The sequence below is a fragment of the Nocardia alni genome, from assembly GCF_019038435.1.
GTDB lineage: Bacteria > Actinomycetota > Actinomycetes > Mycobacteriales > Mycobacteriaceae > Nocardia > Nocardia alni.
The window spans coordinates 1-54,804 of sequence record NZ_JAGPOX010000059.1; the positions used below are offsets into that span (position 1 = coordinate 1).

Sequence of the window (54,804 nt, forward strand, 5' to 3'; positions counted from 1 at the left end):
CCCCACCCCCGACCAACGCGGAGTCTCCCCCGACCACTGATGGGCTCCCGCGCTCGACCTACCGATCTATCCGGCTCAGCAAGCAACGTCTCGACCGTCCATATCGGCCACCCGCACCCGAAAAAGTCGTAATTCCCCGGTAAGGATCCCGCCATCCAACGCCATCACCGGCCAATCCTGTGGATCTCGCGGTTTCCGTCGACGAGCGCTGGTCTCCAGTGGTGCATACACCCTCAGCGGCTCAACCTCGACAACGCCGGTCATCATGACCTCGTTCGCGACTGTACGTAGCTGCGATGTTTCCGCGGACGATAATCGCCCACGCTCAGCGATTGCCCTGATCCGCCGTTCCAGTTCGTGGCGTGTTTCGCTCCACTGTTCTTCGGCGAGGAAAAACTCCAGCGCCGGACGTCGCAAGAGTTCTCGCCCTCGTTTGCGCAGCAACTCAGCCACCAGCACACTCGCATCGACGACAACGATCATTCAAGTGGCTTTCGCAGATCGAACAGATCAGCCAGCTCGTCCTCCGACATCCCAGAACTCGCCACAACCCGCCCTACGACAGCCTTCCAGCTTGTCCCAACGTCTCGTTCACTTCATCACGATCACGCGCAACAGGAAGATAGAACCCGATGATGCGACCATGCTTGCGGACCGCAATGGGATCGGATGCGAAACGAGCGGGTGGCTACAGCTTGACCAGATCGTCTGCATGGATAACCGGGCGACGCATGCCGTCGGGCAGATCGCTGGTGGAGCGGCCGATCATCGTATGGAGTTCGATGCTGTCGTATTCGGCGACCCCGCGGGCGACGAGCGTGCCGTCGGGGGCGATCAGATCGATGACGTCGCCGCCATGGAAATTGCCTCGTACGCCGGTGATTCCGGCGGCGAGCAGGGAGCGGCGGCAGTCGGATACGGCGCGGACGGCGCCCTCGTCCAGCAGGACGGCGCCTCGGCTGTCGGCGGCGTGGCGGACCCAGAACTTCCTGGCGGACAAGCGAACCGGACGGGCGGCGAAGGCGGTGCCGACCGTCGCGCCGGCCAAGGCGGGCGCCGCGTCGGTGGCCGCGGCCAGCAGTACCGGCACGCCGGCGTCGGCGGCCAAACGGGCGGCGGACAGTTTCGAGGCCATGCCGCCGGTGCCCAGCGCGCCGCCGCTGCCGGCGATCACCCCGTCCAGGTCGGCGGAGCCGCGCACCTCCGGGATGAAGGTCGCGCCGCCCTTGCGCGGGTCGCCGTCGTAGAGGCCGTCCACATCCGACAGCAGTACCAGCGCGTCCGCGCCGACCAGGTGCGCGACCAGGGCGGCCAGGCGGTCGTTGTCGCCGAAGCGGATCTCCTCGGTGGCGATGGTGTCGTTCTCGTTGACCACCGCGATCGCGTGCAGCGACCGCAGGCGATCCAGGGTGCGCTGGGCGTTGCGATGGTGTTCGCGCCGGGAGAAGTCGCCGGCGGTCAGCAGCACCTGCCCGACCGTGCGCCCGTACCGGGCGAACGAGGTGCCCCACGCGTGCGCCAGTGCCAGCTGCCCGACGCTGGCCGCCGCCTGCTTGGTCGCCAAATCCTTGGGCCGCGAGGACAATCCGAGTGGCGCGATACCCGCGCCGATGGCGCCGGAAGAGACAACGACCACATCGGATCCCGCGCGCATCCGCGCCTCCACCGCGTCGGCCAGCCGATCCAGTCGCCCGGTGTCCAGCCCGCCCTCGAGACTCGTCAGCGCCGACGACCCGATCTTCACTACGACGCTGCGCGCCGAAGCGACCGCCCGGCGCGCCTGGCTCAGGTCACTGCCCGAGGATTCCACCTGTGCCGCACTGGAACTCATAAGCCCTCACCTACTCGACCACCTCGTCCTCTTCGACCAGACCGCGCCGCGCCCGTGAGGCGTGCTTGCGCTCGGCCGCGGAGATGCGCTCGGTCTGGTCCAGGCGCGGATCGGTGCCGCGACCGGTCATCACCATGTCCACACCCGCGGAAACCTGCGGCTCCCAGTCGAAGGTGACATCGCCGATGGTGACCGGCGCGCCGGACTCCGCACCCAGCTTGGCGAGCTGCTCCTCGACCCCCAGGCGGGCCAGCCGGTCCGCGAGGTAGCCGACGGCCTCGTCGTTGTCGAACTGGGTCTGGTGCACCCAGCGCTCGGGCCGCTCGCCGTGCACGATGAACCCGCCCTCCAACTCGGGATCACGCTCCACACGAAAGCCGCTGTCTCCCCTGACAACCGGCCGAATCACCGGACGGGTGGGCGCGGCCTTCGGATGCGCCTCGCGGTACTGACGCACCATCTCCGCCAGCGCGAAGGTCAACGGCCGCAACCCTTCCCGGCTCACCGCCGAGATCGTGAACACGGGCCAGCCGCGCCCGGCGAAGTCCGCGCTCACCATCTCGGCCAGTTCCGCGGCGTCCGGGACGTCGGCCTTGTTCAGGATCACCACACGCGGTCGGTCGGCCAGGTCGCCCAGCACGGCATCGGCGGCCAGCGCGGGCTTGTACGCGGCCAGTTCCGCCTCGAGCGCGTCCACGTCGGAGACCGGATCGCGACCGGGTTCGAGGGTCGCGCAGTCCACCACGTGCGCGAGCACCGCGCAGCGTTCGAGATGGCGCAGGAAATCCAGCCCCAGCCCACGTCCCTGGCTCGCGCCGGGAATCAGGCCGGGCACATCGGCGATGGTGAAGGTGGTGTCGCCGCTGGACACCACGCCCAGATTCGGCACGAGCGTGGTGAACGGGTAGTCGCCCACCTTTGGCTTGGCGGCCGACAGCACCGACACCAGCGAGGATTTCCCGGCCGAGGGAAATCCGACGAGGCCCACATCGGCGACCGACTTCAGCTCGAGGACGACCTCGCTCTCCTCGCCCTCCTCGCCGAGCAGCGCGAACCCGGGAGCCTTACGCGCCCGGGACGCCAGCGCCGCGTTGCCCAGCCCGCCCCGGCCGCCGCGCGCGGCGATATAGGTGGTCCCGGCGCCGATCAGGTCGGCCAGCACATCGCCGTCGGGCCCGATGACGACGGTACCGTCCGGAACCTTCAGCAGCAGATCCTCACCCTGTTTGCCGTCGCGGTCGCCGCCCTCGCCCGGTTTGCCGTTCCCGGCCTTGGCGTGCGGATGGAAGTGGAAGTCCAGCAGGGTGTGCACGTTCGCGTCGACCTCGAGGATCACATCCCCGCCGTTGCCGCCGTTACCGCCGTTGGGCCCGCCCAGCGGCTTGTACTTCTCCCGGAGCACCGAGACACACCCGTGCCCGCCCTTACCGGCGCGCACTTGAAGCACGACGCGGTCGATGAACTTGGACATGATGTCAATTCCTGTGTCTCGTAGCCGCCCTGCCGCTGTGATCTGCGGCCGGGAAACTGGTTGTCGGTGGCCTTGCTCGGCTCGGCGGATTCGCGGCCGGAGCAGCCTCACCGTTCGGCCGGATCACGCCGCCCGCATACTCGCGGACCAGTGGTGCCAACTTTGTCGCCCGTGCCTCGCCTTCTCGGCGCTCGGTCCGAACGAGTCTCTCGGCGGTGCGTCTCACTCACTCACGCGGGCCGAACCTCACGCATGTGATCGTGATCGGCCCGGTGGCGGGCAGATCAGCCGGTTGTCACGCTTACCCGCCGGAGCCGACCGACGTGACATCCGGCTGATCCACCCGCCCTAGTGGGCGTGGCGCGCAATGCCTGCTCGTCTCGATTGTATGCAGAGCCGGGCCGATGCCTTGCGCCGATCCGTTCACATCACGCTCGGAGACCCTGGTCCGCCGGTCGAATGTCACGTTCGGGCGAGCCGACCGAACCTCAATGGTGACGCTGGGCAATCAGGCCGATCGACCCGAATCGGTTCGGCAACCGCCGTGAACAGCGAAACGGGCCAGGGTTGTCGAGAACCCTGACCCGCTTCGAAGTCTCTATCCGGTGCGGCTCAGGCCTCCACCGGCTCCGGAACCACGATGTTCACGGTCTTGCGGCCACGCTTGGTGCCGAACCGGACCGAGCCCGTCGCGAGGGCGAACAGCGTGTCGTCGCCGCCACGGCCGACGTTCACGCCGGGGTGGAAGTGGGTGCCACGCTGGCGCACCAGGATCTCGCCCGCGTTGACGAGCTGACCGCCGAAGCGCTTGACACCGAGCCGCTGTGCGTTCGAATCGCGACCGTTGCGGGAGCTGGATGCACCCTTCTTATGAGCCATAGCTGGTTACTCCTCGTGGGTACGGGGCGTTGATCCCCGCAAGTCCGTTACTTGATGCCGGTGACCTTCAGGACCGTCAGCTTCTGACGGTGGCCCTGGCGCTTGTGGTAGCCGGTCTTGTTCTTGAACTTGTGGATGCGGATCTTCGGGCCCTTGGTCTGGTCGACGATCTCCGCGGAGACCGAGACGTTGGCCAGCTTGGCCGCATCGGTGGTCAGCTCAGCGCCGTCGACGACGAGCACCGTCGGCAGCGACACCGCGCTGCCGAGCTCACCCTCGATCTTCTCGACCTTCACCAGGTCACCGACCGCGACCTTGTACTGCTTTCCGCCGGTCTTGACGATCGCGTACGTTGCCATCGGTCGGCTGCTCCTCTACTCGTGCTGGGCACACTCTGCTCACGCGGGCTGTCGGCCGGACTCACCGGCAACCGCCACACGACTGGTCTGGTATTCACCGCCACCTGGACGCCCATAGCTCTCGTTCGAACCGGGCCACGGGCCATGCACAAGACAGTGCTGACGCCGAGCAGCGACTATCCGAGATTACAGGACTCCTACCCCAGCACCAAAACCAGGTTGCGCGACACACACCGACGACCCCGTCATCACCGACAATAGGGCCTTCGACCTGTGCGTTCTCCTCCAGCCACCCGACTCCGGCACCCCGGTCGACCTGAACAACCGCCCCGCTCGCGACGAGATTGACGGACCGCGACATGCACGCCTGCCGCCACCGCACACGCCACCGGCCGGACCATCACAGGCCCGCCGATCGAGCCGCACTACCACCGTGTGTCCGTCCGAGGGGTGTCGAAACCGGCAGTTCCGCCCACACTCATCCAAAACATGACGTCGACCTGACCTACCGCACCCTTACGAGCGCGAGTGCGCCGCCAGCTCAGCTGACGGCGCACTCGATGGATGAGGCAGAACCGAGGAACTCAGTCGTCCTGTCCGGGCGCGCCCGCAGCGCGTCCCGACGACCGCCGGCGGGGCCGGGTGCGCGGAACGGTCACGGGGACGACGTCGGCTGTGAAGTCGACCGCCGGAGTCTGGTCCCGATCCTCGCTGGACAGGACGAAGACCGCGTCCTGGCTGTCCGCGGCGGGCGCGGTGACGGTGCGGGCCACGCGGCGACGTGCCCGGCGAACCGGTTCGTCCGCACCTGCCTCCACGGCCGGTGCGGACGAGGAATCCTGCACCGCATCAGCAGGGGCCGCAGCAGTCTGCCCGGCCGAGTCGCGACCCGACACCGAGTCGTGGTCCGCCGCCGATCGATCCGTGCGCGCAGATCCGCTCACCACCGACTCATCCGTCCCGGCGGGTTCAACGGCCGCAATCACGTCGGCAGCAGAATCCTGAACCGGAGCAGCCTCGACCGCCGCAACCGACGAACCGTGCGACCCGGACTCGTCCGCGACCGACTCATCGTGACCGGTCACATCCGACTCCCGCGACGCCGCCGCGGCCTGCTCACGCGCGAGCTCCCGACCGGACCGGAACCTGCGCCGCCGCGTCGGAGCGCTCGCCATCGTCGGCTGCGCCGTGTCATCGGATTGCGCGGCCGCCTCGGTGCCCGCGTGCTCAGCCTCGTCGAACTCCAGGTCGTCCTGGTGGTGCGCGGCCATGGCCAGCGCCACCGGATGCGCCCGCTTGACGGCCGCGGACTCCTCATCGGCATGCACATCGGCGACCGGGGCGCTCACGACGGGAGCGGGAGTGGGAGCAGGCGGCTTGGTGTCCTTGTCCTTGCGCCGGCGACGGCTCTCCCGGCGGCTCGAACCGCCCTCCTCGGCGGGCGCGGACTCGACCGGATAGTCGTGCACCAGGATGCCCCGCCCGTGGCAGTGCTCACAGGTGGTGGAGAACGCCTCGACCAGTCCGGTGCCCAGCTTCTTGCGGGTCATCTGCACCAGGCCCAGCGAGGTCACCTCGGAGACCTGATGCCGGGTACGGTCGCGGCCCAGCGCCTCGGTCAGGCGGCGCAACACCAGATCACGGTTCGACTCGAGCACCATATCGATGAAGTCGACGACGATCATGCCGCCGATATCGCGCAGGCGCATCTGCCGCACGATCTCCTCGGCCGCCTCCAGGTTGTTGCGGGTGACCGTCTCCTCCAGGTTGGATCCGCCCGCACCGGTGAACTTGCCGGTGTTGACGTCGATGACCGTCATCGCCTCGGTGCGGTCGATCACCAGGGTGCCGCCCGAGGGCAGCCACACCTTGCGATCCAGGGCCTTGGACAGTTGCTCGTCGATGCGGAAGCTGCCGAACACGTCCACGCTGGGGTTGTCGTACCGCTCCACCCGCGCCAGCAGATCCGGCGCGACGGTGCGGATGTAATTCTCCACGGTCGTGAAGGACCGCTCACCCTCGATGACGAGCTTGGAGAAGTCCTCGTTGAACAGGTCCCGGATGACCTTGACCAGCAGGTCCGGCTCCTCGTACAGCGTCTTGGGCGCGCCGGAGCCGTGCTTGGAATGGTCCTCGATGGTCTTCCAGGTGGTCTGCAGACGCTCCACGTCGCGGGCCAGTTCGGCCTCGGCCACGCCCTCGGACGCGGTGCGGATGATCACCCCGGCGTCCTGCGGGACGATATCTCGCAGGATCTCCTTGAGGCGCTTGCGCTCGGTATCGGGCAGCTTGCGGCTGATCCCGGTCGACGTGCCGCCCGGCACGTACACCAGGAAACGTCCGGCCAGGCTGATCTGGGTGGTCAGCCGGGCGCCCTTGTGCCCGACCGGATCCTTGCTGACCTGCACCAGCACGGTGTCGCCGGGTTTGAGCGCCTGCTCGATCTTGCGCTCCTTGCCGCCGAGCCCGGCGGCCTCCCAGTTCACCTCGCCCGCGTAGAGGACGCCGTTGCGGCCGCGGCCGATGTCGACGAACGCCGCCTCCATGCTGGGCAGCACGTTCTGCACCTTGCCCAGGTACACGTTGCCGACCATCGAGGCCGACCCGGTGCTGGTGACGAAGTGCTCGACCAGGACGTTGTCCTCGAGCACCCCGACCTGGGTGACCGCGCTCGGGTGGTCGGCGAACGCCTTCTCGCGCACGACCATCACCCGGTCCACCGACTCGCGGCGGGCCAGGAACTCCGACTCGGTCAGGATCGGCGGACGACGACGCCCGGCCTCGCGCCCGTCGCGCCGGCGCTGCCGCTTTGCCTCGAGCCTGGTCGACCCGCTGATGCCCTGGACCTCGTCGACCGCTGCCGCGGCGGCGGCGACCCGGCGCTTGTTGCGCGGCTCGCGCTCGTGCACGACGGTGTTCGGCGGATCGTCTTCCGACGACTCGGCCTCGGCGTCCTCGCCGGCCTTGCGGCGGCGACGACGACGGCGACGACGACTGGAACCCTCGGGCGACGACTCGTTGTCGTCGGCGTCGCCGTCGGCGGAATCACCCTCGGCATCCTCGTTCGACTCGTCGGAGTCCTCGGACTCGTCCGACTCGTCGGAATCACCATCGGACGACTGCTCGCCCCGGCCCCTGCCCCGGCCGCGACGACCGCGACGGCGACGGCGCGAACGGCCCCCGTCATCGGACTGGTCGTCGTCCCAGTCGTTCGACTCGGTGTCGGACTCGTCGGCGGCCTCGGCCTTGACCGCCTCCTTCTCCTTCTCCTTCTCGACGGGGGCGGCGTCCTGCTTCGGCGGTTCGCTGCGTGGTTGCTGCTCCTGTGCGGGCGGCTCCTGCACCTTGGTCTGGCGGGCGGCCCGCAACTGACGGCGCGCCTCCTCGGCGGCCGCGGCGTCCGGCGCCTGGAACAGCGGTGCCGCGATGAACGCGGGCGTGTCGAAGGCCACTGGCTCGGCGGCCTGCGGCTGCTGCGGCTGGAACGGGCTGGTGAACAGCGACTGCCGGCGCGGCGGCTCGGCGGGCTGCGACGGCTCGGCGGCCGGGGTGACGGGCGCGATGGATCCCGTCGGCGGCTCGGCGCCGGACACCACGTCCGTGCTCGCCGGGGCGCCGGTCGACACCGGTTGGGCGCCGACGGACACCCGCGGCGACTCGGCCGGTGCGGGGATCGAAATCGGCTCCACCGCGGACGGCTGCGCCACCGCGGCGGGCGCTACCCCTGATTCAGCCTCGACAGGCCCCGTTTCGGCGGGCACAGGGGCCTGCTCGGCGCCCGACTTCCCGGTAGCGGTGTCCTCGCTGGGTTCCTGCTCTGCCGGAACGAACGCCTCGCGCACCGATTCGGCGACCGTACGGTCCAGGCTCGACTGCGCACTGCGGGCCTCGGCCCCCATATCGGTCAGATGAGCCAAAATGCGCTTGCTGGTCGTTCCCAGCAGCTTCGCCAGCGCGTGCACCCGGATACGTTCCGGCAACTGCGCCGCCTCCCCTGCCCCTGGCGCCTGCTGCGGCGCGTGTCCATTGGTTTCTTGCGACGTTTCCTGCGGCTCTTGATCGGCCACGAAATCTCCTCGGACCCCCGGGCGCGTCCCACTCGCATGCGAGAGTGACGCGGCCGACGCGGGGGCACTGTCCGTTCGCCTCACGCCCCGTGGGCGCGAAGTCTGATGGTCTCGCCCCGCGTGACCCGCTATCACGGTGTCGGTCGTCGTTCTCGGGTAACCGGTCACGCGGCGCCTGGCTGTTGGCTCCAACACCAGGGCCCGAGCGCTCATCCAGCGTGCGGCCGGACAGCCGAGTCTTGGAACCGTCCGGGGCAGCGATGATCGGCGTCGAGCCGCAGTGCCATGTGGTCGCACTCGTCACCAGCACAAATGGCCGATATCGAAGTACTTCCACTGCCAGTATCCCACACCCTTCGTCGTTGCTTTGCCTGCGATAGGTCCATTCGCCTCGGTCCGGCGTGTTCACCGGCCCCCGCAATGGGGTCGCCGGACCGGGTGACGAGGGTTCGATCTTTACGGCCAGCCGGTCTCACAGACCGCGTCGAGGGATGTTTGCCCCAGTATCGCTGGCGGATGGTTGTCGTGGCTCGGCACGCCGCGGTATCCGGCGCGCCCTGTCCGATGTGGGCCCAGCGATCTACTGGGCGAAGTCCGGGAACCAGAGGGCGATCTCGCGCTTGGCCGATTCCGGCGCGTCCGATCCGTGGACGAGGTTGTACTGGGTCTCGAGGGCGTAGTCGCCACGAATGCTGCCGGGTACGGCCTTCTCGACCGGGTCGGTGCCGCCGGCGATCTGCCGGAACGCGGTGATGGCGCGGGGGCCCTCGAGGATGGCCGCGACGACCTGTCCCGACGTGATGAATTCTATGAGCGAACCGTAGAACGGCCGCTCGGCGTGCTCGGCGTAGTGGGCGGCGGCCAGTTCCTGGGACACCTGCTCGAGCTTCAGCGCCGCGATCTTCAGACCCTTGCGCTCGATACGGGTGATGATCTCACCGACCAGGCCCCGGGCGACCCCGTCCGGTTTGATGAGTATCAACGTCTGCTCAGTCACGGCGCAACTCTAACCGGCACACCCGCGGCACTCCGAACCGATGGGCCTTATGCGGATCCCTGCACCCGTTGACTGGGCAGCAATCCCTGGTCCATGCGCTTTTTCACGTCTGCCCGCAGGATCAGGATGAACGCCCACACCGCGAGGAACACGATGCCGATGATCAGTATCGACAGGTGGATGAACGCGCCGAGCAACACGAGCACCTGCAAACCCAGGTTGAAGCTCAACGCCCAGGAACGACCTTGCAGCCCGGCGCCCAGGAACATCAGCACCCCCAGGCCCACCAGATAGGTGACCGACCACCACTTCAGCCCACCGCCGACCGCACCGACCACCGGCAGCGCCAGCAGCACGGTGATGGCCTCGAGGACCAGCGCACCGGCCATCACACCGCGGAAGCCCTTCCATGGGTCGGTCGCCGGCGGCGGCACCGAACTCTCGCCCGACTGGGGCGCCTGCTCACTCATGCGGGATCCTTTCCGAACAACGATCGGGCCGCCCCTGCCGTGACGACCGATCCGGTCACCACGATCCCGGCCCCGGACACCGGCTCCCCCGCGTCGCTCGCATCCTCCGCGATGGCGATCGCCGTCTCCACGGCGTCGGCGAGGGTGGCCGCGGTGACCACGCGCTCGTCACCGAACCGCTGCACCGCGAGATCGGCCAGCTCGTCCACCGACAGCGCACGTGGTGACCCGTTGGTGGTCACCACGATCTCGTCGAAGACCGGCTCCAGCTCGGCGAGAATGCCCTGGGCGTCCTTGTCGCCCAGCACCGCGACGACACCGATCAGTTTACGGAAGTCGAATTCGCTGGTCAGCGTCGCCGCCAGGGCCTTGGCGCCGTGCGGGTTGTGCGCGGCGTCCAGGAAGATGGTGGGCGCGCTGCGCATCCGTTCCATCCGCCCCGGGCTGATCGCGGTCGCGAATGCCGCACGAACGGCCTCGATATCGAGCTGCCGCTCGGCTCCCGCGCCGAAGAACGCCTCGACCGCGGCCAGCGCCAGCGCCGCGTTGTGCGCCTGATGCTCGCCGTGCAGGGGCAGGAAGATCTCGTCGTACACCCCGCCGAGGCCCTGGATCTCCAGTACCTGCCCGCCGACCGCGACGTGGCGCGAGAGCAACCGGAACTCCGACCCCTCGCGGGCGACCGCCGCGTCGGCCTCGACCGCGCGGCGCAACAGCACGTCCATCGCCTCGGGTTCCTGCTCGGCGATGACGGCGACGGTGTCGCGCGGGACGAGAGGATCTTCGGGGGCCTTCTTGATGATCCCGGCCTTCTCCCCGGCGATCGAAGTGAGATCGGGGCCCAGATAGTCCATATGGTCCAGGCCGATCGGGGTGATGACCGCGACCTGGCCGTCCACGACGTTGGTGGCGTCCCAGGTGCCGCCCATTCCGGTCTCGACCACCGCGACGTCCACGGGCGCCTCGGCGAACGCCGCGTACGACATCGCCACCAGCACCTCGAACTTGCTCACCCGCGGTCCGCCCGCGGCCTGCGACTGCCGGTCGATCATCTCGATGTAGGGCTGGATCTCGCGGTAGGTCTCGACGTACTTGGCCGGGGTGATGGGCGCGTTGTCGATGGCGATCCGCTCGGTGGCCAGCTGCAGATGCGGGCTGGTGATGCGGCCGGTGCGGCGGTGCAGCGCGGTCAGCAGCGAGTCGATCATCCGGGTGGTCGACGTCTTGCCGTTGGTGCCCGCGATCTGGATCGACGGGTAGCCGCGCTGCGGGGAGCCCAGCAGGTCCAGCAGTGTCACGATGCGGGTCAGCGACGGTTCGAGTTTGGTCTCGCCCCAGCGCTGGTCGAGTTCGGCCTCGACCAGCGCCATCTCGGCCAAGTCCACCGGGGACGGGCCGGAGTGCAGGCGTTCGGCCGTGCCGTGCTGGTACTCGGGTTCGTCGTTGATGTCGCCGTGGCTCATTTGCTCGCCGCCAGTCGCCCGATCTCCTCCAGCCGCGCCCCGATCCGGGCAACCTCGGATTCGGCGACTTCCTTACGGGTTCGGATCTTGGCCACGACATCCTCGGGAGCCTTGGCCAGGAACGCCTCGTTGCCCAGCTTGCCGGTGGTCCCGGCCAGATCCTTCTGCGCGGTGGCCAGATCCTTCTCCAGGCGGCGACGTTCGGCGTCCAGGTCGACCGTGCCGGAGGTGTCGAGTTCGACGGTGATCGTCGAATCCGACAGCCGCACCTCCAGCGAGGCGGTGGCGGCGAAGTCGTCCGTGGGCTCGGTGAGCCGGGCCAGGTTGGTGATCTCGGCGCGTTGCGCGGTCAGATCGGCGGCATCGAGCCCGATCAGCTTGGCGGCGACCTTCTGCTTATCGGTCAGACCCTGGTCGCTGCGGAACCGGCGGATCTCGGTGATCAGGCGCTGGGTGTCCGCGATGCGCTGGGCGGCGACCTCGTCGACCGCCAGACCCGAGGGCCGCGGCCAGGACGCGACGACGATGGACTCGCCTTCCGCACCCTCGGTCAGCGCCTGCCACAGCGATTCGGTGACGAACGGGATCGCCGGATGCAGCAGGCGCAGCACCGAATCCAGCACGGTGCCGAGCACGATCCGGGTACTCACCGCGCGCTCGTCGGACTCGGCGAACTGCACCTTGGCCAATTCCACGTACCAGTCGCACAATTCGTCCCAGGCGAAGTGGTACAGCCCCTCGCACGCCTTGCCGATCTCGTAGCGGTCGAACGCCGAATCGACCTCGGCGCGCGCGAATTCGAGCCGGTCCAGGATCCACCGGTCGGCATCGGTGAGCGTGCCGCGATCCGGCAGCTCGCCGGGGGCCGCGCCGTTCATGAGCGCGAACTTGCTGACGTTGAACAGCTTCGTGATGAAGCTGCGTGAGGCGGTGACGTGCGGGGTGCCGATGGACAGGTCGCTGCCCGGCTGCGCACCGCGGGCCAGGGTGAATCGGGTTGCGTCCGCGCCGTATTCATCGATCCACAGCAGCGGGTCGACGCCGATGCCCTTGGACTTGGAGTACTTGCGGCCGAACTCGTCGCGAATCAGGCCGTGCAGGAACACATCCCGGAACGGCACCTGCGCCGCATCCGCCTGCTTGCCGGCAGTGATGGCCGGATCGTCGGAGACGAACATGCCGAACATCATCATCCGCGCCACCCAGAAGAACAGGATGTCGTAGCCGGTGACCAGAACGCTGGTGGGATAGAACTTCTCCAGCTCGGGGGTGGCGGCGGGCCAGCCCATCGTGGAGAACGGCCACAGGCCCGAGGAGAACCAGGTGTCCAGGACATCGGGATCCTGCACCCACCCCTCGGGAGCCTGCTCGTCGGGGCCGACGCACGCGACCTCGCCCTCGGGGCCGTACCAGATCGGAATGCGGTGACCCCACCACAGCTGGCGCGAAATGCACCAGTCGTGCATGTCGTCGACCCAGTCGAACCAGCGCGGTTCCTGGCTGGCCGGATGAATCACGGTGTCCCCGGCTCGGACCGCGTCACCGGCGGCCTTGGCCAGGGACTCCACCTTCACCCACCACTGCATGGACAGGCGCGGCTCGATCGGCTCACCGGAGCGCTCGGAATGCCCGACGCTGTGCACGTAGGGGAACTTCCGGGCGACGACGCGGCCCTCCTGCGCCAGGCGCTCGCGGATCTTCAGGCGCGCCTCGAAACGGTCCATGCCGTCGAATTCGGTTCCGGTATCGGCGATCTTGCCGGCCTTGCTCATGATCGTCGGCATCGGCAGACCGTGACGCAGGCCGAGTTCGAAGTCGTTCGGGTCGTGCGCGGGAGTGATCTTCACCGCGCCGGAACCGAATTCGGGGTCGACGTAATCGTCGGCCACGACGGGGATCTGGCGGCCGGTGATCGGGTGGTAGAGCGTGGTGCCGACGAGGGCTTTGTACCGCTCGTCGTCCGGATGCACCGCCACGGCGGTGTCACCGAGCATGGTCTCCACCCGGGTGGTGGCCACGATCACGTGCGGCTCATCGTCGTCGAGCGAGCCGTAGCGCAGCGAGACCAGCTCGCCCTCCACGTCCTCGTACACGACCTCGAGGTCGGAGATGCCGGTCTCGAGTATCGGCGACCAGTTCACCAGGCGCTCGGCGCGATAGATCAGGCCCGCGTCGTACAGCCGCTTGAAGATGGTCTGCACCGCGCGCGACAGGCCCTCGTCCATGGTGAACCTGTCGCGACTCCAGTCGACGCCGTCGCCCAGGCGGCGCATCTGGCCCTGGATGGCGCCGCCGGATTCGCGCTTCCAGTCCCAGACCTTGTCGATGAACAGCTCGCGACCGAAGTCCTCCTTGGTCTTACCGTCGACGGCGAGTTGTTTCTCGACGATGGACTGCGTCGCGATACCGGCGTGGTCCATACCGGGCAGCCACAGCACCTCGTAGCCCTGCATACGCTTGCGGCGGGTGAGCAGGTCCATGATCGTGTGATCGAAGGCGTGACCCATGTGCAGATTGCCGGTGACGTTCGGCGGGGGCAGCACGATCGAGTACGGCGGCTTGCCGCTGGCCGGATCGGCGGTGAAGTAACCAGCGGCTACCCAGCGCTCGTACAGGTCGACCTCTACCTCACTGGGGTTCCAGGTTTTGGGAAGGGCATCGGCACGATTTCGCTGGTTCTCAGGGGCTGTGCTGGTCACCGTGTGATTCTAAGGAGTTGGTTCCGCGGCGCGAACGGGGGCCTACGGACCGAGTCCGGCATGAGTGTGGCGGGAAACCCGAAGGGCGGGGTTTTCGGTGGATGAGGGACACCGAAAACCCCGCCACGAGATCCAGATTACCGCCCTTTCGGCGCATAAACCCCTTCCCACACCTATTCCATACCTAATTCTCAGGTTTCCTCCGAATCCATTGTGTTGGTGCAGCTTTGCTGCTCAGCCCAAGCTCAGGAAGGCCATGCCCTACCGGGGGCAACGGGTGGCGAAATGGGCGGGCGTGTGTTGCAGTTACTCCGCAAAGATCTTCCGTGCCTCGTTGCCGCACCGATTACCGACGAAAGAGGATTCCTATGCGCGCTCGAACCATCGTCATCGCCGCCGCGGCGGCGGCCGTCGCGGGCCTGGCCGGTGCGGGCACGGCGTCGGCCGCCAACCCGGTCACGAACCCGAAGACCGGCGGCTTCGGGATCCAGCTGAACGCCGGTGAGACGCAGTCCTTCGCCAACGGCCCGATACCCGCGCTGCTGGACGAGGTGCTGCCGGGCAGCGCCATGGCCGTGTCGATCCGGCCGGATTCGCAGCTTCGCACCTCCGGCAATCGCGTGTACGCCGATCTGCCCAGCGTCGCCCGCGAGGCGGCGAGTCACCCCGGTGGCCGGATCGCCCTGGTGGTGGATCCGGGTCCGCGCCTGGTCATCGCGCAGTCCTGGTAGAGGTTCGCCGACGGGACCAGCCGGAGTGGGTGCGCTAGGCGACCAGGACCGTCTGTGCGCCCGCGAGCGCGCGGACGGTCGCGGGCAGCACACCGACCGGCTCGCCGTCTGCGGTCGCCGGAGTTCCGGAGGCCACCACCCGAACCTGTGCCGCGCGGTACTGACTGATGGCCGGATGATCCACCCTGCGGCCGGACGCGATCACCGGTAGCAGGCGCACCATCTGCACCCTCGATATCGCGCCGACCACCGAGACGTCGAGCAGTCCGTCGTCGACGAGCGCATCGGGACAGATCAGCATGCCGCCGCCGTAGGTACGGGTGTTGCCGACCGCCACCATCACCGCGTCGGTCTCCACGAGGGTCGTCGCGGAGTGGCCTGGTACACCCGACAATTCGATGCGGGTGGGCACGGCCAGACCACCGGCCAGTTCGGCGAGCGCGGCGAGGGGATAGCGCAGCCGGCCCCCGGGGTAACGCATCCGGTTGGCGCGCAACGTCACCCGGGCGTCGAATCCGGTGGCTGCCACGGTAGCGAACCGCATCGGCTCCGACGCGCCCGACTCCGTGTGCACCTCCCCCAGGTCGATGGTGCGTACCGTCCCGTTCCGGACGATATCTGCCGCCGCGATCGGATCATCCTGCGGCACACCGAGTTCGCGAGCGAGATCATTGCCGGTGCCGCCGGGCACCAGCCCGAGCGGTACGCCGGACCCGGCCAGCGCCTGCAGGGTGATGCACACCAGACCGTCGCCACCCGCACACAGCACCGCGTCGGGCACCGCCGCACCGGTCAGCCGATCCCGCACGTGGCGAATCGTTTCCGCCGCCGTCGCACCGCTAGCCTCGGTGACCTCGATGCCGTGCGCGCGCAGCCGATCCGCCGCCGCAAGGCCCGCGACCTGCCCCCGGCCGCGGCCCGACAACGGATTCGTCACCAGGAGGACGGATCGGACGTCCACCCGCTCAGGCACGGCGATATCCACCGGTGCATTCGGGTGCGGTCCCGACCGCGTCCGCACGCCGCCCCGCACTCACGGGATCAGCTTTCCGGGATTGAGGATGCCGACCGGATCCACGGCCTGCTTGACCGCGCGCAGCACCCGCACACCGAGCTCGCCGATCTCCTCGGTCAGCCACGGGCGGTGGTCCCGGCCGACGGCGTGATGGTGGGTGATGGTCGCCCCGGACGCGGCTATGGCATCGCCGACGGCCTGTTTGGCGTTGCGCCACTGGGTGATCGGGTCGTCGAGCTGCTTGGCGACGATCGTGAAGTAGAGCGAGGCCCCGGTCGGATACGTATGCGAGATGTGGCACATCACCAGCGGCGGGGTGCCCTGCCCGGACAGCGAATCGGTCAGTGCCGCCGTGACACTCGCCTTCACCTCGATGAGGTGGGCCCAGTTCGTCGCGGTTTCCAGTGTCTCGCAAAGGATTCCGACATCCAGTAGCGCATCGCGCAGATACGGCGCGGCGAAGCGGCCGTGCGCCCACTCCCGCGCGGGCTGTTCGCCCAGCGGGTTGCCACCGGCGGCGGCTAACAGGGCATTGGCCTCCGCGCTGCGCGCGGCGACATGGGCCGCGCTGCCCTCGAACGTGGTGACGGCCAGGCAGCCGGAGACGGACTCACCGCCGATATCGTCCGCGCGGGCCAGATTCAGGCCGGTCTCGGCCTCGTCGGACAGCCGCATCACCGTGGGCGCGGCCCCGGCCTGCGCCACTGTCCGCAGTGCGGCCGCGCCCGCGCCGAAGTCCGGGAACGACCAGGCTTGATACACAATGGTTTCCGGAACCGGATGCACACGCAGCGTGACCGCGGTGATCACGCCGAGCGTGCCCTCCGAGCCCGAGAACAGCTCGCGCAGATCGGGTCCCGCGGCCGAGGCCGGTGCGCGGCCGAGATCCAGTGTGCCGCTGGGGGTGGCCACGCGCAGCCGCTGAATCATGTCGTCGAAACGGCCGTACCCGGCCGACGCCTGCCCGGACGATCGGGTCGCGGCGAAACCCCCGATGCTGGCGAATTCGAAGCTCTGCGGAAAATGCCCGAGCGACCACCCGCGCGCGGCGAGCAACTCCTCCGCCTGGGGACCGGTCAGGCCGGCGCCGAGGGTCGCGGCGCCGCTGACCGGGTCGAGGTCGGTGAGCGCGTCCAAGCGTCGAAGATCCAAGGCGACAACGGCATCGAAACGCCCGCGCGCGGGATCCACGCCGCCGACCACACTTGTTCCACCGCCGAAGGGCACCACGGCGATACCCTGCTCGGCGCAATAGGCGAGCACCGCGAGTACCTCGTCGTGCCCGGCGGGGTATACCACGGCGTCGGGAGCGTCCTGCGGGTCGAGATCGCGGCGGCGCAGTAGATCGGGCGTGCTCTTACCACCGGCATGCAGCAGCCGGGCTCGGTGATCCACGCGCACGTGGTCGGGGCCGACCAAGGCAGACAGTCCCGCCACGTGCGTGGGACCGAGCACCGAGGCGCGCAGCGGCACATTGCCCTCATCGCGACGCGCCACTGCCTCACCGGATACCCCGAACACCTGCGCCAACAGGGTCCGGACCTTCTCCGGAAGCGGCGCGTGAGCGGACGGAATGCCCCAGGCGTCCCAAACCATACTCGGGCGGGATGGCGACTCGCCCGGCATTGCCGAGGATGACGTGTCTTGTCGCATATCGACCATGCGTTACAGTTTGACATAGAATGTCAAGTAGTAACGATCGACTCTGCGACCGACGGCGGTTCGCACGACCCGGCGGTGATCCGATGCCCATACGTGACGCCTCTCGACCCCAGCGCGGGCGCGAATCATCGTCGCGACACATGCCCGCACGCACGGCCGCGGCGCCACATGTCGCGGAGACGAGCGCCCATGACGCGGGTGCGCCGAGTGCCCATGAGACGGTCGGGACCGGGCCGGCCACGATCGAACGGGCGATCCTGGACGCGGCACGCGCATGCGTCGAGGAGTTCGGAGTGCGCCGCACGACGCTCACCGAGGTCGCCCGGCGCGCCGGTGTGAGCCGTCCGACGGTGTACCGTCGCTGGCCCGACACCGGCTCGTTGCTCGCGGATCTGCTGGTGCGAGAGCTTCGCCGGATCATCGAACGGACCATCCCCGACGAGACCCGCCGCGGCAGCGCCCGGGTCCGGCTGGTCGGCGGCATCGTGGCCGGCGCGGCGGTGGTGCGTTCGAATCCGCTGTTCGCGAAGATCTTCCGCACCGACACCGATCTGATGCTGACCTACGTCTTCGGCCGCCTGGGCCGCAACCAGCGCGAACTGCTGCGGGTATTCGCCGAGGGCATCCGCGAGGGCCAGCGCGACGGCTCCATCCGCCCCGGCGCCCCCGACGAGCTGGCGACGATGCTGCTGCTCATCGCCCAGTCCACCGTCCAGTCCGCCCGCATGGTCGGCGATCTCCTCACCGATTCCCGGCTGGATGCCGAACTGGCCCGCGCCATAGACGGTTATCTCCGTCCCGACGAGTTCGACAGCCCGACATGAGCGCGTCCCCTCTGCCTCCCCCTCGCACCATCGGCGGGAATTCATGTGGCGACTGTCTTTCGGACGCCGAACGATGGCATCGCGAAGCGCTCGCGATCGCACCAGCAGGGACCCGAGCACAACTACCAGGGCGACATCACGACGAAACCATCCGACAAGCGGAAGTGGTGAAATGAGCACTGCGGGAACTACATTCGGCGACTCCGCACTGAATGCCGCACGGCGGCAACGGGAGCTGCGCGAGCTCGGCGACGCCGGGACGATCGATGTGCTGGTGATCGGCGGCGGCGTCACCGGGGCGGGCGTCGCCCTGGACGCCGCCACCCGCGGACTGCGTACCGTGCTGGTGGAGCGGCACGATCTGGCGTTCGGGACCAGCCGGTGGAGTTCCAAACTCGTGCACGGCGGCCTGCGTTATCTGGCCGGTGGCGGGGTGGGGATCGCGCACGAGAGCGCCGTGGAACGCCACATCCTACTCACCACGACCGCACCGCATCTGACCCGTGCGATACCACAGCTGGTGCCGCTGCTGCCGGAAGTCACCGCGGCACAGCGCATGCTGACCCGGGTCGGATTCGCCGCCGGAGATGTGCTGCGGCGCAGTGCCGGAACGCCGTCCGCCGTACTGCCCCGATCGCGCCGGGCCGCCTCGGCCGAGACACTGCGCTTGGCGCCCACGGTGCGCCGCGACGGATTACGCGGCGCGCTCCTGGCCTGGGACGGCCAGCTCGTCGACGACGCGCGCCTGGTGGTGGCGATCGCCCGCACCGCCGCCGCACACGGCGCCACCGTGCTCACCCGGGTCGAGGCCGAGCGGGTGAGCGGCGGTTCGGCCGTGCTGCGCGACATCCTCACCGGAGAAACCCTCACGGTCCGAGCTCGTTCGGTGATCAACGCCACCGGAGTCTGGGCGGACCGGCTGGACCCGAGTATCGAGTTGCGCCCCAGCCGGGGCACCCATCTGGTCTTCGACGCGGCCGCGTTCGGTGGCCTGAACGCCGCACTGACCGTGCCGATCCCCGGCAGTATCAGCCGGTTCGTCTTCGCCTTCCCGGCCGCCCACGGACGGGTCTACCTGGGCCTGACCGACGAGGACGCCCCCGGCCCGGTGCCCGACGAGCCGGAACCGACCGAATCGGAGATCGATTTCCTGCTCGACACGGTCAACACCGTTCTGCGGGAACCGCTGTCCCGCAAGGATATCCGCGGTCGCTTCGCGGGCCTGCGCCCCCTGCTGCGCACCACCGGGGACAGCACCGCCGACATCTCCCGCGAGCACGCGGTACTGCACTCCCCCGGCGGCCCCATCACCATCGTCGGCGGCAAGCTCACCACCTACCGCAAAATGGCCCAGGACGCGGTCGACGCCGCCATCGCCCACACCGGCCTGCGTGCAGGTCCGTCCCGAACCCGCCGAATCCCTTTGTTCGGCGCGATATCCGGCGCGGCCCGCGACCACCTCGCGGCCTCCCCCCGCCTGATCGAACGCTACGGCGGCGAGGCCCCCACGATCGCCGCACTCGCACACCGCGATCCATCCCTGGCCGAGCCGGTAGCCCCCGGAATCGACGTCCTCCGCGCCGAATTCGCCCACGCCATCACCCACGAGGGCGCCCTGAACCCCGACGACCTCCTGGACCGCCGCACCCGAATCGGCCTCGTCCCGACCGACCGCGCCGCCGCTCTCCCCGTGGCACAGGCCATGTTCGAATAACCCGACCCCGGCACTGTGCCCCAGACCGCATCCCTCGAGTAAGCCCACCACAGCAGACCCGCTCGGTCCCCCACAGTCATCCGGGCCGGGCCAATCTTCCTACCTACGGAACGACACCGCGATCACATACCTGGATAGCAATTCCGCCGACGGCCTTCGTCGTTCATCCTCACGACGTACCCGACCAGCGCAACAACGCGCCAGTTCCTTTTCGTAGAGGTACTCGATAAACCAGTATCCGAGACCGGACAGCCCAACAAACAGCATGCCAAGGCGACACCCTGCTCGAGCGACTCGGGTCGCCAACCCCCACGTCCCCAACGTTTCCGCTATCGTCCGAACTGTGCCAGGCCGTCAGCTTGACGTTTGCCGGTCCGGCAGCGGCAATGACGCGAAGGAGGCGGGAGTGGCCGACACCCGGCAGACGCCGACCGAAACCCGAAGGGCCGAGATGTTTGTCGCCCCCGAACACGATCCGCGCACCCACCTCCACACCACCGGCGACGAGCGGGGGGTGCTCATCGAAATTCTGGCCGGTCAGCGCGCCACCCTGGAGCTCAAGTGCGCCGGACTGGGCAGCGAGCTGGCACGAAGGTCGGTGGCGCCCTCGACGATGTCGTTACTGGGCCTGGTACGCCATCTGGCCGACGTCGAACGTCGCTGGTTCCGCCGCGTACTGGCCGGCGAACCCGCACCACCCCTGTTCACCTCCGAGGACCGCCCCGACGACGACTTCGACGGCGCCAGCACCGATTCCTCCTCCATCACAGCGGCCTGGGGCGCATGGCGCGCGGAAGTCGCCTTCGCGGAACGATTCACCACCGCCACCCCGGACCTGTCGTTCACGGCCAAGGACGCCTGGCTGGGAGAAGTATCACTGCGCTGGGTACTGGCCCACATGATCGCCGAATACGCCCGCCACAACGGGCACGCCGACCTGCTACGCGAGCGCATCGACGGCGCGATCGGTCTATAACCACACTCCACCGTCATCCCGGCGCCGAGCACGCCGGGATGGCGGGCTCGATCAGGAGTTGTTGCCGCCCAGGCTGAACGAGACGCCGCCGGGATCGAAGACCGAGGCGAGGCGGCCGTACGGGGTGTTCTCGGGTTCGCGTTCCACCGAACCACCCAGGGATACCAGGGTTTTCACTGCGGCATCGACGTCCTCCACGCCGAAGTAGGGGCGCCAGCCGCCCGGTGAGCCGGCGGGGAGGAAGGCCGCGGAGTCCATCACGCCGCCGAGCATCGGGGTGGTGGAATGGATTGTGGTGTAACGGAATTCCGGGGTGTCGGCGACGATGAACGGGTCTTTCCAGTCGAAGACCTCGCGGTAGAAGCGCAGCGCGTCGTCGTAGGCGGGGGTGTGCAGTTCGAACCAGGACGGGTTGCCGACGTGATCGCTCCATTCGCCGCCTCCGGCGATGCCGAACGCGCCGAATCCGGTGTGCACGCCGGGCTGCCATACGCCGATCCCGGCGCCGCTGGGGTCTGCCAGAATCGCCATGTGGCCCATCTCGCCGACCTGCATCGGCGGCATGACGACCCGGCCGCCGTGTTCGGCGGCCTTGGCGGCGGTCGCCTCGGCGTCGGGGCTGGCCAGGTAGATCGTCCACTGGTCCGGGCCGCCGGAGGTGCCGTCGTTGTGCATGCCCCCGGCGACGGAATTGCCGTCCTTGCTGAAGGTGATGTACCCGCCGTACTCCGGGCCGCCGCGCTCGGCGGTCCAGCCGAGCAGTTCGCCGTAGAAGGCGATGGCACGGTCGGTATCGGAGGTGAACAGCTCCACCCAGCAGGGATCTCCGGGCTTGAAGGTGTACGTCATGGTGAGCTCCTCGGGAGGTAGGTGCTTGCACTCTTGGAGACGACGCCTCGTCACGAAATTCATCGCGCCGAGTTTTCTCGGTTCACTCTCAGCGGACACCACGTTGCTTGACCTTAAGAATACTTCAGGTTCCACGATGGGTACATGCCCGATACACGCACCGCCTTCATCACCGGCGCCTCGGCCGGATTCGGCCGCACGACCGCGCTGGCCCTGGCCGCACGCGGCTGGAATCTGATCCTCACCGCACGACGCCCCGAACCCCTGGCCCGAATCCGGGAGGAGACCGGCGCGACCGCGGTCACCGGCGATGTGGCCGATCCGGCCCACCGCGCCCGCCTGGCCACCACACTAGCCGAGATCGACCGGCTCGATCTGGTGATCAACAACGCCAGCGCCCTGGGACCGAGCCCGATGCCGCGCCTGGCCGACTACCCGCTCGACGAGTTCGCGGCCGTACTGACCGTCAACACCGTCGCCCCCCTGGCAATTCTGCAGTTGACCCTGCCGAAGCTGCGGGCCACCGACGGCATCGCGATCAATATCAGTTCCGATGCCGCGCGCGAACCCTACGAGGGCTGGGGCGGCTACGGATCGTCCAAGGCGGCACTGGACCAACTGACCGCGATCTTCGCCGCGGAGAATCCACTCCTGCGCGTCTACGCCCTCGATCCCGGCGATATGCGCACCGCCATGCATCAGGCCGCCTTCCCGGACGAGGACATCTCCGACCGCCCCGAACCCGAGACGGTCGTCCCGGCCCTGTTGCACCTGATCGAGACCCGTCCACCCAGCGGCCGCTACACGGCCGCGGACCTGACGACCTCCCACGACTGAGAGATACCTCATGACTGCCGTACTACCCGATTTCATCCTGCCCGCCGAGCGGTCCGCGACGGCGCCGCCGGAGGCGCGCGGCCTGGCCCGCGACGAGGTTCGCATGCTGGTGTCGGACAACGGAATCCTCACCCACGCCCGCTTTCGCGACCTGCCCGGCTTCCTGCGGCCCGATGACCTGGTGGTGGTGAACAACTCCTCCACGATGTCCGCCGCGGTCGACGCCCGATACCGCGGCGAGCCGGTGGTCCTGCACTTCTCGACCTGGCTCGACGACGGCGGCTGGGTCGTGGAACTCCGTGCGCCCGAAGGTGTTCCGTTCACCACCACGACTCCCGAATCCGGCGCTCGAGTGGAACTTCCGGGCGCCGTCGCACGGCTGCGCGCCCCGTGGCTGCCGACCGCCACACGCCTGTGGATCGCCGATCTCACCGTCGACGTCCCCGACCTACTGGCCCGGCACGGGCGGCCGATCACGTATTCCTATGTGACACAACGCTGGTCGCCGGACTACTACCGCACGGTCTTCGGACGCGAACGCGGTAGCGCCGAAATGCCCAGCGCTGGAAGACCGTTCACCGACACCCTGGTAACAAATCTCGTATCCGCCGGAATCACCCTGACCCCCATCACCCTGCACACCGGCGTCTCCTCCCCGGAAACGGGCGAACCCCCGAGTCCCGAACGCTACGCCGTCTCCCCCACCACCGCCCGGCTGGTCAACGCGGCCCACGCCGCAGGCGGCCGCGTCGTGGCCGTGGGCACCACGGTCACCCGTGCCCTGGAATCGGCGGCCGCCCCCTCGGGCCTGGTACACCCCGCCTCCGGCTGGACCAACCTGATCCTGAGCGCGGCCCGCCCGGCCCGCGCGGTGGACGCCCTGATCACCGGCTGGCACGAACCCGGCGCATCGCACCTGCACCTGCTCGAGGCCGTCGCGGGAACCGATCGCGTTCAGACGGCCTACCGCGCAGCCCTGGACACCGGCTACCTCTGGCACGAATTCGGCGACACAGCACTGCTTTTCGGCGAGCCGAACGGTCAGCACAGCGGCGAACCGAACGGTCAGCACGGTGGCGAACCGAACGGTCAGCACGGTGGCGAACCGAACGATCTTCACAGTGGCGAACCGAACGACCACAGCAGCGAACCGAACAATCGGCACAGCGGGAAGTCGAACAAACAACACAGGCGCGAGCCGAGCGATTGATCGCGAGCCGGGCGATTGATACAGCGCGCACACCGCGGCCTACCGGCGATCCGGGAACTCCTCCGTCCGCCGCGCAGCACGCCCCGCGAACTCCGAGCACTCCGGGCATTCCGCGATGATCGGATGACTACAGGCGGCCAGGTGCTCGAGAAACTGATCGGTGGCCCGCAGAAGGGCGATTCGAGCACCCACCTCGGCACGCCGACCGGCGATGAGAGCCTGGCGCCCGTCATGAGCGCTGTAACCGAGTTGCCGTATCTCGTCGAGCGACAACCCGGTGCGCTGCAACAGCTGGATCACCCGGGCATAGTCCAGGACGTTCTCGTCGTAGACGCGGTGCCCGGACGGGCTGCGCCGCGGCATGAGCAGGCCGACGGATTCCCAATGCCGCAGCACGTGCGCCTCCATGCCGAGAGCAGCCGCGGCGTCACCGATCCTCATCGCCTGATCCATCACATCGCGCCCCTTTACTTCATGTCGACCTTAAGTATTACCGTGCCGCCATGTCGGATCCAGTACATACCCCCACCCTGTTCGAATGCTGTGCCGCGGCGATCGGCTCGGTCCGCGGAGCCGTGCGACCGCGGCCCGCTGACCAGCGATTCCTTCGTTCCCTCACCGACGCGGGCCTGCCCACCGCCCGGCGTACCGTGACGTTGACCGCCCTGGCGCAGGTCCCGCGATCGGTACCGACGGCGGCCGTCGTGGAGGGACGCTTCACACCACGACGCATCGCCAACTCGCTGACCTCGTTCGTGATCCAGCACCCCGAGGCGACCTTCATCGTCGACCCGAGTTACTGCGTCGACGCCGACCATCGGGCCATCGCGCAGCTACCGGCCGTCTTGCGCGGGGCCGTGCGCCCGCCCGTCGAGACCATTCCGACGATCACCGCACTGAAGGCCGAGTTCGATCCTGCCGCACTGGATTTCGCACTGCCGACCCATGCGCACTGGGATCACGTCTGCGGGCTGCTCGATCTGCCGGGCCTGCCGTTGCACCTGCACGGCGACGAGCACGACTGGATCTCCCGGGACGCGATCGCTCCCGTCGGCGGCGTGCGCGACTCCCTGAAGGATCGCCCCCTCGTCCGATACGACCTCGACGGCCCGCCGATCCTGACCTTCACCCGCAGCCACGACCTGTTCGGCGACGGCAGTGTCGTCCTGCTCGACCTGGCCGGCCATACCCCCGGCAGCGTCGGCATCCTCGCCCACACCTCGCGCGGCTGGGTCCTGCTGGCGGGCGATGCCGCCTGGCATTCACTACAGGTCGAGGAAATCCGTCAAAAGTCCAGCTACCCAGGAAATTTCGCCGATGCCGATCGAGACCTCACCTTCAAGTCCCTGCACCGCCTGCATCTGGCGCGACACTTCGCCACCGTCGTCCCCACTCACGACCACGACGCAACACTCCAGTTCGCGACGCAGCGCGACCAGATCCGTATGTCGTGACGAAATCTATTCCGCTGCTTCGAGTTCAGGAACCAGACGCTCGAGCATCCCTTCCAGCAGGCGCTCCTCGTCGGGCGTGAGCTCGGCCAGCGCCTTGTAGGCCCGCACCTGCGAGGCCCGGATCCGCGCCGCCAGTTCGCGACCGGCGTCGGTCGAAGCGAGGTATTTCACGCGGCGGTCGGCGGGATTCACCGTGCGCCGGACCAGTCCGCGCGATTCCATCCGGTCCGCGACCCCGGTCAGATTCGACGGATCGCACGCCAGGCGACCGGCCAGCTCGCGCATGGGCAACTCGTCCGGCGGCTCGTTGAGCGCCAGCAGCAGTTTGGCCTGGGTGAGGGTGAGCCCGTGCCCCTCGGCGGCGGTGAGGAAATCCTCCAGGTAGGCCGTCACGAACCGTCCGATCAAAAGCGCGAGCGGAGTCGGCGCCGCGTCGACCACCCCTGTCGGCTCCGCCGCCTCACCACCCCCAGTGGCCTGACTCATAGTCGCGATCCTACCGGCACGATTGACAACGGATATCTTTGATGTCTTAAATACTTGAAGTCTTCAAAGATATTCGTAGTCAAGTTTCTGGAGGTGTACGCATGGCGCGCAAGGGTGCCCTGCTGACCGGCGTACTGGCGTTCGCCGCGATGATCGTGACCGTCATGCAGACCCAGGCGGTGCCGATCCTGGGCCTGATCGCCACGAAACTGCACACCTCGACGGCATCGGTGAGCTGGGTGACCACCGCCACCCTGCTGTCCGCGGCCGTGTCGACCCCGCTGCTGGGCCGCATCGGCGACCTGTACGGCAAGAAGCCGACGCTGCTGGGCGTGCTCGGCTTCGCGGTGGTCGGCTCGGTGGTGTCGGCGCTGGCCGATTCGCTGGGCGTGCTGCTCGTGGGCCGCGCGCTACAGGGCGTCGCGACGGCGATCTTCCCGCTCGCGCTGTCGGTGCTGCGCGAGGAGATCCCCGCCGAACGCCTGCACGGCGCGATGGCGATGATCAGCGGCGCCTTCGCATTCGGCGGCGGCATCGGCCTGGTCACCACCGGCCTGCTGACCCAGGGCGGCAATCCCGGCTATCACGTCGTGTTCTGGTTCACCGCCGGTATCTCGGCGCTGGCGCTGGCCGCCTCGGCCGCGGCGATCCCGGCCACGGGCAAGCGGCATCCCGGCAGCGTGGATCTGCCCGGGGCGCTGACGCTCGGCGGATTTCTGGTACTGCTGCTCCTGCCGATCTCCCAGGGCCACGAATGGGGCTGGACCTCGGCGGCGACGCTAGGCTGCCTCGCCGGGGCGATCGTGCTCGCGGTGCTGTGGGTGCTGGTCGAGCGGCGGGCGTCCGCGCCGCTGGTGGATCTGGGGATGTTCGTCCACCGGCCGGTGCTGTTCACCAACCTGGCCGGGGTTTTCATCGGATTCGCCATGTTCCTGCTGTTCATGGGTGTGTCCTACCTCACCCAGATGCCCGCGCGGATCGCCGGATACGGCTTCACCGCCTCGATTCTGCGGGCCTCGGTGGAGTATCTGCTGCCCAGCACGATCGCCTCGATGCTCGCCGCGCCCCTCGGCGGGGTGCTGGTCGGCCTGATCGGCGGTCGCCGGGTGCTGGCCCTGTCCGGCCTCGTCGGCACCGCCGGATTCGCCTGGCTGGCCCTGGCGCACGACGCGACCGGGAACGTGATCGCGGCCAGTGTCATCGTCGGTGTGGCGATCAGCTTCGCCTATGCCTCGATGCCCGCCCTGATCGCGGCGAGCGTGCCGCATCATCAGAGCGGCGTGGCCAACGGCATCAACTCGATCTCCCGCACCGTCGGCAGTTCTCTGGGCAGCGCCATCATCACCACCCTGCTCACCGCCGAGCTGCTGCCCCACCTCCCGCTGCCGCAGGAGGGGCAGTTCGCCGTGGCGTTCTGGGTCGGTGCGGGCGCCTGTGCCGCAACGATTCTCGCGGCCCTGCTCGGCCTGCGCCCGGAAGCCCGCGGCGCCACCCGTGCGACGGCCGCGCCGGAGCCGCTGGTCGCCGTCGGCTGAGCGCCCGCGAGGTCGGCGACCCGACCCGGTGCCAGGTCCGGTTGATAGCATGCCCGACCGTGAACGTGACACTCAGCCGGTCGCCGGCCGAAGAACGGCCGTTGACCGCCCCCGCCCAGCTAGGCGGGGGTATACGGCTGTGGCGGGTCATCGCTATCGTCGCGGGCATCGTCGGTGCACTGCTCGCCGTCGCGGTGCCGCTGCTACCGGTCCATCAGCAGCAGTCCTCGTTGAGCTGGCCACAGGCGGGCCGGGTCACGAGCGTCACCGCCCCGCTGGTGTCGTACTCGCCGACCAGCCTGCACGCCGAGATCCCCTGCACCGCCGTCACGGCGCTGCGCGCGCACGGCGGCACGCTGCTGGCCACGGTCCCGGCGACGTCCGGGTCGGCCTGGCACTACGGCCTGAACGTCCTGGTCGCCCCCGCACCCGATACCAGCGCCCCCGAGGGCCCCGCCGGGACACGCACGCCGCCCGCGCGAGCGGCCGACGGTGAGCACCTTCAGGTCGTGCTGCGCGACCAGACACTGGTCGACACCCCCCTGTCCCAGCTGCCCCGCGACTGCCGGATCTCGATCTCCTCCGACGCCGCGAGCACCACCGTGACCGCGGGCGGCGACCCGATCGTCCTGCCGGGCGATCACCGTCCGCAGCTGGTGGGCCTGTTCACCGACCTGACCGGCGCGGCCCCGGCCGATATGCACGCCGACGTCGTGATCGACTCCCGGTTCACCACCTCGCCCACGGTGCTGAAGCTGATCGCCATCATCGGCGCACTGATCGCGACCGCCCTCGCGCTGTACGCCCTGCACCGCCTGGACTCCGCGGACGGCCGCGGCAACCGGCGCGTGCTGCCCCGGCGCTGGTGGCGTCCCCGGCTGGTGGACGGCGTGATCGTCGGCACGATGGTGGTCTGGTACTTCATCGGCTCGGGCACCTCCGATGACGGCTACATCTTCGGCATGGCCCGCACCGCCGGGCACGCGCGGTATCTGGCCAACTATTTCGCCTACTTCGGGGTCCCGGAGACCCCGATCGGCATCCCCTACGACAACCTGTTCGAACTGCTCTCTCGCCTGTCCAACGCGAGCATCGTGATCCGGCTGCCGGAGCTGATCCTCGGCATCGCGTGCTGGTTCCTGATCAGCCGTGAGGTCGTGCCCCGGCTGGGTGTCGGCGCGCGCACCGAGCGCTCGGCGATCTGGGCCGGCGGGCTGGTGCTGCTGGCGTTCTGGCTGCCCTACAACAACGGCCTGCGGCCCGAACCCGCCATCGCGCTGGGCGTCCTGCTGACCTGGGTCTCGATGGAACGCGCGCTGGCCACCCGGCGCCTGACCCCCGCCGCGCTCGCGCTGATTCCCGCCGCGCTGGCCGTGGTGACCAACCCGTCCGGGCTCATCTGCTTCGCCGCGCTGCTGGCCGGGGCGCGCCCGCTGGCACAGATCATCGTGCAGCGGGCCCGCACCTCCGGCTGGATCGCGCTGATCGCGACCGCGCTGGCCTCGGGGCTGGTGGTGCTCACCATCGTGTTCGCCGGCCAGCCGATCTCCGAGGTCCGCACGATGCAGGCCGCGCACAAGGTGGTCGGCCCCGATATGCCGTGGTACACCGATTATCTCGTCTATCAGGACCTGTTCCAGCCGACACCCGACGGGTCGTTGGCGCGGCGGTTCGCGATGCTGATGATGTTCCTGACCCTCGCGATCGCGCTGCTGGCGCTGCTGCGCAAGAACGGCCGGATCCCGGGTCTGGCGGCCGGGCCGACCCGCCGCATCGTCGGCACCACGGTCGCCGCGGTTCCGCTGATGGCGTTCTCCCCCACCAAGTTCACCCATCATCTGGGGGTCTTCGCCGGACTCGGCGGTGCGGTCGCGGTCGTCGCCGCGGTCGCCGTGGGTCCGCTCGCCATGCGCTCGGCCCGCAATCGCGCCTTGGCCGCCGCGGGGGCGGTCGGGATTCTGGCGCTCTCGTTCACCAGCTCGAACGGCTGGTGGTACGTGGCGAGCTATCGGGTCTCCTGGTGGGACAAGCCGATCTCGGTGCACGGAATCAGCGCGGGCACGGTGCTGCTGGTGATCGCGCTGCTGCTGGTCGTGCTCGCCGGGTGGTTCCACATTCGCGAGCCGTTCCGCACGAAGCCGCCGAAGGTGCGCCGGCCGATCCCGATGATCACCGTCGCCGCGGCGTTGGTCGTGCTGTTCGAGGTGGCCTCGTTCGTCAAGGCGGCCGTCGAGCAGTACCCCGCGTACTCGCTCACCACATCGAACGTGAAGGCGCTGAGCGGCAATACCTGCGGCATGGCCAACGACGTGCTGGTCGAACCGGACGCGAACACCGGTGTGCTGCACCCGTTGTCCGGCAGCCCCGCGAACGCCCTGGGCGGCGGCCAGAACACCGGATTCACCCCCGACGGGCTCAACCTCAACGACCTGCTGCCCGACGCCTCCACCGCGGCGGCGTCCTCGGTAGGTCAGTCCCTGGGTAGTGCGGGCACGACCACCAAGACCGGTTCGAACAGCACCGCCGCCGGTGCGGTCGCGCAACGTGGCATCAACGGCAGCACCATTCCGCTGCCGTACGGCCTGAATCCGGCCACCACACCGATGCTCGGCAGCTTCGGCAGCCCGGGCGCGCAGAAGTCGCTGACCTCGGGCTGGTATCAACTGCCCGCGCCCGACGCACAGGGCACCCGCGGCCAGATCGTCTCCATCGCCGCCGCCGGCCGCGTCGCCTCCACCGATATCGACAACCTGCCGGTCGGCGGCCAGAGCGTGCAGCTGGAATACGGTGTCACCGGGGCGAGTGGCGTCCAGTCGCTGGGCAAGGTCACCCCGGACGATGTCAGTGTGCTGCAGCCGTCCTGGCGCAATCTGCGAGTCCCGTTGTCGCAGCTGCCCGCCCAGGCGAACGTGGTACGCATCGTCGCCTCGGTGGACAGCTCGGATCCGCTGCAGTGGGTCGCGGTGACCCCGCCACGCGTGCCCCAGCTGCAGACCATCGACCAATTGGTCGGGCATACCGATCCGGTGCTGCTGGATTGGCTCGTGGGCCTGCAGTTCCCGTGCCAGCGGCCGTTCGGGCATCTCGACGGCGTCGCCGAGATCCCCAAGTACCGCATCACGCCCGATTTCGCGGCCGCGATCATGACCACGAACTGGGAGAGTCACACCTCCGGCGGCCCGCTCGGCTTTATCCAGCTGCTCACCACCCCCGAGGTCATGCCCTCGTATCTGAAGGACGACTGGAAGCGCAACTGGGGCGAGATCGAGCGCTTGGCCCCGCTGGATCCGAAGGCGGGTGCGGCTCAGCTGGATACGTCCACCGTCACCCGATCGTCACGGTGGACACCGGGACCGATGAACTTCAACATCCGGTAGCGGACGTACCCGATTGACAGCTGGCCCCGTCGGTGGCGGGGTCAGCTGCCGGACGGCCCAGCCCGTGACTCAGCCGGTGACGGCGCAGCTCGTGCCGATGTGGGTACCGGTGCCGACCCGGACGTTGACGTACGGCGTCGGCGCGCCGGCCGGTGTACCCGTCTGGACGGCGGTGAGGCGGTGGTTACCGACGGTGGCCGGGGTCCATGGCGCGACGGCCTGGCCGCCGTTCGGACGGAACCAGCCGATCGATGCGCCGTTGTCGAAGATGTGCACCGGCTGCACGGGGTCGGTGACCGACACCTCGACGGTGTACTGGCATCCGGTCCCGTAGTTGGTGCCCAGGCCGTAGTTGATGTCCGCGTCCGCCCCGACACGCGTAGCGGTGGCGCTCGCGACGGGAGCCGCGACCAGCCCCACCGCCAGCGCTGCCACAGCGACGCCGAGCGCCGTGCCGAAACGTGCCGGGCGCCGGCCCGAGTGTGCGGCCTCGACTTCGAAATCCATCGGCTGTTTCCGATCCTCACTGTCCGTATCCGGGGCCCTTACCCCTGTGCGGCATCCATACTGGCGTCCCGACGGTGTATGCGCGCGCCGAATCGCGGTATCCGACCCGCTGTCGTGACGATGCACAACGCCGCGGCCCGCACACCGCGGCGCGCGATATCGACCGAGACCACGCCGCATCGTGACGGTGCACGGACCGTCGGCTCACCGCGGCGAGCCGCATTGACGCTGTGACTGGACCCCGCACTCGCCGCTGCCGGACCGACCCGCCATCAGATATCCGACCGCTCAGTAGGTTCAGGGTCGATTGTCGGGCCCTTGCGGCAAGGAGGACGATGGAACCATGCACCGCGACGCCCCGACCCGAGATATCGACGAATCCGCCCTGTCCGTCACCCCGCCGAAGCAGCAGGCGGCCGGCGTGAAGGCGGTAACGGTCGCACTCGAGCGCGCGGTCGAGGAGATGGGTGTGATCCGCACCACACGCACCCTGACCCGACTGAATCAGCGGCACGGCTTCGACTGCCCCGGCTGCGCGTGGCCCGAGCCCAGCGGCCATCGCCGCCCCGCCGAATTCTGTGAGAACGGCGCGAAGGCGGTGGCCGAGGAGGCCACGCTGCGCACGGTCACCCCGGAGTTCTTCGCCCGGCATTCCCTCGAGGATCTGGCCGACAAGTCCGGCTACTGGCTGGGCCAGCAGGGCCGGCTCACCCATCCGATGGTGCTGCGCCCCGGCGATACCCACTACTCGCCCATCGCGTGGGACGAGGCGTACCGGCTGATCGCCGAGGCCCTGCGCGGCCTGGACTCCCCCGATGAGGCCCTGTTCTACACCTCCGGCCGCACCGCCAACGAGACCGCCTTCGTCTACCAGTTGCTGGCGCGCAGCTTCGGCACCAACAACCTGCCGGACTGCTCGAACATGTGCCACGAATCCTCGGGCGCCGCGTTGAGCTCCTCGATCGGCATCGGCAAGGGTTCGGTGACGATCGACGACTTCAACGCCGCCGAGGTGATCGTGGTGGCCGGCCAGAATCCGGGCACCAACCATCCGCGCATGCTCTCGGCGCTGCAGAAGGCCAAGGAGCACGGCGCACGGGTCATCGCGATCAACCCGCTGCCCGAGACCGGGCTGCTCGGCTTCCGCGACCCGCAGACGGTCAAGGGCCTGACCACGGGCATCCCGATCGCCGACGACTTCCTGCAGATCCGCCTCGGCGGCGATATGGCCCTGTTCCAGGGGCTGGCCCATCTGCAGTTCGAGGCCGAGGACCGCGCGCCGGGCACGGTGGTGGACCGCGAGTTCGTCGACGCGCACACCGCGGGCTTCGCCGAATACGAGAAGCAGATGCGCGCGGTCGACCTCGCGACGGTGCTGGAGGCCACGGGCCTGACCCGCGCGGAGCTGGATCACGTGGCGAAGCTGCTGGCCGAGTCCACGTCCACGATCATCTGCTGGGCCATGGGCCTGACCCAGCAGCGACACGGCGTCGTCACCATCGAGGAGGCGACCAATCTGCTGCTGATGCGCGGCATGATCGGTAAGCCGGGCGCGGGCGTCTGCCCGGTGCGCGGACACTCCAACGTGCAGGGCGACCGCACCATGGGCATCTGGGAGAAGATGCCCGAAACGTTCCTGGCCGCACTGGATTCCGAATTCGGCATCACCAGCCCGCGCAAGCACGGCCACGACGTCGTGGACGCCATCCGCGCCATGCACGAGGGCCGGGCATCGGTATTCTTCGGCATGGGCGGCAATTTCGTCTCCGCCACCCCGGACACCGACCTCACCGAGGCCGCGCTGCGCGGCTGCGCGCTGACAGTGCAGGTGTCGACCAAGCTCAATCGCAGTCACGTCGTGCACGGGCGCACCGCGCTGATCCTGCCGACACTGGGCCGCAGCGATGCGGATCTGTCCGCCGACGGCGTGAAACAGCAGGTGTCGGTGGAGGATTCGATGTCGATGGTGCATCTGTCGACCGGCCGTCTCGCACCCGTCAGCGACCAGCTGCGCAGCGAGGTAAGTATCGTCTGCGAGCTCGCGGCCGAACTGTTCGGCCCGGATCATCCGGTGCCGTGGACGACGCTGCGCGCCGACTACGACGCCATTCGCGACGCGATCTCCCGGGTGGTGCCCGGTTGCACGGACTACAACGCGAAGGTACGCGGCCGCAACGGATTCCAGCTCCCGCATCCGCCCCGCGACGCCCGTGAATTCCACACCACCACCGGCAAGGCCAATTTCGCGGCCAACGACCTGCAGTGGCTGCCGGTGCCGCAGGGCCGGTTGATCCTGCAGACCCTGCGCAGCCACGACCAGTACAACACCACGATCTACGGCCTGGACGACCGCTACCGCGGCATTCACAACGCCCGCCGGGTGGTGCTCGTGCATCCGGACGATATCGCCGAACTCGGTTTCGCCGAGGGCGATCTGGTGGACGTGATCTCGGAGTGGACCGACGGCGTCGAGCGCAAGGTCACGGGCTTCCGCCTGGTCGCGTACTCGACACCGCGCGGCAATGCGGCGGCCTACTATCCGGAGACCAACCCCCTCGTCCCGCTGAACCATGTGGCCGAGCGTTCCAACACCCCGGTCTCCAAAGCCGTGACAGTCCGGTTCGAACCGCACGTTCACACGGTCTGACATCGAGTGGTAACGAGGTGAGGTAGTGAGTGAGGTGGCGGCGTGAGCAGGGTTACCGCGCGGCGAAAGATGCTGCGGATCACCGCCGACGGGCAGATCCAGCGACCGGACAGCCTGGCCGTCGAGGAGCCGCTGGAACTGCGGGTCGACGGGCAGTCGCTCACGGTGACCATGCGGACGCCGGGTAGCGATATCGATCTCGCACACGGATTCCTGCTGAGCGAGAACATCATCGGCGCGGCGGACGATATCGTCTCGGCGCGGTATTGCGCGGGCACCGATGCCGACGGTCAGAACACCTACAACGTGCTCGACATCCAATTGCGCACATCCACACCGATTCTCGCGCGTAACTTTCTGACGAACAGCGCGTGTGGGCTGTGCGGCAAGACGGCATTGGACGAGGTCCGCACCCACACGCGCTTCCCGCTGCCCGCCGTCGAGCCGTTCGTCGACACCGCCGTACTGGCGACCCTGCCGGACGAATTGCGCTCGCGCCAGAAGGTTTTCGAGGCCACCGGCGGTCTGCACGCCGCGGGGCTGTTCACGCCCGACGGCACGGCGGTCGCCGTGCGCGAGGATATCGGCCGGCACAACGCGGTGGACAAGGTGCTGGGCTGGGCACTGCGCGAGGGCCGGGTCCCCGCGCACGATCTGGTGCTGATCGTCAGCAGCCGCGCCTCCTTCGAGCTGGTCCAGAAGGCCGTGATGGCGGGGGTGCCCGTCCTCGGCGCGGTGTCGGCGCCCAGTTCCCTGGCCGTGGATCTGGCGGCCGAATCGGGCCTGGCGCTGGTCGGGTTCCTGCGCGGCCAGACCATGAACATCTACGCCGAACCGGATCGCCTGCGCTTGCCGACCCCGCCTGCTCGCCGTCCCCCGAGCATCGACCGCCCGGTCCCACTCACCGCACATTCCGGCTGAGTCCCCGACCGCTGCTGCTACGCTCCGAAATGAAACAGGTTTCAATCAGCTGGGAGTTGGCATGGGTGCACAGGAGAATCGCGCGACGGTCGAGCGGTATGTCGAACTGGTGGGCACCGGGACGGCCGCCCAGATCGCCGAACTCTATGCGCCCGATGCCACCGTGGAGGATCCGATCGGCACCGATCGGCGCCACGGCGTGGACGCGATCCGCGAGTTCTACGGCGTGATCGAGCCCTTGGCGCGCAAGACCGAACTGCAGACCATGCGGGTGGCGGGCAACGAAGCCGTGGTGGTCTTCACGCTGACCACCGAGGGCAACGGATACCGGATGACGATCGATCCCATCGACGTGATGACGTTCGACGACCAGGCGCGCATCACCAGCATGCGCGCGTACTGGGGCCCGGACGATATGCGCTCCGAGAAGCTCTGAGCCCTCCGCCGATATTTCAGCCCTTGTCCACGCTCGCCCACCGAATTACCGTGACTACGACCGGTGTCGGGGCGGCGATCGGAGGGCCATGCGGATCTCTATACAACGCACCGGGGATAACCTGCGGGTGCGAATGCGCTGGGACGCCAATCGCCGCCGCAGGCTGATCGCCCAGCTCGCCCTGTGGATCTTGACGATTCAGGCCGCGATCGTGGCGGTGTGGGCGATCTTCGCGCCCGCGGCCTGGTATCGCAGTTTCCCCGGTTTCGGCCTGGACTGGGTGGCGATGAGCGGCCCGTACAACCACCATCTGGCCTTCGACGTGGGCGCGTTCTTCCTGGCCTTGGGCGCGGTGGCGGCCGCCGCGCTGTTCTACGCCGACAGTCTGCTGGTGCGGGTGGCCGGGGCCGGCTGGGTGGTGTTCGGCATTCCGCACTTCATCTATCACGCAGCGAACCGCCCGGACGGAATGTCCACCGGTGGTTTTGTTTTCATGCTCATCGCGGCGCTCCTACTGCCGGCCCTCGGGCTTGTCGCGGTCCTGGCCGCCCCTACCGAGCGCATTGCGCTGCGCGATCCGGCACCGATGACTTTCCGGCTGCCGAACCGTCGAAAACCATGAGCCGGAAAGAATGAACCGTTCGAACCTGTGAGTCGTCTACAGATTGAGACCGCCGCGTAACGGGACAAATCCGAACGGCGATTTCCCCAGTGTCGGACAAAGGTTCAACGACGAACCACGGGAGGTCAACGGCGACCTCCGGCAACGGGCGCGAACGGATCATCCGGTCGTTACCGGTCCGGGCGGGTGTAGGTATCGAGTCGGGGCGCGGGTCCCGCCTCCCCGACGATCTCCTCCCGCGGCAGCGCGGCGAGCGCGATCAGGGCGTTGAGCAGGCCACGGCGATCCGCCGCATCGAGGCGGCCCAGCAGCAGTTCCTCCTTCGCCTGGATGTCGGCCTGCGTCGCGTCACGTATCGCGCGCCCCTCGGCGGTCAGCGCGAGCACCCGCGCTCGCCGATCGGCCGGGTCGGGGCGTCGTTCGATCAGACCACGTTCCTGCAGATCGTCGAGCACCGGGATGATCCTGGTCTTATCCGCGCCGATCTCCTGAGCCAGCAGCCCCTGCCCACGCGCGGGCCCCCGATCGAGCGCGATCAATACCACATAGGCCCACATCGTCAGGCCGTGCCGGTCCAGTACCGGCTGTTCGGCCGCCATGAGCGCGCGGCCAAGCGGCACGATCATCGCGGCCAGGTCGGGACGGTCGCTGTCGGTCATGTCAGGACACTTTACGTCGATTCATTTAGTAAGCATCGACATACGATACGCATGCGCTTACTATTTGGATATGAGCACTCCAGACATCCGTGACCTCAATCGCCGCGCCGTCGACTACAGCGTCGAGATCGTGTCCCACCTGACCACCGACCACCTGGATCGCCCCACGCCCTGCGCCGCCTGGACCGTCGCAGATCTCCTGGCCCATATGACCGTTCAGCACCGAGGCTTCGCCGCCGCGGCCCGCGGCAACGGCGCGGACCTCACCGTCTGGCAGGTCCGCCCGCTCGCCGCGTACCCCGTGGGCGACTACACCAAGGCCGCAGCGGACGTCACGGCGGCCTATACCCAGCCGGACGTGCTGGAACGGATCTTCGATCTTCCCGAATTCGGGCCGGGCGCCCAGCTCCCGGGCAGCATGGCCATCGGCGCCCACTTCATCGACTACGTCATCCACGCCTGGGATATGGCCCGAGCCCTCGATCTGCCCTATCGCCTCGACGACGATTTCGTCGTCCCGGCGCTGGAGATCACCAAGATGGTGCCCACCGGCGACGACTATCGAAACGCCCCCGGTGCGGCATTCGCCCCCGAACTCCCCGCGACCGAGGATGCCGCGCCCCTGGACCGCATCCTCACCTTCCTGGGCCGCTCCCCCTCGTGGCCGCGGTAAGTCATCATCGACTGCACCGTGAGCCACCCCGCAGTGCCCCTATTGTGACGCAGAACACCGAGCACCCCCCGCGTAGCTCCGCATTCCCTCCAAACGGGTGCGGATCTACGCAGGGGGTGCTCGGTTAAGCTTTTCGCCGGTACAGCCCCTGGACTACGCCGACTTCTCCCGGCGTTCCGAGCGCTGCGCGGGCTTGCGGGGAACGATCGTCGGCAGGACGTTGTCGTTGACCGTATCGGCCGTGACGACCACCTTGGCGACATCGTCGCGGCTGGGGATGTCGTACATGACCGGGAGCAGCACCTCTTCCATGATCGCGCGCAGGCCGCGCGCGCCGGTGCCGCGCAGGATCGCCTGGTCGGCGATGGCCTCCAACGCGTCCTCGGTGAACTCCAAATCGACGCCGTCCATGTCGAACAGCCGCAGGTACTGCTTGACCAGAGCGTTCTTGGGTTCGGAGAGGATGCGGACCAGGGATTCCTTGTCCAGGTTGGTCACCGAGGCCACGACGGGGAGACGGCCGATGAACTCGGGAATCAGGCCGAACTTGATCAGATCCTCGGGCATCACGTCGGCGAAGTGGTCGGCGGTGTCGATCTCGGACTTGGAGCGCACCTCCGCGCCGAATCCGATGCCACGCTTGCCGATCCGGTCCTGAACGATCCGCTCCAGGCCCGCGAACGCGCCCGCCACGATGAACAGCACGTTCGTGGTGTCGATCTGGATGAACTCCTGGTGCGGGTGCTTGCGCCCGCCCTGCGGCGGCACGCTCGCCTGCGTGCCCTCGAGGATCTTCAGCAGCGCCTGCTGCACACCCTCGCCGGAGACGTCGCGGGTGATCGACGGGTTCTCGGACTTGCGGGCGATCTTGTCGACCTCATCGATGTAGATGATGCCCGTCTCGGCGCGCTTGACGTCGTAATCGGCGGCCTGGATCAGCTTCAGCAGGATGTTCTCCACATCCTCGCCGACATAGCCGGCCTCGGTCAGCGCGGTGGCGTCGGCGATGGCGAACGGGACGTTCAGCATCTTCGCCAGGGTCTGCGCCAGGTAGGTCTTACCGCAGCCGGTGGGACCGAGCATGAGGATGTTGGACTTGGTCAGCTCGACCGGCTCACCGCGGCTGTCGCGCCCCTTGTCACCGGCCTGAATTCGCTTGTAGTGGTTGTACACCGCGACAGCGAGCGTGCGCTTGGCGTTGTCCTGGCCGATCACATAGTTCTCGAGGAACTCCCGGATCTCGACCGGTTTGGGCAACTCGTCGAGTTTGACCTCGCTGGACTCGGCGAGTTCCTCCTCGATGATCTCGTTGCAGAGGTCGATGCACTCATCACAGATGTACACACCTGGCCCCGCAATGAGCTTCTTGACCTGCTTCTGACTCTTTCCGCAGAACGAGCACTTGAGCAAGTCGCCGCCATCACCGATGCGCGCCATCTCGTGGGTCCCTACTTCCTTGTCCGCGTGCAACCGTCTGCTCCGGTTACCGACAAGCGCCTTCAAACAACGCTACCCGCCATATCCGGATTGGTGTCCCTCACCTGGACACTATGCCCGAATACAATCCGTGAGTTCGCGACTCTGCCGTAACCGGGAACAAAGGTCCCTGGAAAGACCGTACCTGCTCTGCCCGAAGTCGGTCGACAACTTGGCACGTTTCTCACGTTGTCGTGTCCGGACCGGCCGGTCCGCGACCGTTGTGAGACGTGGCCGGGCGCGTCCCGGCGCCGGGTAGAAATCACCGGGACGACGCCGGGCGCCCACTACTTCTGCGCGCTCAGCTTCCGGTAATCGAAAACCTGATCGACGATCCCGTACTCCTTGGCCTCCTCGGCCGTGAGGATCTTGTCGCGGTCGGTGTCCTTGCGGACCTCCTCCGCGCTCTTACCGGTGTGCCGGGCCAGGATGAGCTCCATCTGGGTGCGGATGCGCTCGATCTCCGCCGCGGCGATCTGCAGATCCGACACCTGGCCCTGGATACCGCCGGTGCGCGGCTGGTGGATCAGCACGCGGGCGTTGGGCAGGCAGGCGCGCTTGCCCGGGGTGCCTGCGGCCAGCAGCACCGCCGCCGCCGAGGCCGCCTCACCGAGGCAGACCGTGGCCACGTCGGCGCGCACGTACTGCATCGTGTCGTAGATGGCCATGAGCGCGGTCACGTCACCGCCGGGCGAGTTGATGTACACCGTGATGTCGCGATCCGGGTCGAGGGACTCGAGCACCAGCAGCTGCGCCATGATGTCGTTCGCGACGGTGTCGTCGATCGGCATGCCGAGGAAGATGATGCGCTCCTCGAACAGCTTGTTGTAGGGGTTCGACTCCTTGACACCGTAGCTCGAATGCTCGATGAAGGACGGCAGGATGTAGCGCGACTGCGCACCGCCGGGGCCGTAGTAGTTCACCATGGTCGTCTCCAAAGTCCTTGTGGGTGTGGTTGTTCGCTAGTTGCCGCTGGCCTGGGCCACGCGGGTGACCACACGGTCGATGAAGCCGTACTCGAGCGCCTCGGCAGCGGTGAACCAGCGGTCACGGTCGGCGTCGATCTCGATCTGCTCGACGGACTTGCCGGTGTGCTCGGACTGGAGCTGGTTCAGCTCCTCCTTGTTCTTCTTGAACAGGTCGGCCTGGATGGCGATATCCGCCGCGGTGCCGCCGATACCGGCCGAGGGCTGGTGCATCATGATCCGGGCGTGCGGCAGGGCCAAGCGCTTACCCTTGGCGCCCGCCGTCAGCAGGAACTGGCCCATCGAGGCGGCCAGGCCCATGCCGATGGTCATCACGTCGCAGTCGACGAACTGCATGGTGTCGTAGATGGCCATGCCCGCGGTCACCGAACCGCCCGGGGAGTTGATGTACAACGAGATGTCGCGCGTCGGATCCTCGGCCGACAGCAGCAGCATCTGGGCGCACAGCTTGTTGGCGATGTCATCGTTCACGTCGGTACCGAGAAAAATGATTCGCTCGCGAAGCAGTCGCTCGTAGACCGAATCGCTCAGGTTGAGCCCAGCAGTTGGGGATGTCATGAACGGATACCTGCCCTCTCTCACCGGCTCGCTGCTCGCAAGCACGCAGTCTCTACCATTTGTCGGTCGCCCGGGGGCCTACGCAAGCTACCGCCTTCGTGCCCGTCCGCTCGACCGAGGTCTGATTCGTTGACACAAACCCTAACGAAGCAGGGCGGCACCGAACTCCCGGTACCGCCCTGTTCCGCTCACAGCGCAAACTACTCCGCGCTCGCCGCGACGGTCTCGTCTGCCTCGTCCGCGGCCTCCGCGTCGGACTCCTCGGAATCCTCAGCCGTACCGAACATTTCGGAGGTGTCGACCGCATTGCCCGCGGTGTCGGTGACCTTGGCCTCGCCCACCACACCGGCCAATGCCTTGCCGCGGCGCACATCCGCGAAGATGGCGCCCAGCTGACCGGCCTGCTGCACCTGCTGGATGAACTGCTCCGGCGACAGGCCGTAGCGCTGCGCCTGGAACAGGATCCGCTCGGTCAGCTCGTCCTGGCCCACCTGGGTGTCGGCGGCCTCGGCGATGGCGTCCAGCAGCAGCTGGGTCCGCACCGACTTCTCCGCGGCCTCCTTGGTGTCCTTGTCGAACTCCTCGCGGGAGGAGCCCTGCGCCTCGAGCGCCTCGGCGAACTTCGCCTCGTCGTGGTCGAAGCCGTGCACCGCGTCGTGCACGACCGCGTCGATCTCGGCCTGAACCGCGCCCTCGGGCAGCGGCACCTCGGTCTGCTCCAGCAGCACCTCGAGCACCTTGTCGCGGATCTCGCCGGCCTGCTCGACCTTCTTGACCCGCTCGACGCGCTCGCGCAGGTCGGTCTTCAGCTCGTCGATGGTGTCGAATTCGCTGGCCAGCTGGGCGAACTCGTCGTCGGCCTCGGGCAGCTCACGCTCCTTGACCGAGTTCACCTTGACGGTGACGACCGCCTCCTTACCGGCGTAGTCACCGGCGACCAGGTTGGAGGAGAAGTCCTTCGACTCGTCGATGTTCAGGCCGATGATCGCCTCGTCCAAGCCTTCGATCAGCTGGCCGGAGCCGACCTCGTGCGACAGCCCGGTGGTCGCGGCCTCCTCGACCTCCTTGCCCTCGACCGTCGCGGACAGGTCGATGGAGACGAAGTCACCCTCCTGCACCGCCCGCTCGACGGTGTTCAGGGTGCCGAAGCGCTGACGCAGCGACAGCAACTGCTGCTCGATGTCCTCGTCCTCGATGGAGATCGGGTCGACCGTGACCGCGATATCGCCGAAATCGGGCAGGGTGATCTCCGGACGGACGTCGACCTCGGCGGTGAAGGCCAGCTCCTGGCCGTCCTCGATCTTGGTGATCTCGATCTCCGGACGGCCGATGACCTTCACGTCACCGGCGCTCACGGCCTCGCTGTAGCGCGCCGGCAGCGCGTCGTTGACGACCTGCTCGAGGATCGCGCCGCGGCCCAGCCGGGCCTCCAGCAGCTTGGCCGGGGCCTTACCCGGGCGGAAACCCGGGATGCGCACCTGACCGGCCAGGGCCTTGTACGCCCGGTCGAAGTCCGGCTTCAGCTCCTCGAAGGGCACCTCGACATTGATGCGGACCCGGGTCGGGCTCAGCTGCTCGACGGTGCTCTTCACGGACATGCTCCTTGTTGTTGTTCTCTGACGTCTTCTTCAGGGTCCCCCAAAGTATCCGGAACAGCCTAGTCGACCAGGGTGTGCGGGCTGTAATCCGGTACTCCCCGTCTCTAGCTACCCACTTTGACCGCATCGGTGACGAACACCAAAGTCTCGTTCGGCTTGATGCCCTGACCGCCCTGCCCGTAGCCCAGGTCCGGCGGGATGATCAGCAGCCGGCGGCCGCCCTGTTTGATGCCGACCAGACCCTGATCCCAGCCCGGGATGACCTGGCCCGCGCCCAGGGTCAGCTGGAAGGGCTGGCCGCGGTCGAAGGAGCTGTCCATCTTCTGCTTGTCCGACCAGGTGACCAGCGTGTAGTTCATGGTGACCGGCTCACCCGACGCGGCGGCTGGGCCGGTGCCCTCGACCAGATCCTTGACCACGAGCTTGGTCGGCGGATCGCAATCGTCGGGGATGGTGATGGTCGGCGGCTGACCGAACCCGCCAGTGGTCTTGACGTCGTCGGCGGTGCACTGACGGCCGTGACTCGCCGGCGCGGCGCTCTGCGCCTGGGCCGCGACGCTGGTCGTAGTGGTGGCGCTGGTGGATTTGTCGCTGTTGCCGCATCCGCCGAGCGCGACCACGGCCGCCACCGTGGCGACGGAACCGATGATCATCCTGGCCAGTGTCTGCATGCGCCGTACCGTAATAGACGTCTCCGACAACCTCCGCGCCCGGTAGCCTGGCAACCGAATCGGACACGGCGCATCTCGCACCCGGCACGACCCCTACCACCCGGAACACACGATCCGAGGGGAACGAACAGGATGACCGATCTAGCATCCGCCACTGGCGATACATCGGCCGACAACGTCGGCGGCCACGGTGGCGACACCATCGCACCGCAGCCCTATCGACTATCCGACGCCTCCGGCCCGCTCGGCCGCGAGGAACTGGCCGGCCTGGACGCCTGGTGGCGCGCGGCCAACTATCTGGCGGTCGGCCAGATCTATCTGATGAGCAATCCACTGCTGCGCGCACCGCTCGAACCCGAGCACATCAAACCGCGCCTGCTCGGGCATTTCGGCACCGTGCCCGGACTCAACCTGGTGTGGGCGCATGCCAACCGCGCGATCCTGGCCCGGGATCTGAACGCGGTCTTCGTGGCGGGTCCCGGACACGGCGGACCCGGTCCGAACGCGTGCGGCTGGCTGGAGGGCACCTATTCGGAGCTCTACAGCCACATCCCGCGCGATGCCGAGGGGATGGGGCAGTTGTTCGCGCAGTTCTCCTTTCCCGGCGGAGTGCCCAGCCACTGCGCCCCCGATACGCCCGGATCGTTTCACGAGGGCGGTGAGCTGGGCTATTCGCTACTGCACGCATTCGGTGCCGCACTGGACAATCCGGATCTGACGGTGTTCTGCGTGATCGGCGACGGCGAGGCGGAGACCGGCCCGCTGGCCGGCAGCTGGCATGCGAACAAGTTCCTCAACGCGGGCCGCGACGGCGCGGTACTGCCGATTCTGGCGCTGAACGAGTACAAGATCGCCAATCCCACACTGCTGGCGCGCATTCCGGAGTCCGAGCTGATCTCGCTGCTGCGCGGCTACGGGTACGAGCCGATCATCGTCGCGGGCAGCGATCCGGCCGCGGTGCATCAGGCGATGGCCACGGCGCTGGACCAGTGCCTGGACCGTATCGCCGCGATCCAGCGTGACGCGCGCACGGGCGCCGACACCGCCCGGCCGAGCTGGCCGATGATCGTGCTGCACACCCCCAAGGGCTGGACGTGTCCGCCGATCGTCGACGGCGACCAGGTCGAGGGCACATTCCGCGCCCATCAGGTGCCGCTGCCCGCCGCGCGGACCGACGCCGAGCATCGCACGGTGCTCGAGCAGTGGTTGCAGTCCTACCGCCCGCGCGAGCTGTTCGACGACGACGGCGCACCGGTGGCCGGGCTGCTCGAGCTCGTCCCGCGGGGCGATCGGCGGATGAGCGCCAACCCGGTGAGCAACGGCGGCGCCCTCGTGCGCGATCTGCGGCTGCCCGACTGGCGTGACTACGGCGTCGAGGTGGTCGCGCCCGGCGCGACCCGCCACGAGGCCACGCAGGTGCTGGGTGTGTGGCTGCGAGATGTGACCTCGTCCAACCCGCGGAACTTCCTCACCTTCGCCCCGGATGAGCTGGCCAGCAACCGATTACAGGACATCCTGTCGGTCACCGGGCGCGACTGGCAGGCCGAGATCGGCGAGTACGACGTCAAATTGGATCGCACCGGCCGGGTCATCGAGGTGCTGTCCGAGCATATGTGCCAGGGCCTGCTCGAGGGCTATCTGCTCACCGGGCGGCACGGGGTGTTCACCTGCTACGAGGCGTTCATCCACATCGTGGACGCGATGTTCAACCAGCACGCGAAATGGCTCGACGCGAGTTCGGCGATTCCGTGGCGGCGGCCCATCGCGAGCCTGAACTATCTGCTGTCCTCGCACGTGTGGCGCCAGGACCACAACGGATTCACCCATCAGGATCCCGGCTTCCTGGACGTGGTGCTGAACAAGAGCCCGGAGATCGTGCGGGTGTACCTGCCGCCGGACGCCAATACCCTGCTGTCGACCTACGATCACTGTCTGCGGTCGCGGCATTACGTGAACGTCGTCGTCGCGGGCAAACAGCCACAGGAGGACTGGCTTTCGGTGCCGGAAGCGGTCGCGCACTGCACGCGCGGCATCGGCATCTGGGAGTGGGCCGGGTACAACGACGAGATCGGCGCCAGCCCCGATGTGGTGCTGGCCTGCGCGGGTGATGTGCCGACGCTGGAGACCCTCGCCGCGGCCGCGATACTGCGGGATCGACTGCCGCGGTTGCGGGTTCGCGTGGTCAATGTGGTCGACCTGATGCGTCTGCTCCCGCAGCGGGAGCACCCGCACGGCATGCCGGAGCACGAATTCGACACGTTGTTCACCACCGACCGGCCGGTCATCTTCGCCTTCCACGGCTATCCATGGTTGATTCACCGCCTCGCCTACCGGCGCACCAACCACGACAGCCTACATGTGCGCGGATACAAGGAGAAGGGCACCACCACAACGCCTTTCGATATGGTGATGCTCAACGATCTGGACCGCTACCACCTGGTGATGGATGTCGTGGACCGGGTGCCCGGCCTGCGGCAACAGGCCGCGGGCCTGCGGCAGGAGATGGTCGACGCCAGGATGGCCGCGCGCGCGTGGACCCGCGAACACGGGGAGGACATTCCGGAGGTAGCCGACTGGCGCTGGCCGTATCCCGGCGCCTGAACCGGACACTATCCGGGGAATTCGGTTGCCCTCGTGACCTGGAGCGGGTGAAGATCGCACGGTGTTGCTGACGATCACGTGCACCAGGGCCGAGGGCGCCGACTGGGCCGCCACCGACCTGGGCTACCTGCTGCACAAGAACCCGGCGCGAGCGCAGGTGTTCGAGCAGTCGTACGGGTCGGCGCACGTGCTGTATCCCGAGGCCACCGAGCAGCGGTGCACCGCGGCGCTGCTGCTGGAGATCGATCCGGTGCGCCTGGTGCGCGGGCGCTCGCGCGGCACGCCGGAATTCAGCCTCGGGCAGTATGTCAACGATCGGCCGTACGCCGCCACCTCGCTGCTGTCGGTCGCGATCGCCGGGGTGTTCAAGAGCGCACTGCACGGACAGTGCGCACAGCGGCCCGAGCTGGCCGTGACCGCACTGCCGCTGCGGATCGAGCTGCCCGCGGTGCCGTGCAGGGGCGGAGCCGAGGTCGCCGGGCGAATGTTCGCACCACTGGGCTGGCAGGTGTCGGCGACCCCGATCCCGCTCGATCCGGCCTTCCCCGAGTGGGGCGAATCCTATTACGTACGACTGGAATTGACCGCCTGCATGCGGGTCGCCGACGCTCTGTCGCATCTGTACGTGCTGCTGCCGGTGCTGGACGGCAGCAAACACTACTGGCTCGGCGACGACGAGGTGGACAAGCTGCTGCGCGCGGGCGAGAGCTGGCTGGCCACGCATCCCGAACGCGCCTGGATCACCCGCCGCTATCTGGCCCGCCGTCAGTCGCTGGTCCGCACGGCCCTGGCCCGGTTGGCCGATATCGACGACGCGACCCCGGAGAGCCTGGGTGCGATCGACGAGGTCGACGACGAGTTGCGCAGCCCCTCACTGGCCGTGCTGCGGCGGGCAGCGGTGGTGCGCACGCTGCACGAGGTCGGTGCGCGGCGAGTCCTGGATCTGGGCTGCGGGGAGGGAACGCTGTTGCGAGAGCTGCTGCCGGACAAGGTGTTCACCGAGATCGTGGGCGTGGATGTGTCCATGCGCGCATTGCGGATCGCGCAGCGGCGGCTGCACCTGGATCGCGCGCCGCGACAGGTGAGCGAGCGGATCACGCTGCGGCAGAGCGCGCTCACCTACGCCGACGCCGCGTTGCGCGGATATGACGCGGCGGTGCTCATGGAGGTGATCGAACATGTCGATCCACCACGGCTGGCGGCGCTGGAACACACGGTGTTCGGAGCCGCGGCGCCGGGCGCGGTGATCGTGACGACTCCGAACGGTGAATACAACACACTCTACGAGACGCTCTCGGCCGGGAAGTTTCGTCACTCGGACCATCGATTCGAGTGGAGTCGTGCGGAATTCGCCACGTGGGCGCAGCGAGTCGTCGAAACCTACGGATACAGCGTATGTTTCGAGCCGGTCGGCCCCGAGGATCCCGCGCACGGTTCCTCCACGCAGATGGCTGTTTTCCGTAAGGCGGGCGCCCGATGACCGAACTCGCGATTCCCGATCTCTCCCTGGTCGCCCTGATCGGCTGCACGGGCTCGGGCAAATCCACGTTCGCGCACAAGCACTTCCCCTCGACCTCGATCGTGTCGTCGGATGCCTGCCGGGGCATCGTCAGCGATGACGAGAACGATCAGTCGGCCACCGACGAGGCCTTCGCGCTGCTGCATCACATCGCGGGGGTGCGGCTGCGGCGCGGGCTGCGCACCGTCGTGGACGCCACCAACGTGCAGCCGATGGCCCGCCAGGAATTGATCCGCCTGGCGCGCGAGCACGACGTGCTTCCGGTCGCGATCGTGCTGGATGTGCCGGACCGGATCTGCCTCGAGCGCAACGCCGGTCGCGCCGAACGGATCCACATCGGCGCGCATGTGGTGACCCGCCAGCAGCGCGATCTGCGGCGCAGCCTGAAGATGCTGGAGCGCGAGGGATTCCGGCGGGTGTACGTGCTGCGCGGAGTCGAGGAGATCATGGCCGCGACAGTCGCCGACGAGCGGCTGTGGAACGACCGGCGCGAGCTGACCGGGCCGTTCGACGTGATCGGCGATGTGCACGGCTGCCGCGCCGAATTGGAGTCGCTGCTGGACGAATTGGGCTATGTGCTGCGCCGCGACGAACGCGGCCGCCCGGTCGACGCGCACCACCCCGAGGGCCGCACCGCGGTCTTCGTCGGCGACCTGGTCGATCGCGGGCCCGACACCCCGGGCGTGCTGCGGCTGGTCATGGGCATGGCGGGGGCTGGAAACGCCCTGTGCGTGACCGGGAACCACGAGTTCAAGCTCGTGCGCGCGCTGGACGGAAAGAAGGTGCGCATCGCGCACGGGCTGGCCGAATCGCTTGCCCAGCTCGAGGCCGAGGATGCCGAATTCCGCCGCGCCGCACACGAATTCTGCCGCGGGCTGATCGGCCACTACGTGCTGGACGGCGGCAAGCTGGTCATCGCGCACGCCGGGCTCAAGCAGGAGTATCACGGCCGGGCATCCGGACGGGTGCGTTCGTTCGCGATGTACGGCGACACCACCGGGGAGACCGACGAATTCGGCCTGCCGGTGCGGTACCCCTGGGCGCAGGACTATCGGGGCCGCGCCACCGTGCTGTACGGGCACACCCCGACCACCGAGCTGCACTGGGTCAACAACACCCTGTGCCTGGACACCGGCGCGGTGTTCGGCGGGCGGCTCACGGCGCTGCGTTATCCGGAGCGCGAACCGGTATCGGTTCCCGCGCAGCAGGTGTGGTGCCAGCCGGCGCGACCGCTGCACGACATCGCGGCAGTGTCCACGACCGCTTCCAGGGGCAGCGGCGCCGCACTGCATCGCGATCCGGGCGTACTCGACCTGACGGACGTGCTCGGCCGCCGCGTGGTCGAGACCCGCCACCACGGCCGGGTCACCGTCCAGGAGGAGAACGCCAGCGCCGCACTGGAGGTGATGAGCCGATTCGCCGTCGACCCGCGCTGGCTGATCTACCTGCCTCCGACGATGTCACCCTGCGCCACTTCGGATTCCGCGGATCTGCTGGAACATCCGGCACAGGCGTTCGCGTACTACCGGGCCGAGGCCGTCACCAACGTGGTATGCCAGGAGAAGCATATGGGTTCGCGCGCGGTCGTCGTGCTGACCCGATCAGCGTCCGTCGCCCGCGGCCACTTCGGTATCGACGACGGCAGCACCGGCGCGCTCTACACCCGCACCGGCCGCCCGTTCTTCGACGAGTCGGCGCGCACCGAGGCCGTCCTGGCCCGTATCCGTGCCGCGGCCGAATCCTGCGGCCTGTTCGAGGAATTGGGTTCGGACTGGCTGGCCCTGGACACCGAGCTGATGCCGTGGTCCGCCAAGGCGATCGGCCTGCTGCGCGACCAGTACGCCGCCGTCGGCGCGTCGGCGCGCGCGGCACTCGGCGCGGCCTCCGAACTCCTGGCCGCGACCGCCGCGCGCGGCGTGGATGTCGGCGATCTCACCGCCCGCACCGACGCACGCCGTACCGACGCGGATGCCTTCACCGACGCCTACGGCCGCTACTGCTGGCCGGTGGACGGCCTGGCCGGTCTGCGCCTGGCACCGTTCCAGATCCTGGCGGCCGAGGGCGTGAATTGCGCGGTACGCGACCACGAATGGCATCTGGAGAAGATCGACGCACTGGTCGCGGCCGATTCCGACCTGTTCACCCCCACCCGCCGCATGATCGTGGACCTGTCGACCCCCGCATCCGAAGACGAGGCGACGGCGTGGTGGACCGAGCTCACCGCCTCCGGCGGCGAGGGCATGGTGGTCAAGCCGCGCGAGTCCCTGGTACACGGAACCACCACGGCGAGCGGCCGACTCGTGCAGCCCGGCGTGAAATGCCGCGGCCCCGAATACCTCCGCATCATCTACGGCCCGGAATACCTGCGCCCCGACCAACTCCGCCGCCTGCGCACCCGCGGCCTGGGCCGCAAACGCTCCCTGGCGCTACGCGAATACGCCCTCGGCATCGAATCCCTGGATCGCTTCGTCGCGGGCGAACCCCTGTGGCGCGTCCACGAGTCGGTCTTCGCCGTCCTGGCCCTGGAATCCGAGCCGGTCGACCCCCGCCTGTGAAACTTACCTCGCAGCGCCTTTGGGCGCGGTGAGGTCGTAGACCGGGAGGTCGCCGATGGTGACCGAGGTGTAGTGGTCCTGGACCCACTGTTTGATCTCGTTCGCGGCGGTGTCCCGGTCGCCCCATCCCGGTCCGTGCATCCCGCTGGGCTGGCCCAGGAAGTAGTGGATGCGGCCGTGGGCCACGTCGTCCTGGAACTGGCGCAGGGTCGGGGACGGGTCGCCCCCCGCGAAGCCGCCGACGGGCATCACCGGATAGCCGGAGTCGAGTTGCATGCTGGCGGACATGAACGAGCCGATCGAGGCCGCCGTCCACGTGTAGTTCGCGCCGCCGTCGCGCAGCTTCGCGAGCAGCGCCGGATCGGGCGGACTGTCGAAGGGATTCTTGCGTTTCTGATCCCCCTTCTCGTCCCCCTTCGCGGACGGCGGACCGAACGGGAAAGCGCCGAACTGACTCTTCGGGCCCGCCAGCACGATGCCCCCGGAATGCGAGGTCCCGATTGTCTGAATCGAGTACGCCAGCGGCCCGGCCAGCACGGCCAGCAGTGACACCACCGCGGCCACCGGGGCCAGACGGCCGGGTATCAGCAGGCCGATCACGGCCAGCACACCGAGCACCGGCACGACCGCCCAGCGCAACCACGGCAGGAAATCCGGTGTGCGCGAGAGCAACAGCACCCCCGTCGCTGTCGTGAGCGCCACCGCCACCGCGAGGGCCACGCGCACCCACGCCCGATCACGCGCGCGCCATGCCATCACCGCGCCCAAGCCAGCGGTCCCGGCGACCGCCGGTGCCAGGGCCACGGTGTAGTACTGATGGAAGATGCCCTGCATGTAGCTGAACACTCCGGCGGTGACCAGCATCCACCCGCCCCACAGCAGCAGCGCGGCACGCTGCGGATCGGTGCGTGATGTCCTGCCGCGCAGGATGATTCCGACAATCAGCAGCACCAGAGCCGCCGGGATGAGCCAGGCGATCTGACCGCCGACGGTCTCCTGGAACATCCGGTTGATCCCGGGCGAGGATCCGAAGAAGAAGCCGCCCTTGGGCGGATGCGCACCGGGCGGCCCGGGGAACTGGTTCGCCGATCCGACACCCAGCCGTCCGAGCCCGTTGTAGCCGAGGGTCAGCTCGATGATCGAATTATGTTCGGAGCCACCGAAGTACGGCCGCGAATCGGTCGGCCACAGCTGTGCGGTCAGCACCCACCAGCCGGCGCCCACGATCATCGCCGCCCCGGCCGCGACCAATTGCAGCAGGCGCTTGCCCAGTCGCGGCGGCCCAGCGAAGAGATAGACCAGCGCGAGCGGGGGCAACACCAGCAATACCTGTAATTGCTTGGCCAGGAAACCGAATCCGACCAGCGCTCCGCACAGCACCAGCCATTGCCAGCGCCCGTCGGCCAGCGCCCGGGTCATCGCCCAGACCGCGGCGATCATCAGGAACACCAGCAGCGCGTCCGGATTGTTGAACCGGAACATCAGCGCCGCAATGGGAGTCACCGCCAGCGCCAGGCCGCCGAGTAGTCCGGCCGCGGTGCCGTGGGTGCGCCGTAACGTCACGAAGACCAGTGCCACCGAGGCGATTCCGAGCAGCACCTGCGGCAGCATCATGCTCCAGGCGTGCATACCGAATATCCGCGCCGACAGCTCCATCGGCCACATCGATGCCGGGGTCTTGTCGATGGTGATCGAGTTGCCCCAGTCGGAGGAGCCGAAGAAGAACGCCTTCCATGAATGCGCCCCCGACTGGACCGCCGCCGCATAGAAGTCGTTGGCCCAGCCGTTGGCACCCGGATTCCACAGGTAGGCGACCGCCGTCCCGACCAGCAGCGCCGCCACGCCCAGGATTTCCCACCGGCGCCAACGCCGATCCGATGCTTCGGGCAGTGTGATCGGCTGGTCCGGCGCGATCGCAGTGTCGGTCATGGCGACATCATCGCCGACATGCCCACGCTCGCCCTGGGATACCCCTGAGAAAAACCTGGGAACACGCTCTGCCTGCCACAGTGCCCTGCCGTCATCTCCGGACCGCGCCCGACCGCATCCGGCACTGCCCTACCGGCACTGCCCCTCGCGTCAACCCGGCATGTTTTCGGCCCGGATCCACCGCCCGTAAATTCCCGCCGGACACACGAGGCTCCAGCCCGCACAGGACTGTGGCCGGAACCCCGTCATCGGGATCCCGGCCACAGAGATGACCGACGGCTTCGAACCGCCTACTGAGCTTCGGCGTACAGCCGCTCGTCCTGCGCGGCCAGCAGCTCGGTAGCGGCCTCCTCGCTGCGCACCGCGGCGGCGGGAACCGCGTCGCGGAACACCCAGCGCAGCGCCACGAAGCGCAGCAACGTCGCGACAAGGTTCGCGACCACGAGCACGACCAGCTCCAGATGGACCGCCGCACCGGGCGCCCAGTGGTGCAGCGCGAACAGCGATCCGCTGGTCAGGAACCAGGTGAAGGCGAAGATCAGCAGACCCTGCACCTGATGCCAGACCGCCTTGGTGGACCCGCGCACGCCGAACGTGAACGCCCGGTTGGCCGCGGTGTTGCCGACGGCGGTGATCAGCAGCGCCAGGAAGTTCGCCGCCTGCGCGCCGACCATGGCCTGCAGCAGCACGTACAGCACCATGTAGGCGAGCGTGGAGATCACGCCGATGATGCCGAAGCGCACCAGCTGTCCGACCATGCCCAGCGGCACGCCGTCGACCAGCGGTTCACGCCCGATCGCCTCGCGCAGCTCGTTCACCGGCAGCGCGCCGGACGTCAGGCTCTTGCTGACCCGCCACACGCCCCGCAGATCCTTGCGCGCGGTGTCCACGATGTTCACACTCGAGTTCGGATCGTCGATCCAGTCCACCGGCACCTCGTGGATCCGCAGCCCGGCACGCTCGGCGATCACCAGCAGCTCGGTATCGAAGAACCACTCACCGTCCTGCACCAACGGCAGCAACTTACGGGCGACATCGGTGCGCATCGCCTTGAATCCGCACTGCGCGTCGGAGAAACGCGCCTGTAGCGAGGCCTTCAGAATGAGATTGTAACTGCGAGAGATGAACTCGCGCTTGGGCCCGCGCACGACGCGGGAGGACTTCGCCAGCCGGGTGCCGATCGCCAGATCGGAGTGTCCCGACACCAGTGGCGCGACCAGCGGCAGCAGCCCGTTCAGATCGGTCGACAGGTCCACGTCCATGTAGGCGACGACCTGTGCGTCCGAGGCTTCCCAGACTGTGCGCAGCGCGCGGCCGCGGCCCTTGCGGTCCAGGTGCACCACCCGCACGCCGTCCAGCTCCGCCGCCAGATACTCGGCGACGTCCAGCGTGGCATCGGTAGAAGCGTTGTCCGCGATGGTGATTCGGGCGGAGAAGGGGAATCCCTCGGCCAGGAACGCGTGCAGCCGGCGCACGCACACGCCGAGATCGCGCTCCTCGTTGTAGACGGGGATAACCACATCCACCACGGGTGCGGTCCCCGCCGCGCCGGGGCGGTTCGTAGCGGAAACAATCGAAGTCTCGGTCATGACATCAAGATTCGCCTGCCAGCCTTGGCTTGTACTGGACCAGAGCTGCGAGATCGCTGGGAGCACTCCTGCCACGACCGCGACGATGGCTCGCGCACTCGACTAGCTTACGGAAACTCTGGGCAACACCACGGTGAATGTCGCCCCCTCTCCCGGGGCACTGTGCACGCCGACCGTGCCGCCGTGCGCGGTCACCAGCGCCTGCACGATCGACAGGCCGAGCCCGCTGCCGCCGCTGGCCCGGGTGCGCGAGGCATCGGTGCGGTAGAACCGTTCGAACACCCGGCCGGCGGCCTCGTCGGACAGCCCGGGCCCCTTGTCGACGACCTCCATCCGGACAGTGTCCGCATCGGGTGTCAGGCGCACGGTCACCGGCGTACCCGGCGGGGTGTGCGACAGCGCGTTGCCGACCAGATTGGACAGCACCTGACGCAGCCGGGCCGCGTCACCGGACACCTCGAGCGTTCCGGAACCCGATTGCACATCCAGTGCGACAGGGTGATCCGGGCCGTCTTGACGGGCGGTCATGGCCTGCGCGCTGTGCACCACGTCACCGGCCAAGCCCAGCAGATCCACGGCCTTGGTCTCGAGTGGCCGCTGCGCGTCGAGGCGCGCCAGCATCAGCAGATCCTCGACCAGCAGGCCCATCCGGCCGGCCTCGGCCTCGATCCGCTCGAGCACCAGCTTGGGGTCCTGGCTGGCGCCCTGCCGGTACAGCTCGGCGAAACCGCGGATGGTGGTGAGCGGCGTGCGCAGCTCGTGACTGGCGTCGGCGATGAACTGGCGCATCTTGGCTTCCGAGCGCCGCGCCGCCTCCTCGGATGCCTCGGTGGCCGTGACGCCGTGCTGGATCTGGGCGAGCATCGCGTTCAGCGATTGCGCCAGATGGTCCACCTCCGTGTCGACATTGCGGACCGGGACGCGCCGGTTCAGATCACCGCCCGCGATCGCCGCCGCGGTCTCCTCCACCTGGCGCAGGGGCCGCAGACTGCGCCGCACCACCACATATCCGGCGACGCCGAGCAGTACCAGGGCTGCCACCGCCGTGGACACCTGGAACCCGATTAGTTTGGAGACCGTGTCCTCGTTATCGCCGAGGGGCAGACCGATCGTGGTGGAGCCGTATTTGTTCGTGGTCAGCAGGACACGCCACTGGGTCGAAGAGCCGTCGGAGGACCGCACCGTCACCGGTTTGCGGTCGGGCAGGTCGGACAGCCGCGGCGTGCTGCCGTTCTGACCCGTATACAGGCGGTACAGCTCCCCGTTGGGCCCGCGGCGCAGTTCGAAGTAGAGGCGCGGCTGGTCGTGTGCGGACGGCGGGTGCACCGGTGGGACGGCCATGTCCGCGGGTATCCACATCCGGGTCCCGGTGGAGTTGGTGACGAGTTTCATCGGGCCCGGGCGAGCCCACTGATGCGCGGCGTCGAACAGCTGCTCGTCAGTACGGTTGAGTAGAGACCTGGACAGGGCCGAAGTCACCGCGAACCCGGAAGCGACCAATACGAGTCCGGTGAGCGACACCATCGCGGCGACCAGGATGACACGGAGCGGCACCGCCGATATCCTACGGCCCAGCGTCGCACGGACGCGCAGATATACACCGCTCACCGATGTATTAATACCGAGAGATCCTGGGAGATTCCTCCACGCAGACTTAGGGTTTACTCCCAGCATTCTCCCCGCGCACCGCTACCGCCCGGCCAGATGATCATTCAGCCGATCCACATAGGGCCGCTGACCAGCAGTGAGCTTATCCCGCGCTACAGCCGTGCCGAACCACTGCGCGCGATCGATCTCCGGAAACTCCCGCATCCTGCCCGACCGCGGCGGCCACTCCATCTCGAACGTCCCCGGATCAATCTGCGCCGGATCGAGATCCGCCTCCACGGCCCACACCGTCAACTCCTTCTTCCCACCCCCACTCCCATACCGCTGGCTCTTATACACATCT

The 54,804-nt window shown here is 68.2% G+C and carries 42 protein-coding genes and 1 pseudogene; 17 read left to right on the forward strand and 26 right to left on the reverse strand.

Translation table 11 applies throughout. The annotated features are described in order from the left end of the window. Positions 1 to 75 precede the first annotated feature (75 nt). From JZ791_RS22285 to JZ791_RS22330, 10 genes are all read right to left on the reverse strand, one after another. Positions 76 to 483 (reverse strand): PIN domain-containing protein, encoded by a 408-nt coding sequence (locus JZ791_RS22285; RefSeq protein WP_216897131.1) that lies wholly within the window; start codon positions 481 to 483, stop codon positions 76 to 78. A gap of 205 nt (positions 484 to 688) precedes the next feature. Then, positions 689 to 1,789 (reverse strand): glutamate 5-kinase, encoded by a 1,101-nt coding sequence (gene proB / locus JZ791_RS22290; RefSeq protein ID WP_216897169.1) that lies wholly within the window; start codon positions 1,787 to 1,789, stop codon positions 689 to 691. Positions 1,790 to 1,841: 52 nt separating this feature from the next. Next, positions 1,842 to 3,302, reverse strand: a complete 1,461-nt coding sequence (obgE, locus tag JZ791_RS22295; protein WP_216897132.1) for a GTPase ObgE — start codon at positions 3,300 to 3,302, stop codon at positions 1,842 to 1,844. Between the two features lie 612 nt (positions 3,303 to 3,914). Continuing rightward, complete coding sequence (rpmA, locus tag JZ791_RS22300) at positions 3,915 to 4,181, reverse strand: 50S ribosomal protein L27 (protein ID WP_216897133.1); 267 nt, start codon at positions 4,179 to 4,181, stop codon at positions 3,915 to 3,917. A 47-nt stretch (positions 4,182 to 4,228) separates the two neighbouring features. Next, positions 4,229 to 4,540, reverse strand: coding sequence for a 50S ribosomal protein L21 (rplU, locus tag JZ791_RS22305; protein WP_216897134.1), 312 nt, complete (start codon positions 4,538 to 4,540; stop codon positions 4,229 to 4,231). A gap of 584 nt (positions 4,541 to 5,124) precedes the next feature. Continuing rightward, complete coding sequence (locus tag JZ791_RS22310; protein ID WP_438804552.1) at positions 5,125 to 8,607, reverse strand: translation initiation factor IF-2 N-terminal domain-containing protein; 3,483 nt, start codon at positions 8,605 to 8,607, stop codon at positions 5,125 to 5,127. A 580-nt stretch (positions 8,608 to 9,187) separates the two neighbouring features. Then, a complete protein-coding gene (ndk, locus tag JZ791_RS22315; protein ID WP_216897136.1) occupies positions 9,188 to 9,604 on the reverse strand; it encodes a nucleoside-diphosphate kinase in 417 nt (138 codons plus the stop codon). A gap of 47 nt (positions 9,605 to 9,651) precedes the next feature. Next, positions 9,652 to 10,074 carry a DUF4233 domain-containing protein gene (locus JZ791_RS22320; RefSeq protein ID WP_216897137.1) on the reverse strand — a complete coding sequence of 141 codons (423 nt, stop codon included), beginning with the start codon at positions 10,072 to 10,074 and terminating at the stop codon, positions 9,652 to 9,654. Further along, positions 10,071 to 11,537, reverse strand: coding sequence for a bifunctional tetrahydrofolate synthase/dihydrofolate synthase (gene folC, locus JZ791_RS22325; protein WP_216897138.1), 1,467 nt, complete (start codon positions 11,535 to 11,537; stop codon positions 10,071 to 10,073). The genes JZ791_RS22320 and folC overlap by 4 nt, the downstream gene beginning before the upstream one ends. Then, on the reverse strand, positions 11,534 to 14,236 hold the full coding sequence (locus tag JZ791_RS22330; protein ID WP_216897139.1) for a valine--tRNA ligase: 2,703 nt from the start codon (positions 14,234 to 14,236) through the stop codon (positions 11,534 to 11,536). Before JZ791_RS22330 ends, folC begins: the two co-directional genes overlap by 4 nt. Before the next feature lie 368 nt (positions 14,237 to 14,604). Here JZ791_RS22330 and JZ791_RS22335 point away from each other — a divergent pair, with 368 nt between their 5' ends. Then, positions 14,605 to 14,967 (forward strand): hypothetical protein, encoded by a 363-nt coding sequence (locus JZ791_RS22335; RefSeq protein ID WP_216897140.1) that lies wholly within the window; start codon positions 14,605 to 14,607, stop codon positions 14,965 to 14,967. A gap of 34 nt (positions 14,968 to 15,001) precedes the next feature. Here JZ791_RS22335 and JZ791_RS22340 read toward each other — a convergent pair whose 3' ends face one another. Both JZ791_RS22340 and JZ791_RS22345 read right to left on the reverse strand, forming a co-directional pair. Next, a complete protein-coding gene (locus JZ791_RS22340) occupies positions 15,002 to 15,940 on the reverse strand; it encodes a YegS/Rv2252/BmrU family lipid kinase (protein ID WP_308163034.1) in 939 nt (312 codons plus the stop codon). Positions 15,941 to 16,000: 60 nt separating this feature from the next. Then, positions 16,001 to 17,578 carry an FAD-binding oxidoreductase gene (locus tag JZ791_RS22345; protein WP_216897141.1) on the reverse strand — a complete coding sequence of 526 codons (1,578 nt, stop codon included), beginning with the start codon at positions 17,576 to 17,578 and terminating at the stop codon, positions 16,001 to 16,003. Positions 17,579 to 17,784: 206 nt separating this feature from the next. Between JZ791_RS22345 and JZ791_RS22350 the strand changes: the two genes are divergently transcribed. The 3 genes from JZ791_RS22350 to JZ791_RS22360 all read left to right on the forward strand — a co-directional run bounded on the left by JZ791_RS22350 (position 17,785) and on the right by JZ791_RS22360 (position 21,158). After that, entirely contained in the window at positions 17,785 to 18,468 is a 684-nt protein-coding gene (locus JZ791_RS22350) for a TetR/AcrR family transcriptional regulator (protein WP_216897142.1), read from the forward strand. A 172-nt stretch (positions 18,469 to 18,640) separates the two neighbouring features. Beyond that, positions 18,641 to 20,182: a glycerol-3-phosphate dehydrogenase/oxidase gene (locus tag JZ791_RS22355; RefSeq protein ID WP_216897143.1), complete on the forward strand. Its 1,542-nt coding sequence runs from the start codon at positions 18,641 to 18,643 to the stop codon at positions 20,180 to 20,182. A gap of 406 nt (positions 20,183 to 20,588) precedes the next feature. After that, positions 20,589 to 21,158, forward strand: coding sequence for a DinB family protein (locus tag JZ791_RS22360; protein WP_308163035.1), 570 nt, complete (start codon positions 20,589 to 20,591; stop codon positions 21,156 to 21,158). 51 nt (positions 21,159 to 21,209) lie between these two features. Here the strand turns inward: JZ791_RS22360 and JZ791_RS22365 are convergent, their stop codons facing one another. Next, on the reverse strand, positions 21,210 to 22,007 hold the full coding sequence (locus JZ791_RS22365; RefSeq protein ID WP_216897144.1) for a VOC family protein: 798 nt from the start codon (positions 22,005 to 22,007) through the stop codon (positions 21,210 to 21,212). A gap of 144 nt (positions 22,008 to 22,151) precedes the next feature. On the opposite strand from JZ791_RS22365, the gene JZ791_RS22370 reads away from it, so the two are divergent. Then, positions 22,152 to 22,844, forward strand: coding sequence for an SDR family NAD(P)-dependent oxidoreductase (locus JZ791_RS22370; protein ID WP_216897145.1), 693 nt, complete (start codon positions 22,152 to 22,154; stop codon positions 22,842 to 22,844). Between the two features lie 10 nt (positions 22,845 to 22,854). Beyond that, the gene (locus JZ791_RS22375; RefSeq protein WP_216897146.1) at positions 22,855 to 24,054 is read left to right on the forward strand and encodes an S-adenosylmethionine:tRNA ribosyltransferase-isomerase; all 1,200 of its coding nucleotides are present in this window, start codon (positions 22,855 to 22,857) and stop codon (positions 24,052 to 24,054) included. A 39-nt stretch (positions 24,055 to 24,093) separates the two neighbouring features. On the opposite strand, the gene JZ791_RS22380 is transcribed toward JZ791_RS22375, so the two are convergent. Beyond that, entirely contained in the window at positions 24,094 to 24,495 is a 402-nt protein-coding gene (locus JZ791_RS22380; protein WP_216897147.1) for a MerR family transcriptional regulator, read from the reverse strand. A 62-nt stretch (positions 24,496 to 24,557) separates the two neighbouring features. Between JZ791_RS22380 and JZ791_RS22385 the strand changes: the two genes are divergently transcribed. Then, entirely contained in the window at positions 24,558 to 25,508 is a 951-nt protein-coding gene (locus tag JZ791_RS22385; RefSeq protein ID WP_216897148.1) for an MBL fold metallo-hydrolase, read from the forward strand. A 6-nt stretch (positions 25,509 to 25,514) separates the two neighbouring features. On the opposite strand, the gene JZ791_RS22390 is transcribed toward JZ791_RS22385, so the two are convergent. Continuing rightward, the gene (locus JZ791_RS22390) at positions 25,515 to 25,994 is read right to left on the reverse strand and encodes a MarR family winged helix-turn-helix transcriptional regulator (RefSeq protein WP_216897149.1); all 480 of its coding nucleotides are present in this window, start codon (positions 25,992 to 25,994) and stop codon (positions 25,515 to 25,517) included. A 101-nt stretch (positions 25,995 to 26,095) separates the two neighbouring features. Here JZ791_RS22390 and JZ791_RS22395 point away from each other — a divergent pair, with 101 nt between their 5' ends. Together JZ791_RS22395 and JZ791_RS22400 are read left to right on the forward strand one after the other, a co-directional pair. After that, the gene (locus tag JZ791_RS22395) at positions 26,096 to 27,529 is read left to right on the forward strand and encodes an MFS transporter (RefSeq protein WP_216897150.1); all 1,434 of its coding nucleotides are present in this window, start codon (positions 26,096 to 26,098) and stop codon (positions 27,527 to 27,529) included. Positions 27,530 to 27,588: 59 nt separating this feature from the next. Further along, positions 27,589 to 30,906: an arabinosyltransferase domain-containing protein gene (locus tag JZ791_RS22400; protein ID WP_308163036.1), complete on the forward strand. Its 3,318-nt coding sequence runs from the start codon at positions 27,589 to 27,591 to the stop codon at positions 30,904 to 30,906. Positions 30,907 to 30,975: 69 nt separating this feature from the next. Here the strand turns inward: JZ791_RS22400 and JZ791_RS22405 are convergent, their stop codons facing one another. Beyond that, positions 30,976 to 31,413: a hypothetical protein gene (locus JZ791_RS22405; protein ID WP_216897151.1), complete on the reverse strand. Its 438-nt coding sequence runs from the start codon at positions 31,411 to 31,413 to the stop codon at positions 30,976 to 30,978. Between the two features lie 343 nt (positions 31,414 to 31,756). On the opposite strand from JZ791_RS22405, the gene JZ791_RS22410 reads away from it, so the two are divergent. The 4 genes from JZ791_RS22410 to JZ791_RS22425 all read left to right on the forward strand — a co-directional run bounded on the left by JZ791_RS22410 (position 31,757) and on the right by JZ791_RS22425 (position 36,039). Then, positions 31,757 to 34,060 (forward strand): FdhF/YdeP family oxidoreductase, encoded by a 2,304-nt coding sequence (locus tag JZ791_RS22410; RefSeq protein WP_216897152.1) that lies wholly within the window; start codon positions 31,757 to 31,759, stop codon positions 34,058 to 34,060. A gap of 42 nt (positions 34,061 to 34,102) precedes the next feature. After that, positions 34,103 to 34,981, forward strand: a complete 879-nt coding sequence (gene fdhD / locus JZ791_RS22415) for a formate dehydrogenase accessory sulfurtransferase FdhD (RefSeq protein WP_216897153.1) — start codon at positions 34,103 to 34,105, stop codon at positions 34,979 to 34,981. A gap of 61 nt (positions 34,982 to 35,042) precedes the next feature. After that, positions 35,043 to 35,417: a nuclear transport factor 2 family protein gene (locus JZ791_RS22420; protein WP_216897154.1), complete on the forward strand. Its 375-nt coding sequence runs from the start codon at positions 35,043 to 35,045 to the stop codon at positions 35,415 to 35,417. A gap of 88 nt (positions 35,418 to 35,505) precedes the next feature. Continuing rightward, positions 35,506 to 36,039, forward strand: a complete 534-nt coding sequence (locus JZ791_RS22425; protein WP_216897155.1) for a hypothetical protein — start codon at positions 35,506 to 35,508, stop codon at positions 36,037 to 36,039. Positions 36,040 to 36,209: 170 nt separating this feature from the next. On the opposite strand, the gene JZ791_RS22430 is transcribed toward JZ791_RS22425, so the two are convergent. Further along, a complete protein-coding gene (locus JZ791_RS22430; protein WP_216897156.1) occupies positions 36,210 to 36,698 on the reverse strand; it encodes a MarR family winged helix-turn-helix transcriptional regulator in 489 nt (162 codons plus the stop codon). A gap of 70 nt (positions 36,699 to 36,768) precedes the next feature. Between JZ791_RS22430 and JZ791_RS22435 the strand changes: the two genes are divergently transcribed. Continuing rightward, positions 36,769 to 37,371, forward strand: coding sequence for a TIGR03086 family metal-binding protein (locus JZ791_RS22435; RefSeq protein WP_216897157.1), 603 nt, complete (start codon positions 36,769 to 36,771; stop codon positions 37,369 to 37,371). Between the two features lie 153 nt (positions 37,372 to 37,524). Here the strand turns inward: JZ791_RS22435 and clpX are convergent, their stop codons facing one another. The 5 genes from clpX to JZ791_RS22460 form a co-directional block, all read right to left on the reverse strand. Further along, positions 37,525 to 38,808 (reverse strand): ATP-dependent Clp protease ATP-binding subunit ClpX, encoded by a 1,284-nt coding sequence (clpX, locus tag JZ791_RS22440; protein WP_216897158.1) that lies wholly within the window; start codon positions 38,806 to 38,808, stop codon positions 37,525 to 37,527. A gap of 326 nt (positions 38,809 to 39,134) precedes the next feature. Beyond that, positions 39,135 to 39,773 carry an ATP-dependent Clp protease proteolytic subunit gene (locus JZ791_RS22445; protein ID WP_216897159.1) on the reverse strand — a complete coding sequence of 213 codons (639 nt, stop codon included), beginning with the start codon at positions 39,771 to 39,773 and terminating at the stop codon, positions 39,135 to 39,137. Between the two features lie 36 nt (positions 39,774 to 39,809). Further along, on the reverse strand, positions 39,810 to 40,391 hold the full coding sequence (locus JZ791_RS22450; protein ID WP_216897160.1) for an ATP-dependent Clp protease proteolytic subunit: 582 nt from the start codon (positions 40,389 to 40,391) through the stop codon (positions 39,810 to 39,812). 200 nt (positions 40,392 to 40,591) lie between these two features. Beyond that, a complete protein-coding gene (tig, locus tag JZ791_RS22455; RefSeq protein ID WP_368858334.1) occupies positions 40,592 to 41,983 on the reverse strand; it encodes a trigger factor in 1,392 nt (463 codons plus the stop codon). A 110-nt stretch (positions 41,984 to 42,093) separates the two neighbouring features. Beyond that, positions 42,094 to 42,660, reverse strand: a complete 567-nt coding sequence (locus JZ791_RS22460; protein WP_216897162.1) for an FKBP-type peptidyl-prolyl cis-trans isomerase — start codon at positions 42,658 to 42,660, stop codon at positions 42,094 to 42,096. A gap of 132 nt (positions 42,661 to 42,792) precedes the next feature. On the opposite strand from JZ791_RS22460, the gene JZ791_RS22465 reads away from it, so the two are divergent. The 3 genes from JZ791_RS22465 (at position 42,793) to JZ791_RS22475 (ending at position 49,335) form a co-directional block, all read left to right on the forward strand. Beyond that, positions 42,793 to 45,261, forward strand: a complete 2,469-nt coding sequence (locus tag JZ791_RS22465) for a phosphoketolase family protein (protein WP_216897163.1) — start codon at positions 42,793 to 42,795, stop codon at positions 45,259 to 45,261. Positions 45,262 to 45,322: 61 nt separating this feature from the next. After that, positions 45,323 to 46,741 carry a 3' terminal RNA ribose 2'-O-methyltransferase Hen1 gene (locus tag JZ791_RS22470; RefSeq protein WP_216897164.1) on the forward strand — a complete coding sequence of 473 codons (1,419 nt, stop codon included), beginning with the start codon at positions 45,323 to 45,325 and terminating at the stop codon, positions 46,739 to 46,741. Further along, on the forward strand, positions 46,738 to 49,335 hold the full coding sequence (locus JZ791_RS22475) for a polynucleotide kinase-phosphatase (protein WP_216897165.1): 2,598 nt from the start codon (positions 46,738 to 46,740) through the stop codon (positions 49,333 to 49,335). The genes JZ791_RS22470 and JZ791_RS22475 overlap by 4 nt, the downstream gene beginning before the upstream one ends. A gap of 3 nt (positions 49,336 to 49,338) precedes the next feature. Here JZ791_RS22475 and JZ791_RS22480 read toward each other — a convergent pair whose 3' ends face one another. The 4 genes and pseudogenes from JZ791_RS22480 to JZ791_RS45190 all read right to left on the reverse strand — a co-directional run. Further along, on the reverse strand, positions 49,339 to 51,264 hold the full coding sequence (locus tag JZ791_RS22480) for an ArnT family glycosyltransferase (RefSeq protein WP_216897166.1): 1,926 nt from the start codon (positions 51,262 to 51,264) through the stop codon (positions 49,339 to 49,341). Between the two features lie 290 nt (positions 51,265 to 51,554). Then, positions 51,555 to 52,853, reverse strand: a complete 1,299-nt coding sequence (locus tag JZ791_RS22485) for a bifunctional glycosyltransferase family 2/GtrA family protein (RefSeq protein ID WP_216897167.1) — start codon at positions 52,851 to 52,853, stop codon at positions 51,555 to 51,557. A 102-nt stretch (positions 52,854 to 52,955) separates the two neighbouring features. After that, positions 52,956 to 54,407, reverse strand: a complete 1,452-nt coding sequence (locus JZ791_RS22490) for a sensor histidine kinase (protein WP_308163037.1) — start codon at positions 54,405 to 54,407, stop codon at positions 52,956 to 52,958. Between the two features lie 135 nt (positions 54,408 to 54,542). Further along, a pseudogene (locus JZ791_RS45190) lies at positions 54,543 to 54,804 on the reverse strand (NUDIX hydrolase); the annotation flags it as partial.

Bases quoted from the DNA above. Each gene is read 5' to 3' on its own strand.
- JZ791_RS22320 (WP_216897137.1), bottom strand. From the start codon at position 10,074: ATGAGTGAGCAGGCGCCCCAGTCGGGCGAGAGTTCGGTGCCGCCGCCG.
- JZ791_RS22460 (WP_216897162.1), bottom strand. From the start codon at position 42,660: ATGCAGACACTGGCCAGGATGATCATCGGTTCCGTCGCCACGGTGGCG.
- JZ791_RS22390 (WP_216897149.1), bottom strand. From the start codon at position 25,994: ATGAGTCAGGCCACTGGGGGTGGTGAGGCGGCGGAGCCGACAGGGGTG.
- rpmA (WP_216897133.1), bottom strand. From the start codon at position 4,181: ATGGCTCATAAGAAGGGTGCATCCAGCTCCCGCAACGGTCGCGATTCG.
- JZ791_RS22480 (WP_216897166.1), bottom strand. From the start codon at position 51,264: ATGACCGACACTGCGATCGCGCCGGACCAGCCGATCACACTGCCCGAA.
- JZ791_RS22375 (WP_216897146.1), top strand. From the start codon at position 22,855: ATGACTGCCGTACTACCCGATTTCATCCTGCCCGCCGAGCGGTCCGCG.
- JZ791_RS22410 (WP_216897152.1), top strand. From the start codon at position 31,757: ATGCACCGCGACGCCCCGACCCGAGATATCGACGAATCCGCCCTGTCC.
- JZ791_RS22370 (WP_216897145.1), top strand. From the start codon at position 22,152: ATGCCCGATACACGCACCGCCTTCATCACCGGCGCCTCGGCCGGATTC.
- JZ791_RS22365 (WP_216897144.1), bottom strand. From the start codon at position 22,007: ATGACGTACACCTTCAAGCCCGGAGATCCCTGCTGGGTGGAGCTGTTC.
- JZ791_RS22465 (WP_216897163.1), top strand. From the start codon at position 42,793: ATGACCGATCTAGCATCCGCCACTGGCGATACATCGGCCGACAACGTC.
- rplU (WP_216897134.1), bottom strand. From the start codon at position 4,540: ATGGCAACGTACGCGATCGTCAAGACCGGCGGAAAGCAGTACAAGGTC.
- JZ791_RS22385 (WP_216897148.1), top strand. From the start codon at position 24,558: ATGTCGGATCCAGTACATACCCCCACCCTGTTCGAATGCTGTGCCGCG.
- JZ791_RS22450 (WP_216897160.1), bottom strand. From the start codon at position 40,391: ATGACATCCCCAACTGCTGGGCTCAACCTGAGCGATTCGGTCTACGAG.
- JZ791_RS22425 (WP_216897155.1), top strand. From the start codon at position 35,506: ATGCGGATCTCTATACAACGCACCGGGGATAACCTGCGGGTGCGAATG.
- folC (WP_216897138.1), bottom strand. From the start codon at position 11,537: ATGAGCCACGGCGACATCAACGACGAACCCGAGTACCAGCACGGCACG.
- JZ791_RS22285 (WP_216897131.1), bottom strand. From the start codon at position 483: ATGATCGTTGTCGTCGATGCGAGTGTGCTGGTGGCTGAGTTGCTGCGC.
- JZ791_RS22485 (WP_216897167.1), bottom strand. From the start codon at position 52,853: ATGACCGAGACTTCGATTGTTTCCGCTACGAACCGCCCCGGCGCGGCG.
- obgE (WP_216897132.1), bottom strand. From the start codon at position 3,302: ATGTCCAAGTTCATCGACCGCGTCGTGCTTCAAGTGCGCGCCGGTAAG.
- JZ791_RS22430 (WP_216897156.1), bottom strand. From the start codon at position 36,698: ATGACCGACAGCGACCGTCCCGACCTGGCCGCGATGATCGTGCCGCTT.
- JZ791_RS22435 (WP_216897157.1), top strand. From the start codon at position 36,769: ATGAGCACTCCAGACATCCGTGACCTCAATCGCCGCGCCGTCGACTAC.
- JZ791_RS22395 (WP_216897150.1), top strand. From the start codon at position 26,096: ATGGCGCGCAAGGGTGCCCTGCTGACCGGCGTACTGGCGTTCGCCGCG.
- JZ791_RS22350 (WP_216897142.1), top strand. From the start codon at position 17,785: ATGCCCGCACGCACGGCCGCGGCGCCACATGTCGCGGAGACGAGCGCC.
- JZ791_RS22355 (WP_216897143.1), top strand. From the start codon at position 18,641: ATGAGCACTGCGGGAACTACATTCGGCGACTCCGCACTGAATGCCGCA.
- JZ791_RS22335 (WP_216897140.1), top strand. From the start codon at position 14,605: ATGCGCGCTCGAACCATCGTCATCGCCGCCGCGGCGGCGGCCGTCGCG.
- clpX (WP_216897158.1), bottom strand. From the start codon at position 38,808: ATGGCGCGCATCGGTGATGGCGGCGACTTGCTCAAGTGCTCGTTCTGC.
- JZ791_RS22380 (WP_216897147.1), bottom strand. From the start codon at position 24,495: ATGAGGATCGGTGACGCCGCGGCTGCTCTCGGCATGGAGGCGCACGTG.
- JZ791_RS22345 (WP_216897141.1), bottom strand. From the start codon at position 17,578: ATGGTTTGGGACGCCTGGGGCATTCCGTCCGCTCACGCGCCGCTTCCG.
- JZ791_RS22420 (WP_216897154.1), top strand. From the start codon at position 35,043: ATGGGTGCACAGGAGAATCGCGCGACGGTCGAGCGGTATGTCGAACTG.
- JZ791_RS22445 (WP_216897159.1), bottom strand. From the start codon at position 39,773: ATGGTGAACTACTACGGCCCCGGCGGTGCGCAGTCGCGCTACATCCTG.
- JZ791_RS22405 (WP_216897151.1), bottom strand. From the start codon at position 31,413: ATGGATTTCGAAGTCGAGGCCGCACACTCGGGCCGGCGCCCGGCACGT.
- JZ791_RS22475 (WP_216897165.1), top strand. From the start codon at position 46,738: ATGACCGAACTCGCGATTCCCGATCTCTCCCTGGTCGCCCTGATCGGC.